The following is a 57,166-nucleotide window of genomic DNA, read 5'->3' on the forward strand; positions in this document are numbered from 1 at the left end:
ATTGCTGACCGACTGCTGCGCCACGTTTCAGAAGCCTTTAGTGAAGATCCGCTGCGCGTGCTGCGCGTGGCGCGGTTTGCTGCGCGCGCTTTGCCCACCTTAACTTTTCGCATTGCCGATGAAACCCAGGCGCTGATGCGGCAAATGGTGGAGAGCGGCGAGCTGGCCGATCTTACCGCTGAGCGCGTGTGGAAAGAGACCGAAAAAGCGCTGTCCTCGCATAATCCAGGTCTATTTTCAGGTGCTGCGTGACTGCGGTGCTCTGAAGGTGCTGTTCCCGGAAATCGATAACCTTTATGGCATCCCCGCCCCCGCCAGATGGCATCCTGAAATTGACACGGGCGTGCATACGCTGATGGCATTGACGCTGTCCGCCGCCTTAAGTGAGGCCATTGATGTACGTTTTGCCACGCTGTTTCACGATGTAGGCAAAGCGTTAACGCCCGTTGAAAAGTGGCCCAGCCATCGCGGTCATGGCCCCGCCGGTGTGCCGCTGGTTGCCGCACTCTGTGAGCGTTTGCGCGTGCCGAATGCCATTCGCGATTTAGCCCTGCTGGTAACCGAATTCCACGACACGATGCATACCATTGAGCAGTTGCCTTCTGAGGCGATTGTGGCGTTATTTGACCGTCTCGACGCCTGGCGTAAGCCTGAACGCGTGCATCAACTGGCGCTGTGTAGCGAAGCCGATGCCCGTGGGCGCGGTGGGCTCGCCAGCATGCCGTATCCACAGGGTGACTATCTGCGACGCGCGCATTTGCGCGGGCGCAGGCCGTGTCATCGAAAGCGGTGGTTGAGGCTGGCTTTAAAGGGAGTGCGGTGCGGGAAGAGCTGACGCGGCGCCGCATCGACGCCGTTGCCGAAGGCAGAGGTTAACGCGGCCAGTGACCTGGCCGCGTTGGGTTTACGTGAACAGCATGTAAACCGCAGCCGCTACGATAAAGCGGTAGACCGCAAACGATACGAAAGAGATGCGTTTGATCAGCTCCAGGAACACTTTGATCGCAATCATCGCGACGACAAAGGCAGTGATAAAACCCACTGCAAACATCGGGAAGTCGGCCATGCTCAGGAAGCCCAGGCTCTTGTACAGATCCAGCCCGGTCGCCCCCATCATCATCGGTACGGCGAGGATAAAGGAGAACTCGGACGCCGCATAGCGACTCACGCCCATCAGCATTCCGCCTGAAATCGTGGCACCTGAACGCGAGAAGCCCGGCCACAGCGCCAGACACTGGAAGCAGCCGATCATAAACGCCTGACGATAGGTAATGTCATCCACGCCAACGGATTTTGGCTGTTTTGGCTTCAGGAATTCCGCCGCTAACAGCAGCAAACCGCCGACCACCAGCGCATACATAACATTTATCGGATTAAACAGCGTTTTAATTTGATCGTGTAAGACCAGCCCTATCACGACAGCAGGAATCATGCCCAGCAGGATATGAATCAGCGTATAAGCGACCGGTTCCTGTCCCTTCGTGTTTGACTTCGCCAAAGTGAATGCCGATCAGGCCAAACAAACGCGCCAAAAACATCACGACTACCGCCAGAATGGAGCCTAGCTGAATCACGACTTCAAAGGTTTCGGCTTTGTCACCCTCAAAGCCAAGCAAATGCCCCACTATAATCATGTGCCCGGTGGAAGAGACCGGTAAAAACTCGGTCAGCCCTTCTACCACGCCCAGGATTGCAGCTACCCACAGCTGATGAATATCTGCCATCCAATGTATTTCCTCTGTCCGTTTTAAAACCATGAAAAAGGCGCTAGCAGTCGCGCTATCGCCTTGAATCTTATCTGTCCAGCCTGAATATAACATTAAGCTCGCTTGCCAATTGAGTTTGTTATAACGAAACGGCACCTGCTGAGACAGACCATAATTTGGTTTGGTTTCATTGTGATGGCAATCACATCATCACTATTTAGGAATAGTCCCGCGCTCAATTCGCACGCCAACCTGCGCGGCCTGCGCTACAGCGCCCGGTTTTGCTACCTTTATACGCACACCGGGCGAATTGAAACGGTTCATCAACAGATCCGCAATTTCTTCGGCAACGCGTTCGACCAGTGCAAAACGTCCGCCCGTCAGATGTGTCAGGATCGCCTCAGAGACGTCGGCGTAGCTCAGACAATCCTTAACATCGTCACTGGCGGCCGCCTGGCGGTTATCCCACGCCATTTCGATATCGATCACCAGCTTCTGCTGAATCCCTGCTCCAGTCGTAAACGCCAATTGTAGTGAAGACGGTGAGTTGTTCTATAAAGACGATATCCATGACGGTGCTCTCTGTTTTTGGCCAGGCCGGATACCACTTCCGGCAGATTGTGCGTATTATCCATAGTTGACGTGATCAAAACGACCCCAAAGGAAACGGGACGGTGTTATGAGTGCTTTCGCGCTTGGTATGATTATTTTTCGCGTATCTGTGTGGGTCCATCTCCAGTGCGATTCTGGTATGCAAACTCGCCGGGCTACCCGATCCCCGCACCCACGGTTCAGGCAACCCGGGTGCCACCAATGTGCTGCGCCTTGGCGGCAAAGCGGCGGCAGCAACGGTGCTGGTATTCGATATTCTGAAAGGTATGGTGGCCTGTCTGGCTGGCGTACCTGCTTCACGTGCCCCCGCTCTACCTGGGCTTAAACCGCCATTGCCGCCTGTCTGGGCCATATTTATCCGGTGTTTTTCCGCTTCAGAGGCGGGAAAGGCGTGGCGACCGCGTTTGGTGCTATCGCGCCTATCGGCTGGGATCTGACCGGGCTGATGACCGGCACCTGGCTCTTGACCGTGCTGCTCAGCGGTTACTCATCGCTTGGGGCGATTGTCAGCGCCCTGATTGCGCCGTTCTATGTCTGGTGGTTTAAACCGCAGTTTTACGTTCCCGGTTTCCATGCTCTCCTGCCTGATTTTGCTGCGACATCATGACAACATCCAACGTCTGTGGCGTCGTCAGGAAAATAAAATCTGGAAGCGCAAAAAGAAACAGTAAGCGTAAAAAAAGCCGGTTGACCGGCTTTTTTCTGTCAGATGGCAGGCAGTTCGGCCAGCGGCCAGCGCGGCCTGACGCTTACGCCCAGCTCTCCCCGCGTACCGCCTTTCAGACGCACCATGCCCGCGTAGGCAATCATGGCACCGTTATCGGTGCAAAATTCAGGACGGGCATAAAATACCTCACCACCGCGCTTCTGCATCATGACCGCCATTTGCTCGCGCAGCGTACGGTTGGCACTTACGCCGCCCGCAATCACCAGCCGCTTAAAACCGGTTTCATCCAGGGCGCGTTTGCATTTGATGGCCAACGTATCCACCACCGCATCTTCAAACGCAACGGGCGATGTCGGCACGGGTTTGCGCGTCATCGTCATGGCCACGAATGGTATTCGCCGCAAAGGTCTTCAGGCCCGAGAAACTGAAATCCAGCCCCGGACGATCGGTCATCGGACGCGGGAACGTGAAGCGTCCAGCCGTGCCCTGCTGCGCCATTTTCGACAGCATGGGACCGCCGGGATAATCCAGCCCCAGCAATTTGGCGGTTTTATCGAAGGCTTCGCCTGCGGCATCGTCAATTGACTCGCCCAGCAGTACATATTCACCAATGCCGGTAACGCTGATCAGCTGCGTGTGGCCGCCAGAAACCAGCAAGGCCACAAACGGGAAGGCGGGTGGATTGTCTTCCAGCATCGGCGCCAGCAGATGGCCTTCCATATGATGCACGGGCACCGCAGGCACCTTCCACGCAAAGGCCAGCGCGCGCCCAATCGTCGCGCCCACCAGCAACGCGCCGACCAGGCCCGGCCCCGCCGTATAGGCCACCGCATCAATCTGCTGCGGCGCTAAATCCGCCTGTTTCAGCGCCGCCTGAATCAGGGGCACCGTTTTACGTACGTGATCGCGCGAAGCCAGTTCCGGTACCACGCCGCCGTAATCGGCATGCAGTTTTACCTGGCTGTAGAGCTGGTTCGCGACTAAGCCAGCCTCGTCATCATAGATTGCGATGCCGGTTTCATCGCACGATGTTTCAATACCCAGAATTCGCATTGCTTCACCTCATTCTTGCGGCGCGCAGTTTAGCATAGCCACTGTGCAAAAAGAGGACTCAATCCACGCAAAAAGTCATTTTCTGCTGCCTAAAGAGTGCGCTATACTCCCGCCCCTGGAAAAAACCGGCAGCCGCACAGGCATACGCTCCTGTTGGTTCTTAATTATCCATGGTGCTTTACAAGCCGACGCGAGTTGGAGTAAAATGCTGCACCATTTTGAAATGTGCTGGCGCCGCAGTCAGCAGAAAAACCGAATTTTATTGAGGTGAGAGTTACATGCCGGTAATTAAAGTACGTGAAAACGAGCCGTTCGACGTAGCACTGCGTCGCTTTAAGCGTTCTTGCGAGAAAGCAGGCGTTCTGGCTGAAGTTCGTCGTCGTGAGTTTTATGAAAAACCAACGACCGAGCGTAAGCGCGCTAAAGCATCTGCAGTTAAGCGTCATGCCAAAAAAACTGGCTCGCGAAAACGCACGCCGCACTCGTCTGTACTAATATCCCGGAGGTTCGCCTCCACAGCGTGATAAACGCAGACCGAGTCAAGTAAAAGGCCGTGCTTTCCGAAAGGAAGCGCGGCTTGTTGTCGTTTATGAGCTGAAAAAACGGGGCTTATGGCAGGACGAATTCCACGCGTATTTATCAATGACTTACTTGCCCGCACGGACATCGTGGAGTTGATCGATGCTCGCGTAAAGCTAAAAAAGCAGGGAAAGAATTATCATGCGTGCTGTCCTTTTCATAATGAGAAAACCCCTCTTTTACCGTAAATGGCGAAAAACAGTTTTATCACTGTTTTGGTTGTGGTGCGCACGGTAATGCCATCGACTTTCTGATGAACTACGATCGTCTGGAGTTTGTTGAAAGTATCGAAGAGTTAGCCACTTCTCACGGGTTAGATGTCCCTTACGAAGCGGGTAACGGGCCCAGCCCGATGGAACGCCATCAGCGCCAGAGCCTGTACCAACTGATGGACAACCTTAACGGTTTTTATCAGCAGAGTTTGCAGCAATCCAGTGCCCAGTCAGCGCGCGATTATCTTCAACATCGCGGCCTGAGCGCCGATATCATTAATCATTTCGCGATAGGTTATGCCCCCGCCGGTTGGGACAATGTTCTCAAACGCTTTGGTAAGCAGCCGGAAGATCGCGAGTCATTAATGGAAGCGGGCATGCTGGTCAGTAATGACAAAGGCCGGGTTTACGATCGCTTTCGCGAGCGTGTGATGTTTCCCATCCGCGATAAGCGAGGCCGCGTTATCGGCTTTGGCGGCCGCGTGCTGGGTAATGATACGCCGAAGTATCTTAACTCGCCCGAAACGCCTGTTTTTCATAAAGGTCGTCAGCTGTATGGCCTGTATGAAGCCTTAAAAAATCATCCTGAACCGAAACGCCTGTTAGTGGTGGAAGGCTATATGGATGTCGTTGCCCTGGCGCAATACGGCGTGGACTACGCGGTTGCCTCACTGGGTACATCGACCACGGCTGAACATATTCAGTTGCTGTTTCGCAGTACGGATAACGTGATTTGCTGTTACGACGGCGATCGCGCCGGACGTGAAGCCGCCTGGCGAGCGCTTGAAACCGCATTGCCTTACATGAATGACGGTCGTCAACTACGCTTTATGTTTTTACCTGACGGCGAAGACCCGGATACGTTGGTTCGCAAAGAAGGTAAAGCCGCATTCGAAGCGAGGATGGAGCAGGCTATGCCGCTCTCTTCGTTTTTGTTCGACAGCCTGTTGCCGCAGGTCGATTTAAGCTCTCGTGACGGCAAAGCGCGTTTAAGTACACTGGCATTGCCACTGATCACGCAGATTCCCGGTGAAACGTTACGCATTTATCTGCGTCAGGAACTGGGCAACAAACTCGGTATTCTGGATGATGCGCAGCTTGAAAGCTGATGCCTAAACAGGCACAGGGCGCAAGCGCACCGGTTGCTCCGCCGCTGAAACGCACCACAATGCGCGTACTGGTGGCGTTGCTGATTCAGAATCCACAACTGGCAAGTCTGGTCCCTGCACTGGATGGGCTGGCCGAGTCAAAAATAGCCGGTTTACCGCTATTTATTGAATTAGTGAAGCGCTGTAACGAGAATCCTGGATTGACCACCGGTCAGCTACTAGAGTTATATCGCGGAACAAATTTTAGCCAAACGCTTGAAACACTGGCCGTGTGGAACCACATGATAGTGGATGAAGAGAGCGAAGCGGTGTTCCAGGATTCCCTGGCCAGTATTTATGACGCGGCTCTGGAAGAACGACTGGAGTTCCTGATTGCGCGAGAACGCACCCATGGACTCAGCACCGATGAACGCCGCGAGCTCTGGACACTGAGCCAGGCCTTCGCGAAAAAGTAACAGGTTACCCTACCTGCTGCTGTCCGTAACCGGAGCGGCAGGTTTAGTTATTCAGGGCGAAGCAGGTTTTGTCGCGGTAAGCGAACCGTTACCTCCGCTATGTGAGGATGGCGAGTACCGCCAGTGGCAAAAATGTTGTGAAAGCCAGCTTCCGTCCTCGGGCTATTGGCGTTGAAGCAGGTTTTGCCGCTGAAAGCGCGCAGTCACCGGAGCGTACTGATGTACGTGAGGATGACGAGCACTGTCAGAGGCAAAAATGGCGAGTAAGCCAGCTTCCGCCCTCGGGCCGTCGGCGTCGAAGCAAATTTTGTCGCTGAAAGCGCGCAGTCACCGGAGCGTACTGATGTACATGAGGATGACGAGCACTGTCAGAGGCAAAAATGGCGAGTAAGCCAGCTTCCGCCCTCGGCCGTCGGCGTCGAAGCAAGTTTTGTCGCTGAAAGCGCGCAGTCACCGGAGCGTACTGATGTACGTGAGGATGACGAGCACTGTCAGAGGCAAAAATGGCGAGTAAGCCAGGCCCGACATAAAATTTGCGGCTTAAGTGCCGATTACTAATGGGCAAAGCCCAGGCCGCGACGAAGGCAGCGGCGAGAACGAAATGCCTTCAATGTTATTGTTGGCTCGCTGCCGACCGACACCAATCTAATTAACAGAAGTGTGGATACCGTCTTATGGAGCAAAACCGCAGTCACAGCTCAAGCTTCTTGTCACCCGTGGTAAGGAGCAAGGCTATCTGACCTATGCTGAGGTCAATGACCATCTGCCGGAAGATATCGTCGACTCCGATCAGATCGAAGACATCATCCAGATGATTAACGACATGGGCATCCAGGTGGTTGAGGAAGCCCCGGACGCCGACGATCTGATGCTGAATGAAAACAGCTCCGATACTGACGAAGATGCCGCGGAAGCTGCCGCTCAGGTATTATCCAGCGTTGAATCTGAAATTGGCCGCACCACCGACCCGGTTCGCATGTACATGCGTGAAATGGGTACCGTTGAACTGCTGACCCGCGAAGGCGAAATCGACATCGCGAAGCGTATCGAAGACGGTATTAACCAGGTTCAGTGTTCCGTTGCTGAATATCCGGAAGCCATTACCTACCTGCTGGATCAGTACGATCGTGTTGAAGCCGGTGAGTCGCGTCTGTCAGACCTTATCACTGGCTTTGTCGATCCTAACGCAGAAGAAGACCTGGCACCGACCGCCACCCACGTCGGTTCTGAGTTGTCCGAAGAAGATCGTAATGACGACGACGATGACGACGAAGAGAGCGACGACGACAGCTCTGACGACGATAACTCTATCGACCCGGAACTGGCGCGCGAGAAGTTCTCTGACCTGCGTACGCAATACGAAACGACGCGCGATGTGATCAAGAGCAAAGGACGCAGCCATGCGGCCTCTGTCGCTGAGATCCAGAACCTGTCTGACGTCTTCAAACAGTTCCGCCTGGTACCGAAGCAGTTCGACTACCTGGTGAACAACATGCGCGAAATGATGGAACGTGTCCGTACCCAGGAGCGTTTGATCATGAAGCTGTGTATTGAAGTGTGCAAAATGCCGAAGAAAAACTTCATTACGCTGTTCACCGGTAACGAGACCAACGAGAGCTGGTTCAAAGCCGCACTGGCGATGAACAAGCCATGGTCTGAAAAACTGCTGGACGTGCAGGATGACGTGATGCGTTCGCTGCAGAAACTGGCACAGATTGAAGAAGAAACCGGCCTGACCATCGAGCAGGTGAAAGACATCAACCGTCGGATGTCGATCGGTGAAGCGAAAGCCCGCCGCGCGAAGAAAGAAATGGTTGAAGCTAACCTGCGTCTGGTGATTTCAATCGCCAAGAAATACACCAACCGTGGTCTGCAGTTCCTGGATCTGATTCAGGAAGGTAACATCGGTCTGATGAAAGCGGTTGATAAGTTTGAATACCGTCGCGGCTACAAGTTCTCGACCTACGCCACATGGTGGATTCGTCAGGCGATTACCCGTTCTATCGCTGACCAGGCGCGTACCATCCGTATTCCGGTGCATATGATTGAGACCATCAACAAACTCAACCGTATTTCGCGCCAGATGCTGCAGGAGATGGGCCGTGAGCCGACGCCAGAAGAACTGGCTGAGCGCATGCTGATGCCAGAAGATAAGATTCGCAAGGTGCTGAAGATTGCCAAAGAGCCTATCTCTATGGAGACGCCGATTGGTGATGATGAAGATTCACATCTGGGTGATTTTATCGAAGACACCACGCTGGAGCTGCCGCTGGACTCTGCAACCTCTGAGAGCCTGCGTTCCGCGACCCACGACGTGCTGGCTGGCCTGACCGCGCGTGAAGCCAAAGTGCTGCGCATGCGTTTCGGTATCGATATGAACACCGACCACACGTTAGAAGAAGTGGGCAAACAGTTTGACGTTACCCGTGAGCGTATTCGTCAGATTGAAGCGAAAGCCCTGCGTAAACTGCGCCACCCGAGCCGCTCGGAAGTGCTGCGTAGCTTCCTCGACGACTAAGCCGTTAAAACCCCGGTTCGCCGGGGTTTTTTATGCCTGCTGCCCTGCCCTTTTCCAAACCGCCAACATCAATGCCGCAGCTGTAACGCCTCGTACATCTGGCGATATAGCGCCACCATCTCTTCCAGTGAGGCCCGGTTTAATCCGCTGGGATTCGGCAACACCCACACCTGGGTTTTCCCCATGTAGATAGGCTGCTCGCCCATTCCACTTTGCTCTGACGAAACGCGCGTTTAAAGGCATCTTTGCCCAGGATCGCCAGCGCGGCAGGCTGATAGCATAGAACCTTGTCCATCAGCCGCTGACCGCCATCACGTAGCTCATCACTGGCCAGTTTCATTTGCCTGAATGGTCGGGCGCTCGACCAGCATTGTAATACCACAGCCGGTCTCCAGTAAGCGCTGCTCCTCTTCCGGCTTCAGTTGCTGCACCGTAAACCCTGCCAGGTGAATCACCTTCCAGAAGCGATTGCCGGGATGGGCAAAATGATAGCCGGTGTGCGCGGTCGACTGACCGGGATTAATGCCGCAGAAGAGGACGTTCAGGTCCGGTGCAATGATATCGGTGATGTTGTGTTCGCTCATGAGGCCTCCTGGCTTTGCGCTGCGTCCTGGCCGCTCACGCAAAGAATCCGTATTCGTCATAATCTTGCCAGTGGTTAACGCTTATTTGCGGAGCAATGTCGTGATCGCGGCTGTCTTTCCTACTGTTAAGCCCAAAAAGACAATCGCGCTTCACCGCGCATGCGACGACGCTGCGTATCAGCGTAGCGTTTTTGCCGGTTTTATCATAGTTATCAGCAAGTAAAACATTGCTGCTTATTTCAGCAACCAGCCGAACAACGCTGGATTGCCCGAACAGATACTTTATAATCCCCGCTCCATTGGCCCCTTAGCTCAGTGGTTAGAGCAGGCGACTCATAATCGCTTGGTCGCTGGTTCAAACCAGCAGGGCCACCAGATCTCACCTGTTGAATCAGGACATTAAGCCACTTTTAGCCGAGTGGCTTTTTTGTTTCTATAGGCCAGCGTCACAAAAGCATCACATGACTTTATTCGTTCTTTTTGAACGCAGATACAAAAAGCATACTTTCGCGAGCTTTCAGTGAAGTAACGATTACCTTCTGTCGTTATGCGTAAAAATCGGCACCTTATTAGTCTGGCCCGGCGAGACGATCATCCCCGCTATGCTTTCGTACGTTTTGAAGGTGCACCTGCTACGCGATCCTGGCGAGCGCGATCGCCATTTCCAGCGAGTTAAGGCCCGGCACGCCGAGCTGATTCTGCGCTTAACCGGACTTTCATTACAGTGTACTGGCCGTTTTCGTAAGTGGTACGATGATGTTTGAGATGGTTTCCGCTTCGGTCGCACCCACGGCAACGCGCACCAAGACATTAACCGATTTGGCCTGGTCGACAATCGCCTGCTAACGTGCATTTTGCCCCGGCTTTGGCGATACCACCCTACACGTTAGCAAACAATACCGGCGTATTCAGCGGTAGTGTCGGTGTCCCAGGCGGTACAGACCAGCCCAATAATCGCGGTAGAGATGATGGAAATGGTGCGAGTGCCATCCATGATTTCGACGATGCAGATACCATGACAGTAATCAGACATCTGATGCCCCGGTAAAATGGATGTGCTCATAATGTCAGGTCAGGCGATGCAGTTTATACAATTAGGGTTTGTTGAAGAATGATCGGGCATTTACTCGGGAATGATCGCTTTGCCTTCCTGTGGCACTATGAACAGCCATCATCAAAAAGAGGGAACGAGAATGATCTCAGGAAGAGCAGAAAAACAGGAACCTGGACGGTATTACACTTTTGAGTCAAGATTGCCCCCGGAGAATTTTTTGAGCTTCGGCCACAACATCTACCACGCAATGCTCAGCCGGTGCTTGATGAAACAAGCGGTATGTGTATCGGCTACACAGTGGCTCAGGCTCCCGGCCTCTGGCAAATTTATGATGCACAGGGCCATTTTGTCCGGCTTGAAGAGGCTCCGCTTGAAACGCCGTTGTTCGATCCCATTGATATTGCACTGATTGCTTTTGGTGTTTTCCGCATTCTCCGCACTGGCCGTGCTTTATTTGAAGCGGGTACGCGAACAGCGATTACAGCAAAGCTTGGCCAGGGAACGATTTCATTTTTGCGCGCCCGGTTTAAACTCGGCTTATCTGTACGCAACCTGAAAATGACCGAAACGGCTGCTAAGCACATGTATGAAACGGGTCGGTATGTTCCTTTACATATTCAGGAAAAAGCTATTCGTTTTGGTAAGCGAACGGCCGATCCCCGGAAAGTTAAAGGCCTGTACAGATACGAAATTGAGATGTACAAGCTTTATCGTAAGAAGGCCACTACTGAGTATAAAAAATACACACTCGAAGTTGTGGTAAGAGAGTCCGACTGGACAATCACCCACTTTATGTATTTTTAAAAACCGACAGGAACGCATCAATGTTTGATATTAAAGACGAGAAATTTACGTTTACGGTTTCTCCTTTTGAAAGAGTGGTCGATAACGACATTGACCCTGAACATCATCGCTGGGACTGGATAAAATCTTTTGTTGAATTTTCTGTTCCTGGCCTGAAAGCGCAGTTTCAAACTGAATTTACGGTAGGCGAGCTACTGGAACTACGTGAGCAATTTGCAGCGCACCATAACGCTTTAATTGCTCAACGTGAGATAAAGCCTTTCGAGTTTCAAAGCCAGTGCCATCAACTGAATATGATAATCAGGAAAGTAACCGGCGAAGAGGGTGTAATTATTGAATATAACCTTCGTCCTGAAGCGCATGCTGACAGCGCTCAGGTGAAAGGTGATTTCGACATCAATGAGAGCTACTTCCCAGATATTTTAAAACGGCTGGATGAGATGATTGAATGGCAAAATTAAGCCTTCCCGCCTCTAAAATTTTCCTGATAGTCCCCGCTGTAACGGGGATGTTTCTGTTTAGGCTTTCCCGGCCAACTAATATCCGGTGCCGTTAAGGTCTCCACGCGGTAGGTTCTCCATTACTCCAGTAGCGCTTTCTCGCTCTCCATGGCGATGCCCAACTCGTCCGCATCCTGCAAGGGCGGAATAACGTATTACACCTCACATTACGCTAAGAATGGCACACTTTGACCTACTCACATTTCCCCATGATTTTGCGCGGACCAGCCACTGTAAAACAGGTCCGCAGATCCTATACGCTTTCCTGGATTGCTTTCGCTCAACGTTTTCAGCTTTGGCAAAATTTTGCTCTCAGTGCGTTGGTAACGCATACAGAGCGTACAGCAGGTATGCTATTTTTTTAACCTGACAAAATATCGGTAGATTTTTTTTGCCAGACAGATAGCGGCAATGCCCAGCAAAATCGATGTTATACCGAGAAAAAGCATTAACGAAAGGAGATGGCTAAACATCCCGCCCAGGCTTGTGAAATCGCTGAGTCTGACGAGTTGTTCTGGGGTTAGTGTACGAACCACTATTTCCGGAAGAATCAGAAAACATATAATGACTGCTAAAATATAAATCGTCTTATTTTTTCCCTTTTTCATTATTTTCCTGTCTGAGTTTGAGGGTAAGGTATTTTCTGTTTTTGATTTTTCTTCATCCGTCCAGTGACCTGCTCGGGCCGAGTCAATCAGTAATTGAATGGTCAACGCCTTTTCTGCTTTGCCATTATCTTCAGGAAAATAGCGAGTGAAATTGATTTCATCTAAATTAATTGAAAATTTCTCTGTGAATTCCTCCAGTAAATCATAGACATCTAACGGGTCCATTCGAAAATCTTCATTAAGATCGGTATTATGTTTGAGCGGATACCGCTTAAAGGTAAATATGCTTCGACCATTGTAAGTCTCAACAAGATCGAGTACTGCTTTTTCTGTCTCGTCCATTATCGTAGTCTGCTCTTCTTTCTGGCAATCTTATTTTATTTGAATGTTATCTCATAGCTAATATTGTAAGCGTACAACTTAGATTGCTCATTCATTTATAAGGATCTTACATTCTGATTATTTACTTTGAGCAAGTCAATATGGGTAAGGCCCGATTCACTGAACATCATATTACAGATAAATATTGAAACTTCATGGTGTTTTGAAAATCGCCATGAAAAAGATTATACGGTTGAGGTTAAACCCACTTACTGTATCTTACATAAAGATAAGCAACGATACCGACCCAGGCAACCACAAACCCCATTGGGTAAAATGGAACGAATCGCACAATAAAATAAGCACCAACAACACTGACTATAATCGGTACAAGATAGAAAAAAGATTGAAGTAACCCTACAATAAAAATCTTCATTTACTCACAACTCCATCAAAGCCTCAGCTATTTTATCAAACTTGTAATGGCCAAATTAAAAACTTCACAATAGCGAAATTTAGCTTTTTTCATTTACCACACATATAATTAACTCAATATTTCACGCACAAATTACCCCTCCGGCTCAATTCCCTTGCCTTTAATGCCTCTCTCGCCAGGTTCTTCAGCCAGCTTGCCAGACTAATTCCTTCTTCAGTTGCAACCGCATCGAGCTGTTTTTTCAAGGCGGGATCAATGCGCATTTGAAATTGTGGGGACTTGCCTCCACCTTTTGGTTTTTTTTCACGCATTATAATTGACATGTACTGACCTATTCCCTCATTTTAATCCTTTAAAAGACCACACTAACATGAGGCCTTTTATGAGAGCAACGCCCCGGCAGTGATGCAACACATACCGGAGCGTCTGACCACAACGTTCAGTGTTAAGGAAACAACGCTATGGCTAACACCGATAGTAACACAACCGCCCATCATCAAATCGTGGACATTCAGCCAGTTATCGAATCTGCGATCTCAAACCTCTTGAAAACGCCGCTTGGCACCACGCACGATCTGTTTCAGGTGCTGGATACGTGCGTGCGCTATGTGGATGCCCTGATTGAATGTCACGATATCACCGCTCGTATGGCACTATGCGGCCGTCTGCTCGCTGCACTGGAAGTCTTGAAAGTTCTGTTAGACAAGCCACTGCCAGAACACCTGATTAAACGCCTCACGCTGGAGAAAGGTAATGACAAAGCCTGTCGCAGCGGTTGTTCGATAGATTCGGAAGAGATGCGGCAATATTGCAGCGCATTGACGTTAGTGTTGCTGAATCAGCCGGCTTCTACAGACTTGCAGAAACACATCACCGGCTTGTTATTCCAGATGATTAACATCATGACTGATGACTTAACCGCGCCGCGTTTTGTGCAAACAGCGTCGGGGCTGGTGATGATCGATAGCAAACTTACAGATAGCGTTCATTAATTCCGGCCCTTTCCCTTCTTCCCTTTGGAAGAAGGGAATTCGCATACCGAATTCAAATCCCAGCGCGGACTTACTCTTAGTACCAAAATACTTTATCACCCCTGCGTTTTCTTCTGCCGAAAATCGCCACGCTTTTTCTCTCTTCACCGGAAGCCTGTTTTGCCTGACTCATATCAGTAAAATCTTTTTATTCCGTACAGTAATTGCCAGTGTCCCCAAGTGCCCCGGCCCTCACCACCGTACAGTTATTAACAGAACTCCCAGAGGCCGCTTTCGCGCCCTTGAACGTCAACGGCTCGCTGGCCTTCAGCCTGATCTCCCAGCGATCCCATCCAGGCCGCAGCCATAAAAAAACCCGCTTTCGCGGGTTGGGCTTACAGCAGCTGCGGTGACGGGTTATTGCTGCCTTTCGCCATCACCGGCACGGTATTAATCTGTGCCGGTTCGACGATAATCCCGGATACGCTCTCCAGGGTTTTAAAGGTACAACTGCAGTTAATGTTCTGGCACTGGTGATAACGTTCTTTCGTCTCTTTCGAAACGTAACGGCTGCTTTTCGTATGGGCGGCGGTCTGACATTTTGGGCAATGCATCATAGTTGTTCTCCTCTCTGGCATAGTGCAACATTAGCCAAAGACTAAACAAAAAGCAACAATAATTAGACTTAATCTAATCAGCTTGCTTTTCAACTAAGATGTAGTCCACGTTTTCAGTCATCAGCTCCAGGTTCAACTGGGTGGTAAAGCCACTTTTATCGAGGGTATGCACGATATTAGTAATCAGCCATTTTTGATTATCGATGACCGATTTAAAACCTTGAGCTTTGACCGGCGTTTCAGGAATCAACTCCGCAGCACCCAGCGCCAGTAGGATCTTCAGCGTAGCCCGGTTGCGTTGCAGTTCCTGCCACTTTGCCTTAGCCGCCTCCTCTGCTTCCTCCTGGCTACTGAAGTGCGTATTCAGTACATACAGCTTCTTATTGCTGCCAAAAACATAGGTTTTTCCCGGGTCTTGTTGCCCGATTGTGGGGATATTTTTGGCTGCGGGATGGACAGGGTTCACCGTCGGTGTTGCTGGCGGTATCGTGTTGACGGTTACCCCTTTCTGCTGCGCCTTTTTCTGATCGTACCATTTTGCTTCTACGCCACTGTAATCGTCGCGCTTAAACAATTTGTACTCATACTTATCGCCATCCTGTCGGTTCAGATTCAAGAGTGAAATCGGCTTTCCGCTCACGGTCACGCCCTGCCCGGGGGCAAAGAACTGCAGCATTTCTTTTTTAATTGTCGCCACCGCGCCAACCAGCATAGCCAGACGAGTAATAAATGTGCCGTCCGTTTCCTGCGTTTGATCGAGATGCTTAATCTTTTTCTTAGCTATCTCCTGCGAAACTTTCCACTTGAGGTTGTTACGTTTCGCGATTTTCTCCACGGCCTCGCCAACCGTCATGTCTGGATATGAATCCGTGATTTTAACATCGAGCGAACCGCTAAAATCGGCGCTTCGGGCGACCACCGTTATCGTGTCCGGCGCGCCCTGGTAAGTGACCTCATCAATGAGGTAGATGCCTTTATTTGCAAGCGGCTGTCCTTTCCAGCCAATCTCCAGGGCGACTTTTGCGCCAAAAGGCGGCATGACCAACTGGCCGTCGCTGTCGTCCAGCGTCAGCTCCAGTTGATCGGCCTGCAAGCCACGGTTATCCGTTAACTTCAGAGAAATCAGCCGTGGGCGAATATCTTCCGTTTTATCCTTCGTCTCAATTTTGATATTGAAGTCCGGCGTCGGCGCAACGCGCAGAGGCACCGGAATCGGGGCGATATCGCTCATCTCAGCGCCCTCCGCTCAGCGCAGAGGTAACGCTGTTGATGACAGAACCCACCCGTTGCGCTGCGTCACTGGCCCGGTTTTGCAGTTCTTCCGCCTGCCTTTTTAAGTCGCCGAACATGCTGGTCAGCGAATCGTCAACCCGCAGCAGGCTGAGTGTAAAGCCAATCTTGCGCGCGCTGCCGTCGCTGTAAAATTCCGTATGCGTGGCCGAAAAATCTGTTACGACAAACATGCCGTAAATAATGCCATTGCCGCCAATCAGCGGCCACGCCAGGCCTTCATCGGCCATCGCCTTCAGTGCCAGCAGCGTGACATTGCCGCCGGTGATTTCAGGCCGGAGCTCGCCAGACAGGGTGATTTTATCGTCACCGGCACCCAAAAACTGGGTCGACTCACGTCGCCCTACGCGACTGTTTTTTGCCCAGCGATAGCCCACGTCATGCTTCAGATTGTCGAAGGGAAGGGTTTGCCGTACAAACGGCATCATGCCTAATATCATCATCATGGTGAATTAATCCCGGCTAAACATGGAGTTATAGCTGCTATCAGCCGTGGACCACGGCGATGCCGTGGAATACTGTGCAACGGCCTGTCCAATCGCCTGGGGGTCGCCTGTCGCATAGATGTTGTTGGTTACGGTGTGCTGACGGTTATCCACGTTTGAATTGTTAACCGAGGGCAAAGGCTGATTGAGCGTGCTGTTAAGGCTGGCGCGCGATGCGGCCGGACGGGCATCCGCGTTATCCTCATCCTCGTCATCCTGCTCGCGCATTTTGGGCGGTGGCAGCTTGTCTTTCACCTTGTCAGATTTCTCATCAATGATGCCAAGTTTGCCCAGAACCCAGTCAATGCCGCCCCGCAGTTGGTTAAGGGCTTCACCAGGTAATTTCAGCGCTGTCGCCAGCATGTTGCCGAAGCGCTGTCCCATCTCCCCTGCTGAAGCCAGTTCCTGCTGAGAAAACTTCACGGGTTCCAGCAGCTTCGAGAACCAGGCGCCCAGCTCGGACACTTTGTTACTGAACCAGTCAAATACCGGCTTCAGCGGCGCGAACGCGTCGCTGATCGGTCCCATCGCCGCGCTGAAACCTTCAGCAACGCCGCTGATAAAAGCGCTAATCGGTTCCCAGTACTGGTAAACCAACATGGCGCCCGCCGCGATAGCCGCGCCAAGCAAGACCACCGGTAGCGTAATCGCCCCCAGCGTGGCCGTAATCGCGCCACCGATGATGGCAAACGCGCTGCCCAGCAGCTCCACACTCGCCATGATAGTGCTCAGCCCGCTAATGACAGGCCAGGCAATGTTTCCCACGCTGGCCAGTGAATCCACCAACGTCAGCCCACCGGCCGCCAGCGTCAGCAGGCTGTCCGAGAGCTGGGGATTGATATTCATAACGCCGGTCAGGACGGACTGAACGGACAAGCCGTCCTGACTGATGGCCTGCAGGCTGGTATCAACCGACGCGTCTGTGGCTGGCGGCTGGGCAGCGGGCGCCTGAGACAGCTGGTCCAGTCGGCCACTGGCTGCGCCCTTCATCAGCACTGCGGCAGGGGCCGCGCCCTGTTCACCAAAAATGGCCTGCAGATAAGCGGCTTGTTGGGCTGCGTCGAGTTTATTTTTCTCAAACGCCGCCTGTACCTGACCGAGCACCGCGAAAATGGGCTGGTTGTTGCCCTGTTCGTCAGCGGTTTGCACATTCAACGCTTTCAGAGCGCTGTCTGCGCTGGCGTCCGGTGCCTGAACATGTGTCAACATGGCGCTGACGCCAGCACCGGCCTGGCTGCCCGTCATGCCGTTTTCTGCCAGCACGCCCATCATGGCCGCGGTCTGACCGACGCTAAGCCCCGCCTGTTTTGCCACCGGGCCTATACTCGCCATCGCCTTGTTGAGTTCAGTGATATCGCCTGCGCCCTGCCCACCCGATTTTTCCTTGCCGTTATTCGCGTCGCCAGGGGATAAGTCATCAATGACTTTTCGGCCCTTCTCAACAAAGTCTTTGGCCTTCGAACTGGCACTTTGCACGTTATCTGCCAGCGCCATGCCGGCACGGTAGCGATCGCGTATGCGGTTGAGCTTGTCCTGACGTTGATTCAGCCGATCCATGGACTGACCCTGCGCATTGAGGGTGGATGTCGTCTGCTCGGCTTGTTGGTTCAGCTTCCGGCGCTCACTGCTCAACCGGCGCGTGGAAATCCCGGCGTCATTCAGCGCCTGGCGTTGCTCCTGTACCGACTGACGCAGCTGGATGTTTTTTTGCTGCAGCGCGTTAGCCGACTGACGCAGCTTATCCAGCGCCTGCGTTTGTTCCGCGGTGGGGTTTTGGGTGTTTTTAAGTTGAATGGCGAGTGCTGCCGCTTCTGCCCGGGTATTTTTAAGATTTTGCTGGGTCAGCGTCAGTTCTTTGCGCGTCGCACGGAACCCTTCAATCTGCGCGGATTTAGCGTTGAGCGCATCCAGGCGGTCCTGCGTTTCCTGGATATCCGCAGACAGTTTTTCTGTTTCTTTACGCACGGCACTGAACGGGCGCGTCGCCCGATCAACCGCTTCCAGCAGCACTTGCAGCTTGAGCGTGTTACTCATCTGAGGTTACTCCACTGCGGATCATCACTCTATGCCGCCAGTCGAGTAACTCTTCCAGCGACATGGGATACATTTCTGAGGGGGGCCAGTGAAAAACGCTGGCAATATCGGCCATCAGATCATTGACCGTCATATCGCGGGGCCAGCTTACGTGGCCGATTTCGCTGACAAAAAACCAATCACCTTGCCGCCCAGGGCAATCAGGTCAACCGGGTCCAGCGCATTGCATTCCGCTTTGGTCAGCGAAGGCATCGTGATGCGGGGCAGCACCATCAACAGCGCATCCACATCGGACGAGGCCAGCTCGGCCAGTCGTACACCGCGCAGCGCGCCGGCGTTCGGTTTGACCAGCTCGACCTGGGCGATCACTACATCACCGCGTGAAATCGGGCTTTCCAGCACCACCAGGTTGTCTTTCTGTTCCGGCTTATCCAGCTGTTCCATTTTATCTCCATCTCAATTAAGAGGGGCCAGCGCAGAACGCGCTGGCCTTTGTTATTACACCAGGCCGAGATTTTTACGGCGCTGTTCCAGACGATCGACGCCGTTGACCTTCTCCACCATGTTGACGGTGTCGATTTCAATCAGCTCTTTGCCATTCCAGGTCAGTTTGAAATAGGTATTTTTGCTGGTGACTTTAGTTTCGGCGTTTTCACCCTGCTTGGCTTCACCGAAGTCAAACGCCTGGTGCTTACCGCGCACTTCAATTTCAACGGCAATCTCTTCGCCGGTGTCATCGCGCTGATAAGAACCGGTAAAACGTAACGGAACGTTGGCCGTTGCGCCCCACTGGCTGAGTACCAGCTCATCCATACCGCCCAGCGTCCACTCCATATCGAGCGCCGCATCGTCCAGGCCGTTATCGATAAACGCGGCGCCGTTCATGCCGCCTGCTCGATAGGTATCCAGCTTGCGTGACAGCTTCGGCAACGTAACGGCGGTTACAATGCCCTGATAGCTGTTTGAATCATTAAAGAGGTTTAACCCTTGAGTTTACGTGGCAGTGCCATTTATCCGGCTCCTTAGCTGTTTACGGATGCGGCGAAGTTCGCCAGATAGGTATCAGTGATGCGCTGACGCAGCGTCAGATCTTCCAGCGGGGGCACCGGCGTGTAGTCGTAATCGATAAACAGTTTGCCCGCCTTCAGGCTCTCTTTATCGTTCGCACTTTCGTCGTACCAGCAGTTCGCACCCAGCAGATAACCAGCGCTGACCAGTTCACGGAACTTCGCGTTGATGCCGGCGATGATTTCGCGTACCAGCACTGGCGTCAGCGGTTTATCGTTGGCCCACATGTGCGCTTCCGCCATGGTATCGGCCAGCACCTGCGCTGAACGGGTGTAGTTCTCAAACGCGAAAAGCGGATCGTCGCTACAGGTACGGTTGCCCCAGAAACGGAAGCCGTCTTTGCGGATCAGCGTGGTGACGCACTTCTCATTCAGCAGATCGGCATCGGTGCCGGTCTGTTGCAGATCCCAGAAAACGTCTGCAGAGATGCCGGTTACGCCATTGACGCCCACGTTGGACAGGGTTTTATGCCAGCCCGTATCGTTGTCAATTTTGGCGCGCAGGCCCAGCGCACGTGCGGTGGCATAAGCCATTTCAGATTTGCTGGTCGCGGTGTTCCAGGCAATAAAGTCTGGCCAGATGACCATCAGCTCACGCTGGCTGAAGTTTTCGCGGTACTTCATGGCATCAGAGATGGTTTTGCTGTTCCAGGCAGACACGTAAGCAAAGCCACGCAGCTGCTGCGCAATGCTGGCCAGCGCGGTCGCCACTTCCAGCGAATCCAGCCCTGGCACGCCCAGAATACGTGGCTTAACACCCAGCTGAGTTTGCGCGCTGAGCAGCGCCTTCATGCCGGTGTATTTACCGTTCGCGTCTGTCGAGCCAATCAGGTTAGAGGTGGTTTCCGCCTGAGTCGCGCCTTCTGCTACGCGAACCACGACAGTCACTGGCTTCGCCTGGTCAGCAATCGCCTGCAGCGCGGCCGCCAGGGTGCCCTGGGTACCGGCTTTGCCGATGGCTGCCTGCACGTTGGTCAGCAGAACAGGTGTGTTAAGAGGGAACGCCGTTGCATCAGCATCTTCTGCGGTGCAGATCATGCCAACAATGGCGGTTGAAACAGTCGAGATGGTGCGTGTGCCGTCATTAATTTCGACGACGCGGACACCGTGATGAAAATCAGACATCTGTAGCACTCCGTGTTGAGGGTGTGCTCAGAGTGTCAGGTCAGCAGAAAGGATGCATGCGATTGCGGTTTGCTGGCGCGTGGCTAAACAGCGGCGATAATTTACAGGGTAACAGGGCTGTCAAAAGCCTTACTCCAGAACCGGATATCCACGTTTTGACGCAGCCCCTCTTGCCAGAACGGGTCCTGCTTCAGGAGAGTTTCAACGGCTTCTTTGGATGCGGCTTCCACAATCCATAACGCACCATCGGGATGAGCCGTGGCATGCTCTCTGAGGGAGCCCGCAATCAGTACGCCTGACCTGACGCTTTCCAGCCACTGCAGATGAGCATCCATATAGATTTTGCGGATATCAGCCCGGTCGGCACGATCGTAAAAACGCACGGCAAATAACATCGCTTATTCCTGTTAGTTACTACTGTGATCGGTGGGTTTAGCGGCATTGACTGGAAGATAGCGATACAGGGTTTTGACAGAAATATCCAGCACCAGTGCCACCTGGTAACGTGTGGCGCCGTTCGTCAGCATTCTTTTTGCCCGCTCCACGACGTCTGGCGTCATAATGCGCCGCCGCCCACCAATGCGTCCTTTTTCTCGCGCAGCGGAGAGGCCCGCTCGCGTGCGTTCAACGATCAATTCACGCTCCATTTCCGCCAGGGCGCCCATCACATGAAAGAAAAAACGTCCCATCGGCGTGCTGGTGTCGATGCTGTCTGTCAGGCTACGGAAATTGACTCCCCGTTCACGCAGCTCCTCAGTGAGCATGACCAGATGACGCATGCTGCGGCCAAGCCGATCCAGCTTCCACACCACCAGGGTATCACCCGCTTTTAACGTCCTGAGCGCCCGTTTTAGGCCTGGTCGTTCGCTGGTCTTACCGCTGATTTTATCCTCAAAAATCTGTTCACAATTTGCACTCTGCAAGGCATTCCGTTGTAAATCGGTGTTTTGGTCATTTGTTGACACCCTGACATAGCCAATCAGCATCGTTTTTCCTCTGGTAAAAGAGGGGGAGTTTGCCATTGTGCAGGTTACAGGGGCCAGGGATTTGTTTCGCGGAAACCTCGGTTTTGTAGAAGCGGTTCAAAATGAAATTTCGCGCTCCCGAGGCGTTAAACAATTCACGAGTAACGGCAAGTTCCAGGTCCCGGATGGCGTAAGCACTGTCTACTTATCCGGATGTGCTGCTGGAGGCGGCGGGGGCGGTGGCGGTTGCCGTACAAACACCAGTGAATTTGGCGGTGGCGGCGGTGGCGGTGGCGCTGGACAGTCAGTTATTAAGCGCGCCATAACAGTTAAGCCTGGAGAAATGATCGATGTAGTCATCGGGGCTGGTGGTGCCGGTGGAACCACGTCAGTAAACTCCGATGGCAAAGCTGGAGGAGTTGGTGGCAATACTGTTTTTGGCAATTATTTGACCCTCATCGCCGGTCAGGGTGGAGACCCTGGTGGTGGTGGTTCAGCGCAGTATGGCGGAGCTGGCGGAGGAGGTTATCCTCGCGGAAGCTCTGGTAACGATGGAACGGGTTACATTGGCGTAAATGCTACAATCATCGGGTCAGGCGGAAGTGGAGCTGGTGCATCTTGCCCATTTGGTGGCGGTGGTGGTTCAGTGCGATCATCGGGAGATGGGAGTGCTGGAGGCCAAAATGGTTACGTTGGCGATGGTTATGGTACTGGCGGTGCTGGCGGGTCAACAGGAATAAACGGTAAAGGGGCTGTGGGGCAGCCAGGTTTAGTCATAGTCGAATGGTAATTGGGAAAAAACAATTTTTTCTCACAAGAATTTAATAACCCTGAAGAAATAATCCGGCCAGAAATAATTAAAAACATTCAATCTTTCCATGGTTGATTTTTAATTTATATCTTTTAAGGGTTATTTTTAAAAATATACTTCAGCATAAGTTTATTAACGCAGTCCATAACAGTTGAAGCCATAACGTAGAATCATTTACTAATCATTTTATAAGCATCTTTTTGATATTTATGAGATTTAAATTAAGACCCGCTGCCGCGGGTCTTTTTCCGACGTGGTGTTCATTTCCTGGGCGGCACGAACATACCTTTTACATACTCCCAACCTTCTTCAGGCTTAACTTCACATTCTGTGATATCAACCCACTGAATAGAAGGGTGGAACAATTCCGTTATATCATCTTCCGTTGAAAATAGTTCTCTTACTGTGTTTTTTTCAATTCGCGCATAGTTTTTCATGCATATTCCTCAATGATAATAATGCCATCGCCACCGCCCCCTCCATTTTGAGCAGATGAATTACTAACAGAAAATGCACCGCCGCCGCCTGATCCAAACGCGCCAGGATCACCAGACAAAGATGAGCCTGCAGCAATAGGATTTCCCCCTCCACAGAAAAACGATGCGCCACCACCTCCACTCTCATAGCCCGAGCTTAAGGTAATTGCTGGGGTTCCTGCAGAGCCTCTGACATTCATGTGATTACCACCATAGCCAATACCACTGCCGCCGTTAGAAAGTAAGCGATTCTCTCCGTAGTTAAATGCCGTACCACTTGCCGCTCGAGCACCGCTTGATGCAGAGAGGTATCTACCAAAACTGCTGCTTTGCCCTGATTGCGGCTCGTTACCACCGACTCCACCAGAACCACCCTTTCCGACGGTTAGCAATATGGGAAACTCAAGCTCATCGACTGAATGCCAGGAGATAGCGGTACCACCCGCCCCTCCACCTGAGCCAACCGCTCCCTGATTTGCTCCAACTGCAGAAGTCCCACCGCCACCGCCGCCGCCTCCTGTAACGATTATTTTTAGTAGTCTCGCGGTCGGTTTTGCATAAGTCGTATTTTGACTGAAAATATTTACCTTCAATAATCGGCCAAAAAGCTTTTCGTCTAAACCGAGGTTTTTGAGAACCTCCGCCACCAGCCCCGCATCTTTAATCTCTGCCAGCGCTTTAGCCGTTTGCAGATACTGGCTATGAGGGTTTGCCGCATCGAAATGCTTCTTCATCACGTCGTCGGTATAGGCTTTCACTTCGATGACTTTGTCATCCACATACTGCCGCGTGGCCAGCACCACCGAAGGATCAATCTTTAATGTGACGGCACTGGTGCTGTTCACGATCAGAATCATGCGCACGGTCTGGGTACGGCCGCTGCCTTCCTGAAGTTGTGGCTTATAAGTTTCAGCGCAGTTTGCCACCGCAACCATAACGCCATCGGCGTCATACAGGCCAATTTCGCGGATCCAGAAGCCACCTTCGCCTTCAGGGATAATCTGCTCAGCAATAATCTGACTAGCGTTCGCCGCATCCACCTTCAGTGAATTCAGCGCGGCGCGTCGCTTTTCGCCGACCAGTTTGGTCTGTGCAGGATCGGGCGTGGGCAAAGTGCCGCCGCCATCCCCCACCGCCATTTGGGTGATTTGCAGTTGGGTACCCAGGGCCGCGGCATTGGCCAGCTTTGCCGCGCCCTGATTGGTCAGTAGGGCAAAATATTTCGTTGTCATGCTCTCACTTCCGTCAGGTCAATAAGATGGACCGCTGCGCCGGTGTAACCGGAACCGCCTGCGGTGATAACTTCAGGTGTATAGGGATAAACGGTAAGCTCATCGCCACTGTAACTGGCGGCCGCAACAGGAACGGTGCCGGTGCTGTCCAGATTGATGGATAACCCCGTCAGATGACGGCTGACCGGTTTGGCATCGGCAATTAATCGCTCCAGCTCGTTGTACATGGCCTCAGTGATACCGGTTTCCAGCACGCCCACGTCCAGGCGGAACGTGCCCGGCGCTTCGTTGGTGTTCCACCATTCCTTGATGCGGATTAGATAGCCAAGCGGCTCCACCACACGGCGCAGCGATCCAATCGTTCCCTTGTGCTTATGGATGTATTCCGATGCGGCAACCACGCTGCGCTTGGTGCTTTCGCTCCAGCCTGAATCCCAACGGTCAACCGACCAGGCCCAGGCCAGATAAGGCAGCAGCTCGACCGGGCAGGTCTGAGCATTCCACAACATGCGCATCGGCGCAGGGATGGCCTCCAGCGTTGCGCAGGCTTCCGCCGCCGCCACTTCCAGTGCCGAAGATCCGGTGGGCAGCAGGCGTTTACTCATCAGAACCTCCTACCGTGATCTGATAACCGGTGCAGAACGCCGCTTGGGTTTTATCCAGCACCACATCCGCAGTCGGCTGCGCCAGTTCGACACGCTGTACGCCTTCGACGTGCAGGGCGGCGTAAAGCGCAGACTTACGGATATCGCGGCCCAAACGTGCCTGGGTGTTCACGAACGCCTGCAGTTTTGCTTCTGAGGCAGCGCGAATAGGTTCGGCTTCGGGGCCGGGATAGAGGTACAGCGTGGCCTCGACGCGATAATCCACAATCTGAGCCGACTGAACAGTGACGCGGTCGGCGACCGGTCGTACATCTTCATCGTTCAGGGCGGCATCCACGATTGCCAGCAGATCGTTATCCGCCACGCCGTTGCCCTCGCGTGACAGCACGGTAATGGTGACGCTGGCAGGAGACGGACTGATGGCGGAAGCATCGGCGACGCGTCCGTCGGCACTGCGCGCATGAAACTCATAGGCACCCGATGGCCCTGCCACACTCAGCCCCTCAAAGGCGGCAGCAATGCGGGCGCGAAAATCTTCGTCGCGCTCCATTACGGCTTCAACAGGCGGCGTGGCGGTGGGATCTGCAGGGATCAGTACCAGCCGCGTCACGCCGTTATTTGCGCCCAGTTGATCCAGATCGCTGCCGTTGGCCCAGGCAACCATCACCGCCTTTGCCGCCTCGTTAACGCGCTGGCGCAGGATAACTTCCCGGTACGCGTTCTCCTGCAGGAGCTTCACCAGCGGATCCGACTCCAGCGCCAGTACGCGGGCAACCGACGCCTGCTGGTCAGCAGGATAGAGCGAAATCAATGTCGCCTTGCGTTCCGCAAGCAGCGTTTCATAGTCCAGCGTTTCCACCACATTTGGCGCAGGCAGCTGGCTCAGGTCGATAGTAGGCATGGTTCAACTCACAGGGACGGTTAACGAAAAATCCTGCGCGGTATCCGCACGGTTGCCGGTGATTTCCACCACCATCCCGCCGTCAAACGCAGACTCAAAATTGATGCCGGTCAGGCTGATGCGCGGCTCCCACTGCAGCAGCGCCATATAACAGGCCGACATGATTTGCAGACGCAGCGTGTCGTTTTGTGGCTGGTCAATCAGCGCCGACAGTAGCGAGCCATAATCACGGCGCATCACCCGCGACCCGAGTGGCGTGGTTAAAATGTCGCGCACGGATTGTCGGATGTGATCCAGCTCTTCCAGCGTCGTACCCGTTTCGCGGCTCATACCGCTGTAGCGTGCTGTTGTCATAATGGCGCTCCTGTTGTCCCACCGCTGTCGCCCGGATGTTGATGCGTATGCAGCACTTTGCCATTGGAGGCGAAACTGCCGCCGCTGTGCGATACGTCGCCCTTCATGGTGCCGCCCTGGGTGACTTCCAGCGTGGCGGTTTTGAGTAACGTTGTGCACTCCACCTCGGGCGTATCCAGCAGGATTTTAACGGCCGCCTTGAGAGTGGCAGTCTGGATCCCCTCCGCTTTTAGCGCGCCGGTCTGGGGCTCATATTCAATAACCGCCCCATCGGGAAAGGAGCAGTGCAGCGCATCCGCAGAGGCCGATGGCGCCGGACTGGCATCCGAAAACACACCGGGCAAAACAAAGCCGCTGTTCAGCTCGCCGCCCAGGCTCATGATCAACACCTGCTCGCCAACCGAAGGGGCATTCCAGGTACGGGTGCGTCCCGCCCGGGCTGTCAGCCAGTGCAGCCAGTCAGTGGTGTTATCACCGGTCTTTACACGGCAGGTGCCCGCCTCCAGATTGACGTCGGAGACAGTACCGATGCGGACCATGTTGCGCAGCAAGCGCTTGATTTCTAATATTTGCTCGTTCATGGCAGTAGTTTCACGTTGCAGGAGAAAAGCAGCAATCGAATGCCGTTTACTCAGAAATGACTAAACAGCGCCTCAGCAAAAGCGGCAGTGGCTATGCCTTCCATTCGCTGACCAGCTTGCCTTTGATATACAACTGCCAGGGCCGCGCATCGTTTTCTGGCAGCGCAGGTTCCGGCAGATGCGTGATGTGTAATCCACCTTCCTGCTGCTCAACCCAGACACGTTCGGTCAGCTGGAGCGTGACCGTCACGGTGTGCTTCCCCTCGTCCGTGGCATCAAGCGTGAAGGTAAAGCCGGTGCGGCGTTTTTCCTCCGACACCATGATGTCGGGCTGGTTTTCCCGCAGCCAGGCCAGCACGGGCACCATGATCAGATCAATATCGTCGGCATACTGAGTAATGACGACAGCCAGCTGAAAGTGGTATTCAAACGACAGCGAGCTGGCGAGGGTGGAGACCAGACTGCCGGACTGAATATCGATGGTCAGGTTGTCAGGATTTTGCTGTAGCAGCGGAACGCTGTTTATCAGCACCTGACGGAGTTGGGTTGCTTTCAACATCATGCTGCTCCTGGCACGCTTTAATCATCTCTACCTGCAACCCGCACGATGCGAGCGCAGCCTCTAACTGGCGGTTATCTGCCGCCAAATCACCCTGCGTTTGCAGGCGGTTCTCCGGGATGGGGCAACTGGTCACGCGTGGACAGCCAGTCCAGATAATCTCGGGCATTGCTGAAGGCGGGACGGCTGTGCAGCCGGATAACGTCAGCAGGCAAAGCAGTCGCACTCCAGGCACGTAAAGCGGGATTCGCATCGGTTTCTCTTCTGATTGTCGTTTCGCGGTTCAGCGCCTGAGCGCTGGCCTGGTTTTGCTGTAGCCGCAGTTCGGCCTCACGTTTTCGGCTGGCCTGACTGTCCCGCTTGAGTTGATCGATGGCCTTCTCCCGGTTGCTCAGGTCGGCGGCCAGCGCCGCGGCCTTGTGCTGTGCCTTGTCCAGCCGCGCCTCGATGACGCTGAGACGCCAGCCGCCGGCCCCCAGTGCCGCAAGTAACGTCACGATCGCAAACACCATCAGTCGCATCATCCTGCCCCTTCAGGCACCAGGCCATTTCACGCTGGCGACGGTTATCCAGCCCGGCGTTATACGTCCCTTTGACATAGACCCAGCGTCTGAGCTGCAGGCAGGCATCGCGCCAGCGGCCACGGTTAATGAAGCCCGCCAGCGTGGAGTTACAGGCGGCATGTACGCCGACGTTAAAGCCAAAGGACACCACCGCGTCGTAGACCTCGGAGGGCATGTCACGTGTCATGCACTGATCAATGCCGCGCTCAACGCGCATGACGTCATAAACCAGGTTGACTGCCGCCTGGCGCTCGTTCACCACGCTGGCAGGCGTAACGCCCTGCGTATGGCCAATGCCGTTAGTCCAGACGCCGGCGCTGCACTGATAAGGTGACGTGCGGCACCCTTCGGCATCAGCAATCAGCCTGAGTCCGGCTTCGGAGGTTTTTAGCATCTTGATTTGCGGTAGCAGTGCGGCCATGGCCAGCACGGCGACGACGGCACATCGCTTAGCGGTCTGGCTCAAAATTCAGCCCCTTAACGTTACGCTGCTGCAGCTCGTAGGTTTTGCGGCGGTAATACCAGTTGATAAAAAAGGTTGCGACATTGATGCACATCGTTAACACAGCAACGCCAGAGCCCACCATAAAAGCGATATCCTGTGGTGTGTGACGTCCAAACCACATCAGGACAATCCCGATGAGGTAATTAATCAGAGAACTGATTTTTTCCATTGGCACTAATCCCACAGATTGAGCGTCTCACCAGTAGCCGCCTGGGGCAGATCCGGTAAGACCACTTTGCATCCGTGCGGTAAGGTTGGGCCTTTTTCTGCCAGGCCAGGATTGGCGGCATAAACCTGTTCAACCGCCTGCTGCGTGCGTCCGTAATAACGCCAGCAAATCTCATCAACCGTTTCTTCCTGTCGTGCATAAATCAGCATTGATTGGCCCCTTATGAGCATAAAAACCATGGTTGGCTGGGCGAAATGTTGTCGGTAGCCTGCATTACCGGCACCGCATCGCCAGGCCATATCTCCTGTCGCAAAAGCAGGTTTCATAAAGCTCAGGCCATGCGGTAAACAGGGGGCATGTGCTCAGCGCGGCCTGCGTTGCCAGCGCGCGACAGGAGTAGTGTCTGCTTCAGCAGCGCATTGCTCAACGCGGGAGCGCCCGCTCAACAGTGAGCGGGCAAAGGCAGTAAAAATGGGATGACTCCGGCTAAAAAAACGGCAGGAAGGAAGAAAAGCGCGCGTTTTAACGATGAGGTTCAACGACCGGAAGAGGCAATAGAACGGGAAAGGAAGGTGCGTGTTTTAGCCGTGATGATCCGCAGGCGGAAGAGTCAGCGAAACGGGAAAGAAAAGTGCGTGTTTTAACGATGAGCGTCTGCGGCCGGACGAAGCAGTGAAACGGGAAAGGAACGTGACAACTGCCTGGCGTTTTTTGTGGCCTGACACGACAGTAAGGAACGCTAAAGACCGATCGAAGTGAAGGTCTGTTTGCCCGGACCGCTGCCCGCGCCTGAGCCCACATCATCCTTTGGGTGGGCTCAGGCGACAGACAACCCGCTGACGTTACAGTGAGAACGCCGGCATCATGGTTTTTTTAAAGGCGTAGCCGAAAAGACAACGGAAAATCGGTTATCGGAAAGGGTGTAGTTAGCTGCGAGTTCAGCAATCAAATTTAACGCAATTTCCCTGTCTCGTTCGCCGCAGGCCCCTTCACTGGTGAGCCTGGCGATAAGCTCAACGCGCTCAAGCATAACTCGCTCATGTAATTCATTTCCCACAATTCCCTCCCCCAAAATAAACACTGTACATACATACAGTATCATAGCATTGATTAACTGTGGAAGCGTTTTAAGATAGTTGGTAAAAAATTATATCATGTTGATAGGCATCAACTTTTATTAACCTTCCCTTAAGACAAACCTTCAGCACTGACCTGCAGAAGCGTAAGAAAAATCAATAGATTTTCCTCTAAATGATGCCAAAAACGTGGCGTGTGTTTCGTCCGGATTTGAAAGCATTTCATGTATGCTCTTCCACACAGAGCGCTACCAGCCATAAATGCAGACACACTTTTGAGCGGATGCGTCTAAAGGCAAGATTGCCATAAAGCCGTCCTTACAAAAGGAGATGGGTAAGCGATACCCCCTACAACGCAACCATCCACCAGTGCACTTCTGCGAAGGGTGAAAGCGGGAGGGAAAACCTACTGAAAAGATGTTCAGCGTTCCCTTCGCTATCCTGGCATGCTCGATATCCAATACCTGACATAGCGTTGTTGCCAGTTACTTATTTGAATGAATGAGTTGAAATTATGATAAGTAGTATGGCTCAATTATTTAAAACCTTAATCTGCAGCAACATGATGGCTTTTAATTCCCCCTATAATCATCTATCAATACGTTTCATCCTCGGCAGCTAAAAACGAATAATTCTTTTAACGATACTGCCATGTAATTTAATTCCCCAGTCAAAAATGCCATCCGAACATTCTCCGCCTGCATTCTTTATGCATACTACAAAAATTTTATAATCTTGCATATTTAATCAAAAGACCGGCTCACCTTTCAGGCTTTATTAAGTCATCAGATGGAGGCGGCCTGATGGAAGATCTACTGAATTTTATTTATTACAAGCGTAGCTTGCCCCGTGTTATTGTAACAACCATCGTCAGAAACCCAGGCAATTATTGTTGAGGTTACATCAACGTAAACGCGAACCGGTGTCGATGTAATGCTTTGCCCCCACCGATTAGTTGAATATCCTAAGCCCCCCTGAAGCAGAACAGTATCAATAGCGCAGCCACCGCCCAGATCATTACTGGAACAGCTCATATTGTTATTCGTGATTGAGACATCATAAGTCCCTTTTTGCATCTGGAACTGTGCCGGTTTACCAGCAGCAGCGGTTCCCGGAGGCGATGTGATGCAGTTTTGTAGTGCATTGATATTAATGCTTGTTGCTGCCTGACTTGACAGCGCTATAAAAGCAGTAAAAGCGACCAACGTTTTCTTTGCGTTCATAATTCTTACTCCTGAAAACAATGTAATTGAGAAAATCCAGTACCGGTTGAATACATTCCATTTGGATAAACATGACTTGAAAAGACGAAAAATTGACCAGCAGTACTCTTGAAGATACGGAAATTCATCCGCGTTCTGGTGTCACGATGCTGTCCCACTAAAAAAAACGTTAAGTCCCCAAATACATTTCGATAATTTAAAGAGATACCTTATTGCCCATCCAGTTTCATGTCACGTGGACTCAACAGCAATCGTATACCGTTTACTCAGCAATACTTAAACAGCACGTCACGCTAAGATAAATGTAAATTTTTATCTCTTGGCTCGGCTGCAAGGATTTAAAAGCAGTCAGTCCTTTTCGATATTCGTGAGAGTTCTACTTTATTTTCATACAGCAACAATGTCGGTCTGGCTTTTTCAAAGCCCGTTAAGTCCTCGGACAGGAATAGCCTGTAAAACGAAGAGTATTCATCATTATCTAAACCTTTTTGCTGAAATTTTTGGCATTCGATAGTGTAAATCCCGCTGCCGTGGCAATTATTAAAAGGCATTGCTGGCATATGCGTACAGTTATTAACAGAACTCCAAGACCGCAACGCCGGCTGCGGTTTTTGGCCGCCCTCTTCTTCAGCGCGTTTAGGCACAACTTTCCATGTTTTCAGCCGGGTCAACACGGGCACGCCGGGCCCTGTCGCCGTGGCATAAACACCTTTAATCGACTGCGTTTCCTCGCCAAAGGCATTACAATTTTCATCGGGCTGATACCAGACACGCACGGTAAGTGCGTCACGTTTAACGAAGGGGCCGCCCTGGGCATCGGTGTACGCAGCCCATTGACCGGCATCAGCCGCAGCATGTACGGCAGCAAACGCCTCGTCCGCACCATGAGCGCTTTGCAGATCAGCCAGGCGGCGCAGTTCGCGATAAACCGTGACGGGAGCACCGCCAATAAACTGAAACTGGCGGATGCGCCAACGGGCCGCCCAGGCCGAGACGGCCATCGCCGTTTCCTTCAGCGGCTTTCCGCTTTCATGATCCCGCTCGCCCTCGAGCGCATAGCCATCAATGTTTTTTGCTACGTATTTAGCGATATAGCCTGTCGCGCTGCCTTTTGCTGGATCCATGGCTTCCGCATGAAAACGCGCTTTGCGTGCGCGGGCGCTGTTCAGCTCATCGCTGTCCTGCTGGCAGGCATAATCACGCAGGATCTCACTTACCCGACTGACGTCCTCAGGGCGCATAAACATCAGCATGTGCCAGTGCGGTGTACCATCGTGATGAGGCTCAGCAACGCGCAGACCAAAAATACTGATGTTATTTCGATGCAGTTTGGCACGGACTCGCTGCCAGAGCGTGCAAAGATAGCGCTGCGTGTCCGCCGGGCTGGCCCCGTTCCATTTCGCATTGCGGTGGCCCGTTTGCAAGGTGGCGTGATAGCGAGAGGGGGCGGTTAAAGTATAAAACTCCGCCCGGAAGCCCATATTTTGACAAAGGGTTTCAAAGCCACGAATGCGTGTCATGAGTTCCGCACGACGAATGGCTGGATTGGCCACACTGCCGTCATATTTTTCGATCAGGCTGATGCGGTTCCCCTCCTCATCTTCCAGATCCATACTCTGCAGGAAGTCACGAGTGCATCGACGCTGTTCCCGCCATTCCGCAACCGCCATCGGGCTGGCATAAGGTGACCGCTTTTTGCTGACGTTGGCTAAGGCAATATGCAGATGTTCTCGCCAGAAGGCGCTGAGACGACGCAACTGTCCTTTCCACCATTTCTCTGCCTGCATACGCAGGATGGCGGCGGTAACATCGTCGGGACAGAAGAAGCGAGTACTGACCGTTTCCCAGAGCGGTGGCGTTTGTCCCAGCTCACGGGTGATGATAGCCGCGGTTGTGTAGAGGTGATGGACATAACGGTAATCCGTCCTCTCACTGATGCTGGCATGCAACTGCACCAGTTCTGCATGAATAAAGCTGGCAATATCGCCCGCGAGTAAATCAACATCAGCACGGGACATATCCGGCAGGCGGTTAAACCGCTTCATCAGTTCCCACAATGTGCCGGCCGCTCTGGCTGCACCTTGCGGGCACGACAGCGTTCGGGATAGTTGCGCCACGATGCCGGGACGCATGGCATGCAACTGGTAGCGCTGGTTGACTGACTCAACACGCGGTAATGTACGCTCAACAAAGGTTTTTGCTAAGTACGCATTAGCCCGGGCTGTGCCCTGTTGCTTTTCAAGTAACGCCATGCGACGCCGGACGTCCAGTTGCACCATCCTGGCCTGGGCATTAAGGGTTTTCTGCCCATGCAGCCACGCCGCAATCAGGCGATCGCGGTGTTGCTGCTGGTCATAAGTGGGATACGGGCTGGCAATCGCCAGCCGGGGGGCATTCCACGGGTAAGCAAAAGTCATCATCGCGCCTGTCCGTGGTGAAGACGTGTGCGTAACTCGCAGACTTCCTGACAGGACAGGCAGCGGGTGACACCCTGAACGGCGCGACGGCGCGCCTCGGGAATCGGTGCATCACACTCTTCACAAAACGAAGCGCTGATTGCCACGGGCCGTTGCGTGACCTGGGCAATATTGTGCGCCAGGATTTCTTCGCTGCGCTGCTGCGCGACATCAATGGTATCGGCCATCAGCGCAGCGCTCCTGATTCGTTTTCATAACGTTCAGCTTCGTTGCGCAGCAGTTCCGCAGCCTCAATGCCGTTTAATGTCTGACGCGTAATATGCGCCGCCATAACATTCAGCCGTCTGGCGACCGCCAGTGCGCAGGCTTTTCTTTCGTTATCAAGCAGTTTGTTGAGGGTAAAGGTTGTGGCGTCATTCAGTGAATGGGTTTCGCTGTTCATCATTTCTCTCCAGATTTTGGGCAAAGTCATGCCCGACGGGTTTACGTCATTGCGTTACGATTAGGTGGTTTATTCAGGCAAAAAGCAGTCCGCCGTTGAGAACTGTCGCGGCAATATCTTTCCCCAGCGCGCCAGCTTGTTCATCGCCATGATGATGCGTTCACGACGTAGCTGATCGAAACACTCGAAAGGTTTGCCAATATCTTCCTGCCTGAAACTGCCGGGCCAGTCACGATTGACCAGCGTTAAGACACAGAATTTGAAATCGTTATTTTGGTGATTGAAGTACCGCAGCGCAGGGTTACGGTTGCTGTCGCGCAGCAAACGCCAGCGCTGACGAAATTCATCAAAGGTCATCTTTTCGCTGCTGCCGTTGTCAAAACGCGCTTCAGCATGCGAAGCGGATAGCGGGCTTTTTATCTGGACGGTGCGACTCATTGTTTTCCTCCGATAAAGTTTGCATCGGGTTTGACTGACCAGTCGCCACCGTCACTGACATCATGGTGTCTGTACCTGATGACGGATTCGCGCCTGTCTCATCGCTGGCTTTTGTTAAGCATTAAGCGAAACGGTAATAAAACTGGCCTCAGTGTTAGCACGACAAGGCGTTAAACCACTTTCACTCACATCTTGCGTGCAATCGCGGCGCTTACCGACACAATCGCCCTTGTTGCCTTATCTCACCGGTGCTGACCGTTACACGCAGACAGGTGAGCGACGCGATAAGGTTCCGGCATGACGATTGTAAAAATGGGCCTCATCAGGCAAAATCTTTCGTTATCTGATAAAGCCGCCTGCTGCTGCATCAATCAAAGGCTAACTAAAACCGGAGGATACTTAGACTAAATCTAAGTGTCAATGAAAATGAGCGTTTATACTAATTTCAAATTTCCGAACTCGAGCGCTGAAGCTCTGGATCGCGTTGTCGATGCCTATGGCTTTACCATGAAAATGCAGCTTGCAGATCACCTTGGAATTGCCGCAAGCAGCCTGTCTGCACGCTATAAACGTGATGTTTTTCCGTCAGATATCGTTTTGCAGTGCGTTATGGAAACGGGGGCGGACTTGCAATGGTTGATTACGGGTAAAGGAAGTAAGTTCTCAGAAAGCAAACCTGACACACCGACACTGATTAGAAAAAAACTAATCAGCGGAAAAATCGAGGATGCGGGTTATGTGATGCTGGATAAAGCCTTATATGCGCCCCTGAAGCAGGAACCGCGCAACGCTTTTTTACTGTTGGCCGAAACCACGCAATACATCATCGATACTGACTTCGAAGATATGCATGACGGCGTCTGGTTGGTCGAAATCGAAGGCACAGCCAGCGTCAGAACGCTGACGCGTATTCCGGTCAGGAAAGTCCACGTCAGCGGGATTGGCGTGGCCTTTGATTGTGGGATTGATGACATCAAACTGATTGGCCGGGTTGTTCTGACCATTCAGTGACAGGCCCGATTGCCTGGCGACGCGGGGATGTCCTGTCGTGAGGCTGGGCAAGCCAGACTCTGTGATATAAAAAAGGGGCGTTACCGCCCCTGCTAAGCGATCAAACCTGAAATGCTTCAACCATGCCGCGTAAGGCGTGCGCCTGCTCTGACAGGGAGTGCGAGGCGGATGAGGATTCTTCAACCAGCGCCGCGTTATTCTGGGTGACCCCATCCATCTGACTGACGGCAACACTGACCTGCGAGATCCCCTGCATCTGCTCTGACGAAGCCATTGATATTTCATCCATCGCGCCCGCCAGTGCATTGACCATGCCAACGACCTTCAGAATACTTTCTCCGGTCCCGGCGGCGACATGAACGCCGCTATCCACCTGTTCCACCGCATGTTCAATCAGTTCCTTGATCTCTTTTGCGGCAGTGGCGCTACGCTGTGCCAGGATTCTGACCTCGCCAGCGACGACGGCAAAACCGCGCCCACCCTCGCCCGCCCGCGCTGCCTCAACCGCCGCATTTAACGCCAGGATATTGGTCTGAAACGCAATACTTTCAATCACGCCTGTGATGTCGCGTACTTTTGTCGCGCTCAGGGCGATGTCATTCATGGTATGAGACATGCGCTGGACTTCGGACTCGCCGCTGCGCGCCAGGGTTGCAGCCTCGCGGGCAACGGTAGCCGTATGTTGTGCACTGGCCGTATTGCTCTTCACCGTGGCGGTGAGCTGTTCCATACTGGCCGCCGTTTCCTGTAGGGCGGCAGCCTGCTGTTCTGTACGTGATGACAGCTCAGTATTGCCCTGAGCGATTTCATCGGATGCCGAGGCGACCGATCCGGCGGTCTCTTTGATTTGGCTAACCAGACGACGCAAACTGGTCTGCATATTCGCCAGAGAGGCGAGCAGACTGGTTGAATCGTTGGCACGCAAGGTGACCGGTGCGGTTAAATTGCCGCCGGCAATCGCCGCAGATAATGCCTGCGCCTGAGCAGGTTCACCCCCGAGCTGACGCATCAGCACGCGTATAATCATATACCCCGCTGCGACGGAAACGACCACCGACAGAGAGGCAAGAATCAACAGAATCAGCGTGGCCCGGCGCACATTTTGACTGGTGATTTCAACGGACTTTTCACTGTCTTCCATTTGCAGCCTGGTCATCTCTTTCAGCGACTCAAGTAATTGCCCTTGCAATGGCCGAACCGTTTTTATCAGATAAGACGTCGCGTCCTGCTGCTTGTTTTGTAAGCCAAGCTGGCCGGCATGTTCCAGCGCCGCCAGCACCGGGCCCTCGCTACTTACTATCTTATCAAAGGCCTCTCTGGCCTTTGGCGTTGAATCTCTGGCAACCATTGCAGCCAGACGCTCACGGTTCTCTATATAGCTCGCTTTTTGCGTGACAATACGTTGCCACTCTCGCTGCATTTGGTCGGGATCCGTAATCAGGGCAAGGTTACGCACAATGACGGCCATGTCACGTAACCCACCGTACATGTCCATCCCCACACGGTATTTCTTCATTTTGACATTTACGGCTTCATCCATGCCGTTACGAGCATTATTCATACCGGTATAGGCCACTGAGGTGCAGATAATAAACAGCGTAATTAAAAGGCCGAAACTCATCGTCAGGCGCGTTGAAATTTTCATTATGGACTCCCTGCTTATGGTGAAAAACAGGTATCGGTTAAAAAAGTAAAATCCACAGTAAAAATTAAGAGCCCCGTAATAAAAAAATAATAAGCAATTGATAATTATGGTTTTTTAATAAAAACAAAAATAATTTGACGAATATTAAATCTTAAACTAAACGAGAAGAATTTAATTTAGAAAAAGAGAATAAAACATTGTATTGGTTACTTTCTGGCGATAAGAAAAAAATATTCAATCGTGGTTAACAGGGAACACTCACCGTTTGCCGCTGCGGCGTCAGAGCGTGCACCACTTCTTCACTGTAAACAGTGCTTAAGCGCAGGAAAACACGCAGGCGATGACGCACGCAGCGACACAAAACGCGTCACAGGGATTGCAACACAACCCTCAGCTTCGGAAGCGTCTTGCGGGAGTAAGCGGAATGTATGTTTAACCGGTCCTGAGCACGTGGCGATACTCATCGTAAGTCATATGACTTTAATTATCTGACCAGAATATTACCCGGTAAAAGCCCCTGGAAGACTTTATTGTTGGCTAAAAAAATAAGGACCGCCATTATCGTCACCCCTCAGGATAACTTTAATTTTTTTTTCATTCTTTGGGATCGAGGCTGCTTTTTTATAACAAGCATCCCATATATACCTATTTATAATTAGATGAAAATTAAAAAAGAAAAATAATTTGGCTTAGCCACATTGAAAAGAAAATTTAGTGAATCTTTAACATGATAAACAGAAGAATGCACTCTATACTGTCTTTCACTGTGAAAAATGGGCCTCGCCCTGCCGTTAAATCAAACAGATCGTTGATAATAAGCGAAAAATTTCCATTCTATTACAGTAAAAACATAACATAATTATATTTTGATGATTTTATCAAAAGACACCACTCCACCTGGACCGCAAGTAATGAAAAACATTCTCGACAAACTCGGCCTGCCGACAAAATTTCTTATCCTCGGTATTTTTGCTCTGGTTTTATTTATATTACCTACCTATCTATTTATTCAGACGGGTAATGAAGCGATTAACGTAAAAACACAAGAGTTACAGGGCGTACCGATCGAAAAAGATATCCTGACATTACTTAACCTGATACAGCGCCATCGTGCGGAAAGTGCCATCGCTATTTCCCAAAATAAGCTGGATAACGCGCCACGCGTAGCGCTGGCTTCTCAGATCGATGCAATGTATGAAAAAATAGCCTCTGAATTGCGTCAATATGATGCCAGCGCACAACCCACTCAGCGTTTTTTAAATGTTCAGACCGCATGGTCACAGCTACAACAGGACGTGTTAACGGGGAAGTTAACGCTGTCGAGCAGCCTGACGCATCATGCCCAACTCATTCAAAACCTGCTGGACACGAATCAAGACATTCTTGATTTGTATAGTCTCTCTTTAGATGCCGACCTGAATACTTATCAGCTTATCATGAGTATTTATGGCCGCCTGCCAGAGCTGACCGAAACGCTCGGGCGCATCCGGGCAAGTGGTACGTCCATCATTGCGGCGGGGGATAAAGCTGACGAATCCTATCGTGGCGTCATGGAATATCAACTTGAAGGCGGCCGAAATGCACTGGAAAAATTCAGTAATGTACTGAATAAAGCCTTTACCGTGGAGCCAGGACTGAAAACTGACTTTGCCGCGCAGGCGCAGGACGCCTATCAACGTTCGGCCAGCGTACTTAAGATGGCGGAAAACGTCTTTATCACGAAAACCGTGCAGATTACGCCTCTGGACTACGTAAAAGACTTTACCCAGGCGATTAACGCCTATAACGATCTTGGCACAAAACTCAGCCAGCAACTGGCAATTACGCTCAACGATCAAATCGATCAACGTCGTCATTCGCAGTATATCCTGCTGGCCGCATTACTGGTGTTAGCACTCATAGCAGTCTTTGTGGCGTTTATGATTAGTCGTTCGGTCACGCGCCCTGTAAAAGAGGCGGTGGCAGTGGCCAGTAAAGTTGCAGCGGGTGATCTAACCACCGTAATAACGGTCTCGGGCAATAATGAGATCGCCGAACTGCTGAATGCCCTGGCGCAGATGCAGCTACGTCTTTCGCTGTTAGTGACCAGTATTAAAAATAACGCGTCAACCATTGCCAACTCGTCGGAAGAAATTGCGATGGGTAATAACGACCTCTCATCGCGTACGGAGGAACAGGCCGCCTCGCTGGCTGAAACCGCCGCCAGTATGGAGCAACTGTCGTCCATTATTAAACAGAATGCCGATAACACACGTTACGCCTCCGATATGGCCGTATCGGCGACTAATGCGGCCTTAATGAGTGGTGATGCGATGAACGCTGTCATGGCGACAATGCAGAAGATTCGTGGCAGCTCAAGCCAGATTGAGGAAATCACCGCCGTCATTGACAGCATCGCCTTTCAGACCAATATACTGGCGCTTAACGCCGCCGTTGAAGCGGCTCGCGCCGGCGAACTGGGTAAAGGATTTGCCGTAGTAGCGGCCGAAGTGCGCGCACTGGCGCAGCGCTCAGCCGGTGCCGCGAAAGAGATTAAAGGTCTCATAGAGCAATCTGTCGTTCAGTCGAATGAAGGCTTAACGCTGGCGCAGGATGCGGGCAGCAAAGTTAAGCAGAGCGTAGAGGCCATAGAGCAAACCTCTCAGCTGATTCGCGATATCTCATCATCGTCTGAAGAGCAGAGCAGCGGCGTAAGCCAGATTAATATTGCCGTTAACCAGATGGATCAGGTGACACAGCAAAATGCAGTACTGGTTGAGCAGTCGGCGTCATCCGCAGATGAACTGGCAAAACGGGCCAGTGATTTGCGCGACATGGTTTCTGTGTTTCGTACAGCCTGACCGCCTGCTCAGTTAACCGGCGATGCAGCAGCATGACCGCCAGAGCCCGGCACTGCCCGGGCTCTTTCTTTGGCAAAGATGAAAAATACGTCAATGTACAATTGAATGATTGCTCAAAGAAACTTATTCTGTTGCCCGCAAAAAAAAAGCCAGTAAAGGTTTTCGGTGCCATTGCAGTGCCGCCTGCACATCCGTGCAGTCTCATTTTGATGCTGAGCAAACCCCCACTGGAAAAACCTGTGCTAATCTTTCGGTCTCAGAACCGCCTTCCGGGGAGTATATGAATAACGTTTTTGACGAAAAAATGACGGACATCATCATCGGAGAGATGGTGACGCAGCTACTGAATGAGGATGCGGCAATTTCCTGGCGCCTTCTCCTTGAGCGGCTGCAACAGCTTCTGGATACCGAAAGTGATGAGGTACGCATTCGCGCAGCATTGCGGGCCATTGAAGAAATCCGTGCGGAGATGATTTCTCGTCCGGCTGAATCGCAAACGACAGAACTCGGTGATCTCAGTATCCATCACCTTCATTAAGTCGCTGCCAGGCAGCGGCTTACCCTACTTTCTGAAAAACGCTTTGCACGAGTAAGCGCCTTGAAAGGTATTCACATAACCGACGCGCTGATTAATAAAGGCACGTTTTCGCTGACGGAGGTCGAATGAGTGATGACACCGCCATGCAAGACATCTATACCATTATTGGTACGATAGTTGCGCGTTTGCTTAAACCCGATGGCGAGCTCCATCTTCAGGATATTGTCAGTTCACTGCATAATTACAGTGAACAGAGCACAGAGCAGCTTGAAAAGAAAGCGTGTCAGGAAGCGATACGTCTGCTTTCCCGACAGTTTCATTAAGATGATGAAGCACCGGACTAGCGGTGGCACCAATACCGCTTTATCAGTACAGGGCGATGCGCTTTTATTCCATGACAGATTCAGCGAGACCGCGCAGGCTGTATCTTACGCATCGTCCCTGGAGGATGTTCGCCCCACAACAATTTCCAGGCAATGGCGTAACACGGCCAACTCGGTGCTATCTTCCGTGCATTCCAGTTCGGCAATCAGACGTATGATGATGGCCTTACTGGTCACCTTTTGTCCCTGAATGACGATGTCACGAATCACCGCATCCAGCACTGCATTTTCAGCCTGAAGTGTGTCACCCGCACGGCGAAAGAGATGCAGTATTTCTGCTTCTGTCGTGTTTTGCTCAATGTCGATAGTATTCGGCATGATGATCTTCTTAATCTGTATCTGTGAAGGTAAGTGACGTCATACTGACTGTTCAGTGCTGCAATCCTGCGTGCATACCAGCAACCGCTGCGTTTTTACCCTGCATGCATCGCCCTGAAGGCCGCCCAGACTTAGTGCTTACGACTGTTGTCCGGAATGCTCTGACCAAATGCCAGTACGGTGGCATCAATCGGGTCACGTGCGGAGGCAAACTCGTTGCGAACTTCCGTGAGCGCCATTTCAATAGCCTCGTGCCGCTCGTCGTGAGTTTCATCCCGGAGCATGATCTTAAGTCTGTTTGCCAGTGTCGCACCACTGATGGTGTCATTGCTGTCAAGCAACGCGGTAATCGCCTCGCCCATGACAATTTCAATAAGTTTCTCTTGTTTATCTTTTTGCATACCCGCATTCCTGATGACATTGTGCCCCTGTAACCGGGCAAACCAGCCTCAAATGCTCAGGCCTCTGGTGACCTGCTTATTTGACCAATCAGATTACTGCTGCGGGACGTGAATGCACGTGTGCGTCGCAGCGTTCAGCGGTCAAAAAGCATACTGATCAGTTTCTGATAATGTTGCTCTTCAAGCGGACTGGCCGACTGACTCAGTCGACGAATCAGCGCGCTACAAATGGCCTTACGGTTAAGGCTTTTGCCTGCATGAAGGATCTCCACGATGACCTGACCCAGCGTCGCTTTTTCGGAAGGGAGCGTGTCGTTGCCAAAGTAACGGGCAATATCGTGAACCGTATTGGACGTATTTTCGTTCTGACGCATCATGAATCTCCCAAATGAGAAATAGTATAAACGTTAGTCAACGCAATGTTCACTAAACTTATACATCATCTGGAAAATTGTACAGGAATTCTCTTAACTGGCTGGCAGGGTTATTGTGCATAAAGTGCTATATCATACTTAACAGTCACTTGCGTAAATATCAGAAAGCTAACCGTCTTACAGCGTTGCGATTACACCACAGGGCAGAGGCGAGGCGGTAAAGCAGAGGCAGAGAGGTCATTGATTACCTTTTCTTGACTAACTTGCCAACGTTTGGCTATGCACGGTCGTCATCCTCTTCCGGATTAAGACGAATAACATTTTCATCTGTTTTTCCTTCCTGACTGGCTGTCATTAACCAGCGCAGGCCGGAATCCCTCCTGACGGGTGAAGGTCTGAACTGCTTTAGCCAGCGTCGCGCCGAGAAAATGTCGGCTAATCTGTTATCACAGGTTTCTGACTCGGCCATCATATTGAGCTCCGCAATGAGTGTATCAATACTAATTTCTTTCTCACCGAGGGCAAGATTGACCACCGCTTCGCCAAGAATGACATGACTTTTCTCATCGTCGTGAAATAACACTTTACGTTCCTCAATCGGGCAATTAATCACTATTGTTTTTCACATTCTAGTAATAATCAAACAGATGACAAAAGCCTTTTTCTGCCGAAAGAATAGTAGCCTGAAGTGATAAAAATGATACTTTTGAAATGCCTGTTTTAACTTAATGAATTGCAATAAATTTATTAAATTCCTGGCCTGAATGCTGTCTGATAAAGACTATTCTGAATATATCTACAGTACGCCTGACAACACCTGCAGGCCTTGCCAGGCCTGGCCCGGCGTTATGCGTGTATTTTCAAAGGCACGTAAAGACAGATATCCGTCAACGTCGAGATATTATCGTTCAGCATTTTGTAAGAGCAGTATTAATATTTTTTGTTGTGGCGCTGATGGTTATACTTCCTGGCGACTGTTTACGCCCCATGAATAAAACCCTGCTAATGATGGTGTTATTCTCTTCGGTAATGCTTCGCACTAAAACGTTATTATTAACGTGCGCCATGTCTGTGCCTGTTCATTTAGCGGCGTTTATGCTCTTATCACAGACTGAAATATTCACGCACAATGGGAAGCCAGTCGCCGCTGTCAGCCAGCTCTGAAGCGCCAGTGCCCGCCTTACATATCGCCGCTTTACCCTGCCAGATCTAAGCCAGACGGCTGGCAACCTTTCTTTCGCCAGTAATCGGTAATACTGCTGTACAGCGGCCCCCAGGATCGGTTAACTTGCGCACAAATACTCCTACTCAGCTTCAAGGAACACTATGCGCCAGGACGGTTTGCCGCCCTCAGGAAAAACCAGCAACCTGGCCCATTATTTCAGCCAGATTGATCACCCACATCAACTTGAAACACTTGGCAGGATCGCAGTCGAAATTCTTCGGGAAAATAAGCCTGTGAGTCGACGCATCATCTGTCTGAAGCTGATTGGTTGTCTTGAAACGGCAACGAATGAGGACGATGCGTCACATTATCGTGAACTTCTGACGCTGCTCTTCAGGCAATAAACGTTACACGCGCCTGCTTACCTGCCTCTCGACTCACCATTACCACGCTGACGTTAATGCCCTTCCCTCTCTTACTCTGTCCTCTGTCGTTATGCACAGAAAACGGGCTGTCGTCAGCGCTGGCCTGCAGGCAGGTTTTACGGCCTTCCCTGACGCGTTGAACGTGCAACAGAGAGGCAAGGCGCTGTTTAAAGTGCAAAAAAATGCCCGAACCTCGTTAAAGGGCCGGGCCGGAGTTCTCAGGGAAATCCTAAATGACTTCCAAACAGCGTTATTACACTAGTTCACGCTTTGGATTGTCGCCACCCGGGATCAAACAAATTTTCTCTATACCTGAAATGCCTCTCTCTTTTTTTGCGGATAAATGCCCTCAGACCGCTTAAAACCTGCGTCGCGTCACGTTTTCACAAACGTGTCATCGGTTCGCTCAATCTTCCTGGCACAGGGCCGTTAATCTTAGTGTGAGTTGATTATCACAATGATTGTCCTGACAAACGTTGCTCACTTCGGCACCCTCGCGGTGCCGTTTTTTCTGCCTCATCGGTCAGGACAGCGTCATCTTCGTTAACGCTCAGGACCCTGAGCGTTAACGCCGGAAGAACAGCAAATCAGGGTTGGGGGCAATTGAGCGGCGTAACATAAAGCTTTTCGAAGCGAGGCGCGCTGACGGGTGCCCCCATCTGTTTGCCCTGTAAAATGTCACATGCCGCAGCACAAATGAATTCATGCTGTGCACGGTTCTCAATGCCTTCAGCCGCGACCGTGATGCCCATATTTTTGCCTAACGAAGCAATCGCGTTAAACAGCAGTCGGGCTTTGTTGCTCTGCTCAAGTTGGCCCGTCAGCGATTTATCTATCTTGAGACCGGCAACAAAGCGATGCTGCAACAGGCTGAGCGAGGCCAGGCTGCGACCAAAATGGTCGATGATAAATAACGCCCCCGTATTTTTAACCGCATCCAGAACCTGTAATTTTGTCTCATCGGCATCGGTAAGCAGCGGTTCATCGATTTCCAGTTCGATAAAGCCTGCATCTTCCCCGGCACAGTGACGGATAACATCGGCCAGGCCCGTTTCCAGCAACTGACGTGGGAACAGATTAATACTGACACGCAAGGCCGCGTGTTGACGCCGCCACTGCTTAATTTGACTGACAGCGGACTGAATGATCCACTCCCCAAGTTTGACTGACAGCGGACTTTTAATCAGCATATCAATAAACTCAGCGGGAAAAAGGATGCCACGCGCGGGATGCATCCAGCGCACCAGTGCTTCGCAGCCGATCAATGTCCCATCGGCCCCATTAAAACGCGGCTGGTAATGCAGAACGAACTGATGCTGACGTACCGCAGCTTCCAGTTCACGCTCAAAACGGCGTCGTCCCTGTTCCGCCTCACGAAATTCAGGCTGAAAGAGAACAGACTGGCCTTTCCCGCGCGCTTTGGCGCGGTACAGCGCTAAATCGGCGGCTGACATGACCGATGACGTGTCGGTGCCATGTAAGGGAAAACAGGCCACACCGGTGCTGGCTCCCACCGTCAGCACCGATCCCATGTAATCAAATGGCATCTGGATGGCCGCAGTGAGTATGTGCGCTATCCCCATGGCCTCATCGCAACCATTGGGTAGCAGGACAATAAACTCATCGCCGCCAAGTCGGGCTGCCGCAATCGCATGGGTACAAACCGCGCGAATCTGCTCAGCCACATGGCACAGCAAGGCATCGCCTGCGGCATGGCCTAGTGTATCGTTCACCTCTTTAAAACTGTCTAAATCCGTCATCAGCAAGGTATAAGGTACGCCGGATTCCGTCAGCTTACTGAGTTGGGTCATAAACGCACTGCGGCTGGCAAGACGCGTCAGCATATCCAGTGACGCCAGCTCACACAGTCGCGCCTCGCTTTCATAACGCAGCGTAACATCACGGATAATCATGCCAACATAGCGTTCCTCCCCTTCGCGCCAGCCCGAGAAAGAAACTTCTGCCGGAAACTCTTCACCGTTGCAGCGTTTCCCCCAAATCTGCAGAGTACGAGGGACTGCGATCGCGTCATCGTCATGCTCAAGCCGATCAAGTTCGTTGCGGTAGTCGGTCTGGCAGCGTTCCGGGATCAGTCCGGCGACATATTTTCCCATCATTTCGCTGGCGTCATAGCCAAACATGTTGGTCGCGGCAGGGTTCCAGAATGTAATCCCGCGATTCAGATCGGTACAAATAATGGCATCAGGCGAGGTGACCGATATGGCTTCAAGCCGCTGCTGACTGGCATGGCGCAGCACCTCCATACGATGAACCTCCATGCGGTCCATCACCAGCGCAGCCAGATCGGTCAGGTTCTGACGATCCGTTGGGCTCATTGCAGGGCGGGGATGATTGTCGGTCAGACATAATGTCCCAATTCTGTGCCCGTCGGGCGTAATCAGCGGGACGCCAGCATAGAATCGAATATAGGGATAACCCAGCACCAGCGGGCTGTTACAGAAGCGGGGATCGTTGAGCGCGTCAGGCACACAAAGAATCGAGTCACTCTCAAGCGTATGATGGCAGAACGCCACGCTCCGCGAGGTTTCAGTAATCTGCAGACCATAGCGAGACTTGAAAAACTGGCGTTTTTCATCAATCAGCGACACAAACGCCACCGGCACGCTAAACAGTCGCGCGGCCAGAATCGTCAGGCGATCGAACGCTTCATTCGGCGGCGTGTCCATCAGGTGATACTGGGCCAGCGCACGCAAGCGCGCTTCTTCAGCGCCGTTTTCGGTTGAGTGCTTCAGAGTATGTCCTCCTGAGGTCGTATACTGTGGCCGGGCATCTCACAGTAAAAAGAGGACGCCTGCAATCAGACAGAACCAGGTAAACGTTATCTGCCAACCTGAAACCGCAACAAAGGCCCGCCTGTACAGCAAAAATCCCAATCTCAGTCATCTGCTCTGATCACGGGATCGCCTTTAACTTCGACCCCGTTTTTACTGTTATCGTCCTCTCAGAGATGAACTTCATAGTCTGAGGCTGCTTATCTGTGTAAAACGGTAAAAATCGCTATTTTTTGGACTGTGGCACCAGTTCATAATAGGGATGCTTGCCTGCTAACAGCAGCAGCAATTCATACTCGCCCTGACTCAGTAACGCGACTTTCGCCGTGGCTTCTTTTGTCTGCCAGGCGCGTAAGCTGAGATCAAAGCGTTCGGCTGCGCCCTCCTGTGACAGACCTGCCGCAATACGCAACTCCCGGACGTTATTCTGGACGGGCACGGGCCGTCGGACGATTGAATTTCCCAAACCAGGCTCCCTGTTGTTGACTTAGGGTAACAGTGCCTTAGCGCAGCCCGTATCGGTTCTCTCACACGGTCATCAGCCACCGCCGCAGCACACATTTCATAAGAATACTTAATCTTAACAGGGGAAATGTCAATCGAGGGAAGGCCGTTCTGGCAGGAATTTTATGGGCCCGAATCTATGCTTTGATCAACTTATATCACTTTCCCTTAAGCGAAACGGCATGACTTTTAAAAAAACCAATAATTTGAGTTTATTTCGTAACGTAAGATGTAAGGAAATATAAATTTAAAACAGGGCGTTCAACAATAAATTCCCCCGCCATAAGGCGGGGGCATGAAAACCACAGTGGTTATTTTCAATTGAAAAACAGACCACCGGCTGGCTTATATATCTTTATTTACCAAACGCAATCCAGGCCGCATCATCTTTTGTCGCCACAGAGACCGAAGGACGAAGAGGTTGCGTGGCCTTATGGCTGGCTGAACGGACAACAGACGAGGTTGTCACGGGCAGTGTAAACCGTGTAATGACGCTGGTCAGTGTCTCAGTCTGGCTGCTCATACTTTCCGCAGAGGCTGAGATAGTCTGCACCAGACTGCTGTTTTGCTGCGTAACCCGGTCAATTTCCGCTACGGCGAGTGTGACCTGAGAAATACCTTTACTCTGTTCTTCGGAAGCCAGAGCAATCTGACCAATCAGGTCGTTCACGCTGCCGACGTTACGTAACACCTCTTCCATCGTGCTGCCCGCCGTGTTGGCCGCATCACGTCCTTGACTGATACCGGCGACCGTATCCGCAATTAATCCTTCAATCTCTTTCGCCGCTTCGGCACTGCGTTGCGCCAGAGATCGTACTTCGCTGGCCACTACAGCAAAACCGCGCCCCTGCTCTCCGGCGCGCGCCGCCTCGACGGCGGCATTGAGCGCCAGAATATTGGTCTGGAACGCAATACCATTGATGGTAGCCGTAAACTGACGTATTTTTTCTGCGCCAACAGACAGGCCTTCCATCGCGCCAACCACCGTTTTCACCAGTTGTTCGCCCTGCTGAGTGGTTTGCGCAGTGATGCCTGACAGCGCGCGCGCTTCACGGCTGTTTTCTGCGTTATAGCGCACGGTCGCGGTTAACTGCTCCATGCTGGCCGCCGTTTCTTCCAGCGCGGCTGCCTGAGTCGCCGTCCTGTTCGACAGATCGGCATTGCCTTTAGCGATATCGCTGGCCTCATCCCGTAACACGGATGCATTGTCGCGAATCGCCAGAACGGTCTTCAGCAAACTTTGTTGCATTTCTTTAAGTAACGGCACCATTTGCCCGACACAATTCCGACCAAGATCTTCGGGTTCCTGGGTCAGATCGCCGTCAGCAATGATGCGGAAGTGATCACGCAGTTTTGCTACGGGGCGAACAAGATGGACAACCAGATAGCGGTCACAAAAGAAAAGCAGCCCCGTGACCGCAGCCAACGTAATCAAAAAGAGTTCTACCAGTCTCTGATGCTCTACGCTCAGCGGCGCGTTATTGCTGGAAATCTGCTGCGTCAGAGCACGGAGTCTTTCCTGCGCAGCCGCAGGATAATCCTGTGGCGCGCTGGTCAGCGCGGCACGGTAGCGCTGCCACTCATCACCCGCAGGCACGTCTGCCGCCAGCGCAGCACGATTCGCTGTCGCATTCTCCTGCATCTGCAAACTGGCACGATTAAGGAAAATAAGCTGTTCTGTCAAGCTGTTACTGCGTGTAACTTCCCGATTAATGTCTTTGAGAATCACCGAACCATAGGCACCCGCAAGCGCAATGACGATCACGGCGATAATGAGTATCCATAAGACGACACGTCTTATCGTAAAATTTTTTAGAATATTCATAGTATTTCCCCGGTGTGGCTGTGTAAAAACGTCAATAAAAATATTCATGCCTAATAGTTGCGGGCAAAACAATAGCGCGCTACTCTTTATAAAAATAATTGTGGCAGTGTTAATGAAAAAATAAAACGTAAAAATTGATTAAATGTGTGCATCGTTCATAACTAAGATATTTATTAAAGAAAATAAAAAGAGACATAAACCCAGAACACGCCTATTATTTAGTGAAAATAAAATTATTTCCTGTTTTTCCTTTCGCGCCCTTTGGCCAGCGTTGCGGTGCTTCTATCCGACACTTTTTCTTTTTAATTTCGCGCCGTTATCAGTACGGAGCGGAGGACACACATGCTTATGAGTCTCGACGGCGATCCTGAACGCCGCATCCGTGCCCTTGAGGCACTTCGTCATCCTGATGAAAGTCGGGATGACATACTGAGAAAATTTGTCAGACTGGCCAGTCAGGCACTGAACATTCCCGGCAGTTTTATTTCTATCATTGATGATGAGTTTCAGTATGTGCGTGCCTCACACAATTTTAAGCTGGAACGTTCATCCCGGGAGGATTCACTTTGTCGCTATGCGGTAGATGGTGACACCGCCGTCGTCGTGCCTGATACCTATCTCGACAGCCGCTTTGCGGCCCATCCCCTGATCGTTGGGGCGCCCTTTATTCGGTTTTATGCGGGCGTCCCACTGAAAAACCGTGATGGCATAAACCTGGGTACGCTGTGCGTCACGGATGTTCAACCGCACCCCTTCAGCGCCTCACAAATTACGACGCTTCAGTTACTGTCATCATTAGTGATGTCGTTTCTGGAGGCCTGGCATTCTGCGGGCTTTGTCGACCCGGTGACAGGGCTGCCCAACCGCCAGCGCCTGATTCGTGACATGCATTATTTATCGGCAGCAGGCGACACAACCTTACGCCGCCTGGTCCTGATTGACTGTATTGATATGCCGCGCGCCTATGAACTGGCCCGGTCGATGGGCATGGGGCCCGTTGAAAGCCTGCTCAAGGATGTCGCTACCCTTTTGCCCCTTCGGCTGCGTCCTGCGGCCAGTGACATTATTTATACTGTTGCCACCGGGCGTTTTGCGGTGCTGACGCGTGCGGACAGCCGCATCAGTGCGCACTGGGTCGCCTGTCAGATGGAAGGCATCAGCGCCGACCTGGGTGAAGGCCTGTCAGTGGGGCTCAGCACCCACACCGGCGAGGTCGATTTCGTCTCCGGTATTTTCCCGCCCCATGAAACCCTGCGCCAGGCGGTCAGCGCCTTGCACGAGGCCATTGGGCGCGGTTTACCCTCTTTACGCTTTAGTGAAGCCACGGATATCAGACGTACGCAGGATTTCACGTTAATCAACGATCTGGCGCGCGCGCTGCGCGAAGATGTGGGCCTTTATCTGGTTTATCAGCCTAAAATTTGCCTGCAAAGCGGTAAACCCATCGGGCTTGAAGCCCTGATTCGATGGCATCATCCTGAACGAGGCGAACTCTCACCGGCCACTTTCATCCCGCTTGCTGAGCAGACCGAAACCCTTACTGCCCTGACATCATGGGTGATTGACAACGTTATCGCCCGCCTGAAGCGCCTGCGCAACAGCTGTATCCAGTTGCCTGTTACGATTAATGTGAGTGAGCGCGATTTCTCGCTTGACGGTTTTGCGGATAGTCTGGAAGAGAAAATGCTTAAGGCAAAACTCCCCACCTCCCTGCTGGGAATCGAGTGTCTGGAAACGGAGCGCATTGTTGAGAGCCCCTCGTCCATGCGGGGGCTTGAGATGCTGAAACTGCGCGGCTTTGGCATTTCTCTTGATGATTTTGGTACCGGCTACAGCAATATCAGTTATCTGCGCCGGATGCCGCTGGATGTGATCAAGCTGGACCGTTCGCTAATTAGTGAGCTTTCATCCGATATGGCCTCACGCATTATTGCTCGTAATATTATTACCATGCTGAAAGAGCTGGATTATGTGGTACTGGCCGAAGGCGTGGAATGTGTCGATACCGTGGAAGCGTTAACGGAATATGGCTGCGATCAGGCCCAGGGTTTTTTCTATTCCCGTCCCCTGGCAGACAGCGAACTGGACCACTGGCTGCACTGGAAACTCCGCGAAATGTGTTAAGACGCCGTTGGGTTCACGTCCACGGCGTTACCTGGCAGGATAGCGAGAAATGTTCCCCTCATGGTTCACCATGACGCAGTTACGGCCTTCGTCTTTCGCCGCGTACAACGCTTCATCTGCCCGCCTGAGTAGTGAGGCGTCGTCGCCCAAACCGTTTAAGGTAGCGACGCCGAGGGAAACCGTCATGCTGTTGATAAACGGGAACACCGTATGACTGACGGCCTCACGGATGCGTTCTGCCATTGCGGCCGCGTCGCCCATAGAGGTGCCCGGCAGCAGCAGCACAAACTCTTCGCCGCCGAACCGGCTGATTACATCCAGCGTACGGCAGCGCTTTCTTAACAAACCCGCCAGGCTCACCAGGACTTTGTCGCCAGCATCGTGTCCATAGCGATCGTTGATGATTTTAAAGTGATCGATATCGATGGCAATCGCACTCTGCACAGGCTCCTCGCGGTGCTGAGCCGCCTGTGCATAGAAACCGCGACGGTTATTTAATCCGGTCAGCGGATCGGTCATGGCTTTATCGTTCAGGTCCGCAACATGCCCTGCGACCGCACGCCGGTGATGCTGAACCGCTTCTCTTAATCTGTCAGCTTCGTTGTACCAGGTGTTAACGGATGACAGCGGATCCGGGCTGGCCTCACTTCCCCCGTCACGCACCATGCCTGCCAGTTTTTCCAGCGGATAAGAGATGCGGGACGCCAGAAAGGCCATGCAGGTTGCAGTCAGGACGATGATGATCAGAATAAACCAGAAGGCATTTCTGGCCGTATGCATCATCAGGCCATTTACCGTTTCTGAGGTACCGGACATAAAGATATTCCAGTCCGTTTTTTGCAGGCTGGCGTAACCGATAAGGTACTTTTTGCCCGCGTCCTGAATCATAAACTGGCCGCTCATCGTGGCCGCCAGGCGTTTCTGTAACGGCTGACTTAACGCCATGCGCGTCCCGACACGCGTCGGATCCTGACTGAAAATAATCGTGCCATCATCACTGACAATACTGACCGATGTGCCATCACCGTAATAATGCTGGCTCAGGATGTCACTCAACATACTCTGTTTTTTCAGGTAAATCGTTCCCCCAATAAAGCCGAGATAATGACCGTCATGCGCAAACAGGGGATGCGAGATAAAGACCACATAGTTGCCCGAGGGTGAGATAAAAGGCGAAGAAATAAACGGTTTTTGTAGCTTATTCGCCTGTTCCGTTTCAGCGGTGTCCACCTTAACACCCAGCAGAGACAGGCTTTCAGGCGAGATGGAGGCGATAATGGAATGGTTATCCAGCACGACTACCGAGTTGAAAAAACCTGACTGTTGTAACAGGCGCGTAGTTTCGCGATGTAACAGCTGAACGTTATTCAGGTCAGCGATCTGACCGGCGCTCCAGGCCAGTTCACGTTGGGCAATGGCAAGATAGTGATCGGTGGTGTCGGCCAGCTTACGGGCATAGGCAATATTGCTGTCCAGCAGCGACTCTTCAATATTACTTTTTTGAAAAAGAAACAGCGCGCCCAGCAGCAAGCCGGAAGTCACAATGACACTTCCTATCGATAACGCGGTGAGTAACGTTCGAAGATGGATTTTTCTGCGATACATAACGGGATGTGCTGAGAATAAATTATGCAGATAGTAAACGCTAATCAGCCAGACAAAGGGCAGAATAAACGTCACTTTTGTTCTCTACAGTACTGAATGAGTGGCAGAATTCATCCGCAGGCAACAAGCGACACTTTTTTACCTGTGTGCAGATTCTCACCGTGTTGAGGCGTCATCTGAGCTGGCATCAATCATAGTGGCCCCGCACGCAATACCGCTATAAGAGTAGTTAATTATTTTGCCTTAAACAAAATAATCCAGTTATTCGATGGCAGATTCTTTCTTAAATATACGTCAGTTCGTTAACCCCGTGTTGAGGAGTACGCTGAAAGAAATTCAGGCGCTACTCCTTGCGAAGTAATGAAGCGTCGCAAGCGGTCTGAATCGCGTGTCTTCCCCCTTTCTCTCCAACCTTGCCCGGCGTACTGATCACGACGCACAACAGAAGGCGCTCTCGTTCGTTCGGCTGTTTTTTATGACAATGCGCATGCTATGGTAGTGATTTGCGTTTATGTGGATACCTTTGATGAAAAAACAGCGGGTTGGCATCGTCTTTGGCGGGAAATCTTCAGAACATGAAGTGTCGTTGCAGTCAGCAAAAAATATCGTTGATGCCATTGATAAGACCCGGTTTGAGGTCGTGCTACTGGGTATCGACAAACAAGGGCAATGGCACCTCAATGACGCCTCCAGCTTCCTGCTGAATGCAGAAAATCCGTCACTGATTGCCCTCAATCGCACGGCAAAACAGATTGCCCTGATTCCCGGCGAACCTGAGCAGCCACTCATTGCCCGTGACGATGCGCATTCCCTGTCACAGCTGGATGTCATTTTTCCGGTGGTTCACGGTACGCAAGGCGAAGATGGCGCGCTGCAGGGGTTACTGCGCATGGCGTCGCTGCCCTTTGTCGGGTCGGATGTGCTGGGGTCGGCGGTCAGCATGGACAAGGATTTCACCAAGCGCCTGTTACGCGATGCCGGCTTGCAGGTTGCCCCCTGGCTGAGCGTCACGTCTTCACAGCTGAACCAACTGGACACCGAAGCCGTCATCGCCCGCTTCGGCCTGCCGCTGTTTGTTAAGCCTGCCAATCAGGGCTCTTCGGTGGGCGTAAGTAAAGTGACCCATGCCGCAGCGCTCCTGCCCGCGCTGGAAATGGCGTTTACGTTCGATCGTAAGGCCCTGATTGAAAAAGCCATTAAAGGCCGGGAGATCGAATGTGCGGTGCTGGGTAACGAAGAGCCACAGGCCAGCCCGTGTGGCGAAGTGGTGGTGAAAGAAGGCTTCTATTCCTACGACACAAAGTACATCAGCGAAACCGGCGCACAAACGGTGATTCCTGCCGCCATCCCACCGGACGTCGATGCGGCGATTCGCCAGGTTGCGATTAAGGCATTTACCACACTGGAATGCTTTGGCATGGCGCGTGTCGACGTGTTTTATACCGAGGAAGGCGAAATCGTGATCAACGAAGTGAATACACTACCCGGTTTCACCAATATCAGCATGTATCCCAAACTGTGGCAGGCGGCGGGCCTGAGCTATCAGGACCTGATTACCCGACTGATTGAACTGGCTATCGCACGCCATCAACAGAGCGCCCTGCTGAAAACCAGTATTCATTAATGTGCGTCCAGCGACCTGCTCAGGCAACGTCGCTGGTCATTTCATTATGGGCTTTGCCCGGCGATGTCTGATTGCGACCATTTCGCTTGGAAATATAGAGATTTTTGTCGGCTGCGGAGATCAGGTTGTTAATCGTCTCAGCCCAGGCCGTACCCGGTTGGGCTTCGCCATTTGCCAGGCCCAGGCTCACCGTGACCGTGACGGCATTGCCCTGCAGCACAAATTTCTCGCGGACAATGCTCTGCCGAATCCCCTCCGCCAGCGAATAGATTTTCTCCGGAGACAGATCGAACTGCACCACCACAAATTCTTCTCCGCCAAAACGGCAAATGTGCCCTTTACTGCCAACCAGCGGCGAAATGCGGCGGGCAATCTCTTCCAGCACGCTGTCGCCCGCATCATGGCCGAAATTGTCGTTGACTGATTTAAAGTAATCCACATCCAGCAGGATCACGCCGACCTGACGTTGCGCATAGCTGGGCTCGTTACGCAGTCTTTCATACAGGCCGGATCGCGATAATAACTGGGTAAGAAAATCGTAATCGGCGCGCAGAGCCAGCCGCTCATTGAGCTGACGGATAGCATCCACGCTGACCGCCACAATCAGAGGACTGATGGCAAGCGTAGCCACGCCCAGTCGCGCTGACGTCAGATGACTGATGGGCAGCAGGCTTGAATCGCCCTGGATATGCATGACGCCATGGGAAACCAAAATGATCTGGCTGATGCCGGTTATCAGTGTCACCAGGCTGGTGAGCGGGATGGGCAAGACAATGGCGCACCAGATTAACGCCGGCACCGGCAGCGTCAGGCTGCCTGCGCCGCCCATTAAGGCCCCCGTCGTTAAGGACAGCCCCACGGCGATAAGCGGCAGAATCGTCCCCACCTTTACCCGTAGCCCTGAGAACATCACGCGCCAGTTTGGGGTCAACAGAAACGGCAACAGCATTAAGCCGGTCGAAAACTGTTCGCTGAACCAGTTCATCCAGGCATCGGCGAACGCGGCATTGACACTGCCTACCTGTGCCAGCGCGCCCCAGGTGGCGCAACCGAACGCCGCCAGCAGGCAGGCGGGGAAGATCCGTAAGGCATTCGAGATGCGTTCACTGCTGGAATCATGCTGATACTGTTTTCCCATCACTAGTACGCATATCAGGATAAAGAGAATATTGGCGACATTGAGCGTAAATGCCGGTAACGTCCAGCCCGAAAAGACCGTATCGTTAAATACCATCGCACTAAAGCAAATAAGATAAAAACGGGTTCGGTGAAGGAAGGGATAACGCAGCATCATACCGGCAATAAACACGTTTACCGGCCAGAACAGGGATAAATCGTGGGGAATGCGCAGATGACCGCCAACGAAACAAAACATCAGCGTAATCATAAACAGCCAGAAGGCACTCTTTTTAGCATTATGCTCTTCAAACAGCTTAGCGCGCATACGTCCGGACCTTGTCACAAAGAGGCTCACTACCTCGCCGCCCACAAAGTATGTGGCGTTATCATCATCATTAAAGCCTGATTCGTGTCTGCGCCATTCAGAGAAAAACAACAGTAAACAGGCGAACGTCAGGGTATTGAAACAGGTTACCGGTAACGAATGGGCTGGCAGACATCCCTGCCTATTATGTCTTACAAATAAAAAAATCGGATATCCGAGATATCCGATTTTTCTGCTGTAAATTCCAGAATACCGATGTCTGGTTATTTCACCGCCACCGGCCACTGACTCAGGCGTATGTTTCGTTTATCAGCATTTTCACCAAAATCTTTCAACACGGCTTTTACATCCGGATCGATGTATTCTGCATTATCGTTATCAACAATTACCACGCTATTTTCGGGAATTTTTTCCAGCAGTCCCTGAAGTTTAGGGTTGTGTAAAAACGTCAAATTTTGCTGAAAACGCAGCACATAGTGGTCGTCATAGCGCGTAAGCTGCAAGGCGTTGCGATGACTCTTGTAGATGCTGTAGATAATTTGAGTGGCAATACCTATGCCGATTCCCACCAGCATTCCCAACGTGATAATTCCAATAATCGTCGCCAGGAACGGGACGTACTGCTGTGCGCCCATACGAAACTGTTCGATAAACAGTCGCGGTGCAGCCAGCTTATAACCGGTATAGAGCAGGACCGCAGCCAGACTGGCAAGCGGAATGGCATTCAGCATCTCACTAAACCACATACCGCAAATCAGCAACATCACACCATGAAGCAAAATGGACAGTTTGGTTTGTGCGCCTGCGTTGACGTTTGCTGAGCTGCGAACAATAACCGCCGTGATGGGCATTGCACCCAAGAAGCCCGCGGTTATGTTACCAATGCCCTGAGCAAACATTTCTCTGTTGGGCGATGGCGCAGGATTTTGCGGACGTAGCTTTTTCAGGGCTTCCTGGCTCAGGAGCGTTTCCAGACTGGCCACCAGCGCCAGCGTCACCGCGACAACCCACACCTGCGGATTTTGCCAGGCCATCCAGTCCGGCGTTTCAAGTTCGGCTATCATCGCCGAAACGCTGTCAAAAGCGGGCAGTGAAATACGCGGTAAGGCGTCGGTGAGTGACGGGAACAGTCGCGCCCCCAATACTGTCACCCCACAGCCAAACAGAACCGCAAAGAGCGGACCCGGGATCCAGGCTATCGCCTTGATGCGCTTGATGGGGCCGGTTGTCCACGCAAACAAAATGAACAAGCCCACCAACGACACCAACAGCGCCGAGAGCGAAAAGGTCATTTCACCGTTTACCAGCGACACCAGTTTTACGCTGCCGCCGGCTCCTAGCGCCACCGGTATTTGCTGCATGATCAGCAGCAGGCCAATCGCCGCCAGCATACCTTTAATCACGCTACCGGGCACGAGTGCAATAAAACGGCCAGCGCGCAGCAGACCAAACAGGCACTGTAAAAGCCCGGCGATGATCAGCGCAGTGAGAAACGCGGAAAAACTTCCCAGCGTGGCCATCGAGGCGACCACGATAGTGACCAGTCCTGCCGCAGGACCGCTGACGGCGAAGCGTGACGGACTGAGTGATGTCACGATTATCCCGCCAATCACACCGGTCAGTAAGCCGGCAAAAGGCGGTAAACCGCTGGCCTGAGCAATACCGAGGCAGAGCGGGAGTGCGACCAGAAACACAACCAGCCCTGCCGGCACATCGCGGCGTAACGTATCCAGATTCATGGTGAAGACTCCTCTGCAGATTGCTGAATCAACTCTTTAAGATGACCCGATTGCAGGTCGTAAACACAGCCAAACACATCCAGTTCCTGACCAGATTGCCAGGCCTGACGGACAGGGTCGGAAGCCACCAGCCTGGCAAACTGCACCCGCACGTTTGCCTCCACCAGACGGTTCAGTTTCTCACCCTCTGTTTCCTGCGCCGTCGGGTCGCCAAGATGGCTTGCCAGGCCGTCGCGCAAACAGGTAATACGACGCGCCAGTGCAGAATCCTCCGTCGCTAACGGA

The 57,166-nt window shown here is 52.2% G+C and carries 52 protein-coding genes, 1 tRNA gene and 11 pseudogenes (1 of these 64 cut by a window edge); 17 read left to right on the forward strand and 47 right to left on the reverse strand.

Annotated features, from left to right (window positions below; all coding sequences use genetic code 11):
• Window positions 1-876, forward strand: a pseudogene (locus C1N64_RS00005) (HD domain-containing protein); the annotation flags it as partial.
• Window positions 877-904: 28 nt separating this feature from the next.
• Here the strand turns inward: C1N64_RS00005 and bacA are convergent.
• Both bacA and folB read right to left on the reverse strand, forming a co-directional pair.
• Window positions 905-1,724: pseudogene (bacA, locus tag C1N64_RS00010) on the reverse strand (undecaprenyl-diphosphate phosphatase).
• A 195-nt stretch (window positions 1,725-1,919) separates the two neighbouring features.
• Window positions 1,920-2,277 (reverse strand): annotated as a pseudogene (gene folB, locus C1N64_RS00015) (bifunctional dihydroneopterin aldolase/7,8-dihydroneopterin epimerase).
• Window positions 2,278-2,385: 108 nt separating this feature from the next.
• Between folB and plsY the strand changes: the two are divergent.
• Window positions 2,386-2,989 (forward strand): annotated as a pseudogene (plsY, locus tag C1N64_RS00020) (glycerol-3-phosphate 1-O-acyltransferase PlsY).
• 34 nt (window positions 2,990-3,023) lie between these two features.
• Here plsY and tsaD read toward each other — a convergent pair.
• Window positions 3,024-4,038, reverse strand: a pseudogene (tsaD, locus tag C1N64_RS00025) (tRNA (adenosine(37)-N6)-threonylcarbamoyltransferase complex transferase subunit TsaD).
• A gap of 278 nt (window positions 4,039-4,316) precedes the next feature.
• Between tsaD and rpsU the strand changes: the two are divergent.
• The 3 genes and pseudogenes from rpsU (at window position 4,317) to rpoD (ending at window position 8,911) form a co-directional block, all read left to right on the forward strand.
• Window positions 4,317-4,533 (forward strand): annotated as a pseudogene (rpsU, locus tag C1N64_RS00030) (30S ribosomal protein S21).
• Window positions 4,534-4,649: 116 nt separating this feature from the next.
• Window positions 4,650-6,393 (forward strand): annotated as a pseudogene (gene dnaG / locus C1N64_RS00035) (DNA primase).
• A 664-nt stretch (window positions 6,394-7,057) separates the two neighbouring features.
• Window positions 7,058-8,911, forward strand: coding sequence for an RNA polymerase sigma factor RpoD (gene rpoD / locus C1N64_RS00040; protein WP_394515525.1), 1,854 nt, complete (start codon window positions 7,058-7,060; stop codon window positions 8,909-8,911).
• Between the two features lie 68 nt (window positions 8,912-8,979).
• Here the strand turns inward: rpoD and mug are convergent.
• Window positions 8,980-9,495: pseudogene (gene mug, locus C1N64_RS00045) on the reverse strand (G/U mismatch-specific DNA glycosylase).
• 301 nt (window positions 9,496-9,796) lie between these two features.
• Between mug and C1N64_RS00050 the strand changes: the two are divergent.
• Window positions 9,797-9,870 (forward strand) — tRNA-Ile (locus C1N64_RS00050).
• A 511-nt stretch (window positions 9,871-10,381) separates the two neighbouring features.
• Here C1N64_RS00050 and C1N64_RS00055 read toward each other — a convergent pair.
• Window positions 10,382-10,528, reverse strand: a complete 147-nt coding sequence (locus tag C1N64_RS00055; RefSeq protein WP_394515181.1) for a hypothetical protein — start codon at window positions 10,526-10,528, stop codon at window positions 10,382-10,384.
• Window positions 10,529-10,807: 279 nt separating this feature from the next.
• On the opposite strand from C1N64_RS00055, the gene C1N64_RS00060 reads away from it, so the two are divergent.
• The gene (locus tag C1N64_RS00060) at window positions 10,808-11,353 is read left to right on the forward strand and encodes a hypothetical protein (protein WP_394515182.1); all 546 of its coding nucleotides are present in this window, start codon (window positions 10,808-10,810) and stop codon (window positions 11,351-11,353) included.
• A gap of 20 nt (window positions 11,354-11,373) precedes the next feature.
• Window positions 11,374-11,814, forward strand: a complete 441-nt coding sequence (locus tag C1N64_RS00065) for a WapI family immunity protein (RefSeq protein WP_205952308.1) — start codon at window positions 11,374-11,376, stop codon at window positions 11,812-11,814.
• Between the two features lie 701 nt (window positions 11,815-12,515).
• Here the strand turns inward: C1N64_RS00065 and C1N64_RS00070 are convergent.
• Window positions 12,516-12,803 (reverse strand): annotated as a pseudogene (locus C1N64_RS00070) (DUF1493 family protein); the annotation flags it as partial.
• Window positions 12,804-13,331: 528 nt separating this feature from the next.
• Window positions 13,332-13,541, reverse strand: coding sequence for a toxin-antitoxin system HicB family antitoxin (locus C1N64_RS00075; protein WP_394515183.1), 210 nt, complete (start codon window positions 13,539-13,541; stop codon window positions 13,332-13,334).
• A gap of 138 nt (window positions 13,542-13,679) precedes the next feature.
• Here C1N64_RS00075 and C1N64_RS00080 point away from each other — a divergent pair, with 138 nt between their 5' ends.
• Window positions 13,680-14,210, forward strand: a complete 531-nt coding sequence (locus C1N64_RS00080; protein ID WP_058702287.1) for a hypothetical protein — start codon at window positions 13,680-13,682, stop codon at window positions 14,208-14,210.
• A 374-nt stretch (window positions 14,211-14,584) separates the two neighbouring features.
• On the opposite strand, the gene C1N64_RS00085 is transcribed toward C1N64_RS00080, so the two are convergent.
• From C1N64_RS00085 to C1N64_RS00130, 10 genes and pseudogenes are all read right to left on the reverse strand, one after another.
• Window positions 14,585-14,806 (reverse strand): ogr/Delta-like zinc finger family protein, encoded by a 222-nt coding sequence (locus C1N64_RS00085; protein ID WP_033739904.1) that lies wholly within the window; start codon window positions 14,804-14,806, stop codon window positions 14,585-14,587.
• Window positions 14,807-14,879: 73 nt separating this feature from the next.
• Window positions 14,880-16,037, reverse strand: coding sequence for a contractile injection system protein, VgrG/Pvc8 family (locus C1N64_RS00090; protein ID WP_394515169.1), 1,158 nt, complete (start codon window positions 16,035-16,037; stop codon window positions 14,880-14,882).
• Between the two features lies 1 nt (window position 16,038).
• A complete protein-coding gene (locus tag C1N64_RS00095) occupies window positions 16,039-16,542 on the reverse strand; it encodes a phage tail protein (RefSeq protein ID WP_058702289.1) in 504 nt (167 codons plus the stop codon).
• Between the two features lie 6 nt (window positions 16,543-16,548).
• On the reverse strand, window positions 16,549-18,615 hold the full coding sequence (locus C1N64_RS00100; RefSeq protein ID WP_394515170.1) for a phage tail tape measure protein: 2,067 nt from the start codon (window positions 18,613-18,615) through the stop codon (window positions 16,549-16,551).
• Entirely contained in the window at window positions 18,608-18,730 is a 123-nt protein-coding gene (locus tag C1N64_RS00105) for a GpE family phage tail protein (RefSeq protein WP_013027268.1), read from the reverse strand. The genes C1N64_RS00100 and C1N64_RS00105 overlap by 8 nt, the downstream gene beginning before the upstream one ends.
• 32 nt (window positions 18,731-18,762) lie before the next feature.
• A complete protein-coding gene (locus C1N64_RS00110) occupies window positions 18,763-19,059 on the reverse strand; it encodes a phage tail assembly protein (RefSeq protein ID WP_033739909.1) in 297 nt (98 codons plus the stop codon).
• Window positions 19,060-19,113: 54 nt separating this feature from the next.
• Window positions 19,114-19,625, reverse strand: a pseudogene (locus tag C1N64_RS00115) (phage major tail tube protein).
• 12 nt (window positions 19,626-19,637) lie between these two features.
• Window positions 19,638-20,807 carry a phage tail sheath protein gene (locus C1N64_RS00120; protein WP_394515171.1) on the reverse strand — a complete coding sequence of 390 codons (1,170 nt, stop codon included), beginning with the start codon at window positions 20,805-20,807 and terminating at the stop codon, window positions 19,638-19,640.
• 101 nt (window positions 20,808-20,908) lie between these two features.
• On the reverse strand, window positions 20,909-21,202 hold the full coding sequence (locus C1N64_RS00125) for a YciI family protein (RefSeq protein WP_394515172.1): 294 nt from the start codon (window positions 21,200-21,202) through the stop codon (window positions 20,909-20,911).
• A gap of 12 nt (window positions 21,203-21,214) precedes the next feature.
• Window positions 21,215-21,793 (reverse strand): recombinase family protein, encoded by a 579-nt coding sequence (locus C1N64_RS00130; protein WP_058708776.1) that lies wholly within the window; start codon window positions 21,791-21,793, stop codon window positions 21,215-21,217.
• Between the two features lie 554 nt (window positions 21,794-22,347).
• Here C1N64_RS00130 and C1N64_RS00135 point away from each other — a divergent pair.
• Window positions 22,348-22,512 carry a hypothetical protein gene (locus C1N64_RS00135; protein ID WP_283785820.1) on the forward strand — a complete coding sequence of 55 codons (165 nt, stop codon included), beginning with the start codon at window positions 22,348-22,350 and terminating at the stop codon, window positions 22,510-22,512.
• A 331-nt stretch (window positions 22,513-22,843) separates the two neighbouring features.
• On the opposite strand, the gene C1N64_RS00140 is transcribed toward C1N64_RS00135, so the two are convergent.
• The 18 genes and pseudogenes from C1N64_RS00140 to C1N64_RS00225 form a co-directional block, all read right to left on the reverse strand.
• Window positions 22,844-23,020: a hypothetical protein gene (locus tag C1N64_RS00140; protein WP_166649059.1), complete on the reverse strand. Its 177-nt coding sequence runs from the start codon at window positions 23,018-23,020 to the stop codon at window positions 22,844-22,846.
• The gene (locus C1N64_RS00145) at window positions 23,017-24,291 is read right to left on the reverse strand and encodes a phage tail protein (protein WP_394515184.1); all 1,275 of its coding nucleotides are present in this window, start codon (window positions 24,289-24,291) and stop codon (window positions 23,017-23,019) included. The genes C1N64_RS00140 and C1N64_RS00145 overlap by 4 nt, the downstream gene beginning before the upstream one ends.
• Complete coding sequence (locus tag C1N64_RS00150) at window positions 24,288-24,896, reverse strand: phage tail protein I (RefSeq protein WP_033739917.1); 609 nt, start codon at window positions 24,894-24,896, stop codon at window positions 24,288-24,290. Before C1N64_RS00150 ends, C1N64_RS00145 begins: the two co-directional genes overlap by 4 nt.
• Entirely contained in the window at window positions 24,889-25,797 is a 909-nt protein-coding gene (locus C1N64_RS00155; RefSeq protein ID WP_205958853.1) for a baseplate assembly protein, read from the reverse strand. Before C1N64_RS00155 ends, C1N64_RS00150 begins: the two co-directional genes overlap by 8 nt.
• Window positions 25,798-25,800: 3 nt before the next feature.
• Complete coding sequence (locus tag C1N64_RS00160) at window positions 25,801-26,151, reverse strand: GPW/gp25 family protein (protein ID WP_172913629.1); 351 nt, start codon at window positions 26,149-26,151, stop codon at window positions 25,801-25,803.
• Window positions 26,148-26,732 (reverse strand): phage baseplate assembly protein V, encoded by a 585-nt coding sequence (locus tag C1N64_RS00165; RefSeq protein WP_033739923.1) that lies wholly within the window; start codon window positions 26,730-26,732, stop codon window positions 26,148-26,150. Before C1N64_RS00165 ends, C1N64_RS00160 begins: the two co-directional genes overlap by 4 nt.
• Before the next feature lie 91 nt (window positions 26,733-26,823).
• Window positions 26,824-27,294, reverse strand: coding sequence for a phage tail protein (locus tag C1N64_RS00170; RefSeq protein WP_081049498.1), 471 nt, complete (start codon window positions 27,292-27,294; stop codon window positions 26,824-26,826).
• A complete protein-coding gene (lysC, locus tag C1N64_RS00175; RefSeq protein WP_226374589.1) occupies window positions 27,224-27,499 on the reverse strand; it encodes an Rz1-like lysis system protein LysC in 276 nt (91 codons plus the stop codon). Before lysC ends, C1N64_RS00170 begins: the two co-directional genes overlap by 71 nt.
• Window positions 27,381-27,803 carry an Rz-like lysis system protein LysB gene (gene lysB / locus C1N64_RS00180; protein WP_394515185.1) on the reverse strand — a complete coding sequence of 141 codons (423 nt, stop codon included), beginning with the start codon at window positions 27,801-27,803 and terminating at the stop codon, window positions 27,381-27,383. Before lysB ends, lysC begins: the two co-directional genes overlap by 119 nt.
• A 16-nt stretch (window positions 27,804-27,819) precedes the next feature.
• Window positions 27,820-28,320 (reverse strand): annotated as a pseudogene (locus C1N64_RS00185) (lysozyme); the annotation flags it as partial.
• Window positions 28,304-28,528, reverse strand: a complete 225-nt coding sequence (locus C1N64_RS00190) for an HP1 family phage holin (protein ID WP_033739930.1) — start codon at window positions 28,526-28,528, stop codon at window positions 28,304-28,306. The gene C1N64_RS00190 and the pseudogene C1N64_RS00185, both read right to left, overlap by 17 nt.
• A gap of 5 nt (window positions 28,529-28,533) precedes the next feature.
• On the reverse strand, window positions 28,534-28,737 hold the full coding sequence (locus C1N64_RS00195) for a tail protein X (RefSeq protein WP_033739932.1): 204 nt from the start codon (window positions 28,735-28,737) through the stop codon (window positions 28,534-28,536).
• A gap of 653 nt (window positions 28,738-29,390) precedes the next feature.
• Window positions 29,391-29,558 (reverse strand): hypothetical protein, encoded by a 168-nt coding sequence (locus C1N64_RS00200; RefSeq protein ID WP_226374750.1) that lies wholly within the window; start codon window positions 29,556-29,558, stop codon window positions 29,391-29,393.
• A gap of 858 nt (window positions 29,559-30,416) precedes the next feature.
• On the reverse strand, window positions 30,417-30,827 hold the full coding sequence (locus C1N64_RS00205; RefSeq protein WP_033739934.1) for a hypothetical protein: 411 nt from the start codon (window positions 30,825-30,827) through the stop codon (window positions 30,417-30,419).
• A 338-nt stretch (window positions 30,828-31,165) separates the two neighbouring features.
• Complete coding sequence (locus tag C1N64_RS00210) at window positions 31,166-33,247, reverse strand: replication endonuclease (RefSeq protein ID WP_394515186.1); 2,082 nt, start codon at window positions 33,245-33,247, stop codon at window positions 31,166-31,168.
• Window positions 33,244-33,471, reverse strand: a complete 228-nt coding sequence (locus C1N64_RS00215) for a TraR/DksA C4-type zinc finger protein (RefSeq protein ID WP_006118222.1) — start codon at window positions 33,469-33,471, stop codon at window positions 33,244-33,246. Before C1N64_RS00215 ends, C1N64_RS00210 begins: the two co-directional genes overlap by 4 nt.
• The gene (locus C1N64_RS00220) at window positions 33,471-33,689 is read right to left on the reverse strand and encodes a DUF2732 family protein (protein WP_006118223.1); all 219 of its coding nucleotides are present in this window, start codon (window positions 33,687-33,689) and stop codon (window positions 33,471-33,473) included. The genes C1N64_RS00215 and C1N64_RS00220 overlap by 1 nt, the downstream gene beginning before the upstream one ends.
• A 66-nt stretch (window positions 33,690-33,755) precedes the next feature.
• On the reverse strand, window positions 33,756-34,124 hold the full coding sequence (locus tag C1N64_RS00225; protein WP_058702757.1) for a hypothetical protein: 369 nt from the start codon (window positions 34,122-34,124) through the stop codon (window positions 33,756-33,758).
• A 426-nt stretch (window positions 34,125-34,550) separates the two neighbouring features.
• On the opposite strand from C1N64_RS00225, the gene C1N64_RS00230 reads away from it, so the two are divergent.
• Window positions 34,551-35,135, forward strand: coding sequence for a phage repressor protein CI (locus tag C1N64_RS00230; protein ID WP_006118225.1), 585 nt, complete (start codon window positions 34,551-34,553; stop codon window positions 35,133-35,135).
• Window positions 35,136-35,235: 100 nt separating this feature from the next.
• Here C1N64_RS00230 and C1N64_RS00235 read toward each other — a convergent pair whose 3' ends face one another.
• Window positions 35,236-36,780, reverse strand: coding sequence for a methyl-accepting chemotaxis protein (locus C1N64_RS00235; protein WP_006118226.1), 1,545 nt, complete (start codon window positions 36,778-36,780; stop codon window positions 35,236-35,238).
• Window positions 36,781-37,691: 911 nt separating this feature from the next.
• Here C1N64_RS00235 and C1N64_RS00240 point away from each other — a divergent pair.
• The 3 genes from C1N64_RS00240 (at window position 37,692) to C1N64_RS00250 (ending at window position 40,481) form a co-directional block, all read left to right on the forward strand.
• On the forward strand, window positions 37,692-39,620 hold the full coding sequence (locus tag C1N64_RS00240; protein ID WP_367143621.1) for a methyl-accepting chemotaxis protein: 1,929 nt from the start codon (window positions 37,692-37,694) through the stop codon (window positions 39,618-39,620).
• A 280-nt stretch (window positions 39,621-39,900) separates the two neighbouring features.
• A complete protein-coding gene (locus C1N64_RS00245) occupies window positions 39,901-40,158 on the forward strand; it encodes a hypothetical protein (protein ID WP_033739939.1) in 258 nt (85 codons plus the stop codon).
• 125 nt (window positions 40,159-40,283) lie between these two features.
• Window positions 40,284-40,481, forward strand: a complete 198-nt coding sequence (locus C1N64_RS00250) for a hypothetical protein (RefSeq protein ID WP_033739941.1) — start codon at window positions 40,284-40,286, stop codon at window positions 40,479-40,481.
• A 105-nt stretch (window positions 40,482-40,586) separates the two neighbouring features.
• Here the strand turns inward: C1N64_RS00250 and C1N64_RS00255 are convergent, their stop codons facing one another.
• The 4 genes from C1N64_RS00255 to C1N64_RS00270 all read right to left on the reverse strand — a co-directional run bounded on the left by C1N64_RS00255 (window position 40,587) and on the right by C1N64_RS00270 (window position 42,217).
• Window positions 40,587-40,859: a biofilm development regulator YmgB/AriR family protein gene (locus C1N64_RS00255; protein WP_054633066.1), complete on the reverse strand. Its 273-nt coding sequence runs from the start codon at window positions 40,857-40,859 to the stop codon at window positions 40,587-40,589.
• A 131-nt stretch (window positions 40,860-40,990) separates the two neighbouring features.
• Window positions 40,991-41,260 (reverse strand): hypothetical protein, encoded by a 270-nt coding sequence (locus C1N64_RS00260; protein WP_033739952.1) that lies wholly within the window; start codon window positions 41,258-41,260, stop codon window positions 40,991-40,993.
• 134 nt (window positions 41,261-41,394) lie between these two features.
• A complete protein-coding gene (gene ycgZ / locus C1N64_RS00265; protein ID WP_033739954.1) occupies window positions 41,395-41,634 on the reverse strand; it encodes a regulatory protein YcgZ in 240 nt (79 codons plus the stop codon).
• A gap of 277 nt (window positions 41,635-41,911) precedes the next feature.
• On the reverse strand, window positions 41,912-42,217 hold the full coding sequence (locus C1N64_RS00270) for a hypothetical protein (RefSeq protein WP_033739956.1): 306 nt from the start codon (window positions 42,215-42,217) through the stop codon (window positions 41,912-41,914).
• Window positions 42,218-42,960: 743 nt separating this feature from the next.
• On the opposite strand from C1N64_RS00270, the gene C1N64_RS00275 reads away from it, so the two are divergent.
• Window positions 42,961-43,203 carry a biofilm development regulator YmgB/AriR family protein gene (locus C1N64_RS00275; protein WP_033739960.1) on the forward strand — a complete coding sequence of 81 codons (243 nt, stop codon included), beginning with the start codon at window positions 42,961-42,963 and terminating at the stop codon, window positions 43,201-43,203.
• A 608-nt stretch (window positions 43,204-43,811) separates the two neighbouring features.
• Here C1N64_RS00275 and C1N64_RS00280 read toward each other — a convergent pair.
• From C1N64_RS00280 to C1N64_RS00290, 3 genes are all read right to left on the reverse strand, one after another.
• The gene (locus C1N64_RS00280; protein WP_375094076.1) at window positions 43,812-45,911 is read right to left on the reverse strand and encodes a sensor domain-containing phosphodiesterase; all 2,100 of its coding nucleotides are present in this window, start codon (window positions 45,909-45,911) and stop codon (window positions 43,812-43,814) included.
• 331 nt (window positions 45,912-46,242) lie between these two features.
• Entirely contained in the window at window positions 46,243-46,482 is a 240-nt protein-coding gene (locus C1N64_RS00285) for a hypothetical protein (protein WP_033739962.1), read from the reverse strand.
• 393 nt (window positions 46,483-46,875) lie between these two features.
• On the reverse strand, window positions 46,876-48,345 hold the full coding sequence (locus C1N64_RS00290) for a methyl-accepting chemotaxis protein (protein WP_325992424.1): 1,470 nt from the start codon (window positions 48,343-48,345) through the stop codon (window positions 46,876-46,878).
• 342 nt (window positions 48,346-48,687) lie between these two features.
• On the opposite strand from C1N64_RS00290, the gene C1N64_RS00295 reads away from it, so the two are divergent.
• On the forward strand, window positions 48,688-50,469 hold the full coding sequence (locus tag C1N64_RS00295; protein ID WP_006118233.1) for a GGDEF and EAL domain-containing protein: 1,782 nt from the start codon (window positions 48,688-48,690) through the stop codon (window positions 50,467-50,469).
• Between the two features lie 27 nt (window positions 50,470-50,496).
• Here C1N64_RS00295 and C1N64_RS00300 read toward each other — a convergent pair whose 3' ends face one another.
• Entirely contained in the window at window positions 50,497-52,074 is a 1,578-nt protein-coding gene (locus C1N64_RS00300; RefSeq protein WP_033740108.1) for a sensor domain-containing diguanylate cyclase, read from the reverse strand.
• A gap of 526 nt (window positions 52,075-52,600) precedes the next feature.
• Between C1N64_RS00300 and ddlA the strand changes: the two genes are divergently transcribed.
• Complete coding sequence (gene ddlA / locus C1N64_RS00305; protein WP_033739964.1) at window positions 52,601-53,698, forward strand: D-alanine--D-alanine ligase; 1,098 nt, start codon at window positions 52,601-52,603, stop codon at window positions 53,696-53,698.
• Window positions 53,699-53,717: 19 nt separating this feature from the next.
• On the opposite strand, the gene C1N64_RS00310 is transcribed toward ddlA, so the two are convergent.
• From C1N64_RS00310 to C1N64_RS00320, 3 genes are all read right to left on the reverse strand, one after another.
• Window positions 53,718-55,142 (reverse strand): GGDEF domain-containing protein, encoded by a 1,425-nt coding sequence (locus C1N64_RS00310; protein ID WP_033739966.1) that lies wholly within the window; start codon window positions 55,140-55,142, stop codon window positions 53,718-53,720.
• A 263-nt stretch (window positions 55,143-55,405) separates the two neighbouring features.
• Window positions 55,406-56,881 carry a SulP family inorganic anion transporter gene (locus C1N64_RS00315; protein ID WP_006118229.1) on the reverse strand — a complete coding sequence of 492 codons (1,476 nt, stop codon included), beginning with the start codon at window positions 56,879-56,881 and terminating at the stop codon, window positions 55,406-55,408.
• Window positions 56,878-57,166 carry the 3' portion of a carbonic anhydrase gene (locus C1N64_RS00320; RefSeq protein WP_033739968.1) on the reverse strand. It continues 344 nt past the right edge of the window, so 289 of the gene's 633 nt are visible here — the last part of the coding sequence; its start codon lies off the right edge, out of view — the gene reads right to left on this strand; the stop codon is at window positions 56,878-56,880. Before C1N64_RS00320 ends, C1N64_RS00315 begins: the two co-directional genes overlap by 4 nt.

It is taken from the genome of Pantoea sp. SGAir0215 (assembly GCF_043543215.1).

Bases quoted from the DNA above. Each gene is read 5' to 3' on its own strand.
- C1N64_RS00110 (WP_033739909.1), bottom strand. From the start codon at position 19,059: ATGGAACAGCTGGATAAGCCGGAACAGAAAGACAACCTGGTGGTGCTG.
- C1N64_RS00075 (WP_394515183.1), bottom strand. From the start codon at position 13,541: ATGTCAATTATAATGCGTGAAAAAAAACCAAAAGGTGGAGGCAAGTCC.
- C1N64_RS00100 (WP_394515170.1), bottom strand. From the start codon at position 18,615: ATGAGTAACACGCTCAAGCTGCAAGTGCTGCTGGAAGCGGTTGATCGG.
- C1N64_RS00275 (WP_033739960.1), top strand. From the start codon at position 42,961: ATGCGCCAGGACGGTTTGCCGCCCTCAGGAAAAACCAGCAACCTGGCC.
- C1N64_RS00105 (WP_013027268.1), bottom strand. From the start codon at position 18,730: ATGGCCGATATTGCCAGCGTTTTTCACTGGCCCCCCTCAGAAATGTAT.
- C1N64_RS00095 (WP_058702289.1), bottom strand. From the start codon at position 16,542: ATGATGATGATATTAGGCATGATGCCGTTTGTACGGCAAACCCTTCCC.
- C1N64_RS00250 (WP_033739941.1), top strand. From the start codon at position 40,284: ATGAGTGATGACACCGCCATGCAAGACATCTATACCATTATTGGTACG.
- C1N64_RS00125 (WP_394515172.1), bottom strand. From the start codon at position 21,202: ATGTTATTTGCCGTGCGTTTTTACGATCGTGCCGACCGGGCTGATATC.
- ycgZ (WP_033739954.1), bottom strand. From the start codon at position 41,634: ATGCGTCAGAACGAAAATACGTCCAATACGGTTCACGATATTGCCCGT.
- C1N64_RS00280 (WP_375094076.1), bottom strand. From the start codon at position 45,911: ATGGACACGCCGCCGAATGAAGCGTTCGATCGCCTGACGATTCTGGCC.
- C1N64_RS00300 (WP_033740108.1), bottom strand. From the start codon at position 52,074: ATGTATCGCAGAAAAATCCATCTTCGAACGTTACTCACCGCGTTATCG.
- C1N64_RS00170 (WP_081049498.1), bottom strand. From the start codon at position 27,294: ATGATGTTGAAAGCAACCCAACTCCGTCAGGTGCTGATAAACAGCGTT.
- C1N64_RS00120 (WP_394515171.1), bottom strand. From the start codon at position 20,807: ATGTCTGATTTTCATCACGGTGTCCGCGTCGTCGAAATTAATGACGGC.
- C1N64_RS00135 (WP_283785820.1), top strand. From the start codon at position 22,348: ATGCTACAATCATCGGGTCAGGCGGAAGTGGAGCTGGTGCATCTTGCC.
- C1N64_RS00235 (WP_006118226.1), bottom strand. From the start codon at position 36,780: ATGAAAATTTCAACGCGCCTGACGATGAGTTTCGGCCTTTTAATTACG.
- C1N64_RS00215 (WP_006118222.1), bottom strand. From the start codon at position 33,471: ATGGCCGATACCATTGATGTCGCGCAGCAGCGCAGCGAAGAAATCCTG.
- C1N64_RS00080 (WP_058702287.1), top strand. From the start codon at position 13,680: ATGGCTAACACCGATAGTAACACAACCGCCCATCATCAAATCGTGGAC.
- C1N64_RS00130 (WP_058708776.1), bottom strand. From the start codon at position 21,793: ATGCTGATTGGCTATGTCAGGGTGTCAACAAATGACCAAAACACCGAT.
- C1N64_RS00225 (WP_058702757.1), bottom strand. From the start codon at position 34,124: ATGAGTCGCACCGTCCAGATAAAAAGCCCGCTATCCGCTTCGCATGCT.
- C1N64_RS00220 (WP_006118223.1), bottom strand. From the start codon at position 33,689: ATGATGAACAGCGAAACCCATTCACTGAATGACGCCACAACCTTTACC.
- lysB (WP_394515185.1), bottom strand. From the start codon at position 27,803: ATGGTGTTTGCGATCGTGACGTTACTTGCGGCACTGGGGGCCGGCGGC.
- C1N64_RS00255 (WP_054633066.1), bottom strand. From the start codon at position 40,859: ATGCCGAATACTATCGACATTGAGCAAAACACGACAGAAGCAGAAATA.
- C1N64_RS00200 (WP_226374750.1), bottom strand. From the start codon at position 29,558: ATGCTTGAGCGCGTTGAGCTTATCGCCAGGCTCACCAGTGAAGGGGCC.
- C1N64_RS00160 (WP_172913629.1), bottom strand. From the start codon at position 26,151: ATGACAACAGCACGCTACAGCGGTATGAGCCGCGAAACGGGTACGACG.
- C1N64_RS00315 (WP_006118229.1), bottom strand. From the start codon at position 56,881: ATGAATCTGGATACGTTACGCCGCGATGTGCCGGCAGGGCTGGTTGTG.
- C1N64_RS00190 (WP_033739930.1), bottom strand. From the start codon at position 28,528: ATGGAAAAAATCAGTTCTCTGATTAATTACCTCATCGGGATTGTCCTG.
- C1N64_RS00205 (WP_033739934.1), bottom strand. From the start codon at position 30,827: ATGAACGCAAAGAAAACGTTGGTCGCTTTTACTGCTTTTATAGCGCTG.
- C1N64_RS00210 (WP_394515186.1), bottom strand. From the start codon at position 33,247: ATGATGACTTTTGCTTACCCGTGGAATGCCCCCCGGCTGGCGATTGCC.
- C1N64_RS00055 (WP_394515181.1), bottom strand. From the start codon at position 10,528: ATGTCTGATTACTGTCATGGTATCTGCATCGTCGAAATCATGGATGGC.
- C1N64_RS00245 (WP_033739939.1), top strand. From the start codon at position 39,901: ATGAATAACGTTTTTGACGAAAAAATGACGGACATCATCATCGGAGAG.
- C1N64_RS00165 (WP_033739923.1), bottom strand. From the start codon at position 26,732: ATGAACGAGCAAATATTAGAAATCAAGCGCTTGCTGCGCAACATGGTC.
- C1N64_RS00140 (WP_166649059.1), bottom strand. From the start codon at position 23,020: ATGAAAAACTATGCGCGAATTGAAAAAAACACAGTAAGAGAACTATTT.
- C1N64_RS00310 (WP_033739966.1), bottom strand. From the start codon at position 55,142: ATGCGCGCTAAGCTGTTTGAAGAGCATAATGCTAAAAAGAGTGCCTTC.
- C1N64_RS00065 (WP_205952308.1), top strand. From the start codon at position 11,374: ATGTTTGATATTAAAGACGAGAAATTTACGTTTACGGTTTCTCCTTTT.
- C1N64_RS00145 (WP_394515184.1), bottom strand. From the start codon at position 24,291: ATGACAACGAAATATTTTGCCCTACTGACCAATCAGGGCGCGGCAAAG.
- ddlA (WP_033739964.1), top strand. From the start codon at position 52,601: ATGAAAAAACAGCGGGTTGGCATCGTCTTTGGCGGGAAATCTTCAGAA.
- C1N64_RS00260 (WP_033739952.1), bottom strand. From the start codon at position 41,260: ATGCAAAAAGATAAACAAGAGAAACTTATTGAAATTGTCATGGGCGAG.
- C1N64_RS00090 (WP_394515169.1), bottom strand. From the start codon at position 16,037: ATGAGCGATATCGCCCCGATTCCGGTGCCTCTGCGCGTTGCGCCGACG.
- C1N64_RS00295 (WP_006118233.1), top strand. From the start codon at position 48,688: ATGCTTATGAGTCTCGACGGCGATCCTGAACGCCGCATCCGTGCCCTT.
- C1N64_RS00290 (WP_325992424.1), bottom strand. From the start codon at position 48,345: ATGAATATTCTAAAAAATTTTACGATAAGACGTGTCGTCTTATGGATA.
- C1N64_RS00085 (WP_033739904.1), bottom strand. From the start codon at position 14,806: ATGATGCATTGCCCAAAATGTCAGACCGCCGCCCATACGAAAAGCAGC.
- C1N64_RS00195 (WP_033739932.1), bottom strand. From the start codon at position 28,737: ATGCTGATTTATGCACGACAGGAAGAAACGGTTGATGAGATTTGCTGG.
- C1N64_RS00155 (WP_205958853.1), bottom strand. From the start codon at position 25,797: ATGCCTACTATCGACCTGAGCCAGCTGCCTGCGCCAAATGTGGTGGAA.
- C1N64_RS00150 (WP_033739917.1), bottom strand. From the start codon at position 24,896: ATGAGTAAACGCCTGCTGCCCACCGGATCTTCGGCACTGGAAGTGGCG.
- C1N64_RS00230 (WP_006118225.1), top strand. From the start codon at position 34,551: ATGAGCGTTTATACTAATTTCAAATTTCCGAACTCGAGCGCTGAAGCT.
- C1N64_RS00240 (WP_367143621.1), top strand. From the start codon at position 37,692: ATGAAAAACATTCTCGACAAACTCGGCCTGCCGACAAAATTTCTTATC.